This window comes from Actinoplanes aureus (assembly GCF_015704865.1).
In the GTDB taxonomy this organism is placed as follows: Bacteria; Actinomycetota; Actinomycetes; order Mycobacteriales; family Micromonosporaceae; genus Actinoplanes; species Actinoplanes aureus.
Map to the genome: position 1 here is coordinate 113,565 of NZ_JADQTO010000022.1, position 57,015 is coordinate 170,579.

At 71.1% G+C, this 57,015-nt stretch carries 50 protein-coding genes (2 of these 50 running past the window's edge); 24 read left to right on the forward strand and 26 right to left on the reverse strand.

Annotated features, from left to right (window positions below):
• The 3 genes from I4J89_RS35315 to I4J89_RS35325 all read left to right on the forward strand — a co-directional run.
• Window positions 1-33, forward strand: the 3' portion of a protein-coding gene (locus I4J89_RS35315; RefSeq protein ID WP_309238602.1) for a potassium channel family protein. The gene continues 1,764 nt to the left of window position 1, outside the view; only the last 33 of its 1,797 coding nucleotides appear in the window; its start codon lies off the left edge, out of view; the stop codon is at window positions 31-33.
• 142 nt (window positions 34-175) lie between these two features.
• A complete protein-coding gene (locus I4J89_RS35320) occupies window positions 176-535 on the forward strand; it encodes a response regulator (RefSeq protein WP_196418500.1) in 360 nt (119 codons plus the stop codon).
• Window positions 532-1,974 (forward strand): DUF7125 family protein, encoded by a 1,443-nt coding sequence (locus I4J89_RS35325; RefSeq protein ID WP_196418501.1) that lies wholly within the window; start codon window positions 532-534, stop codon window positions 1,972-1,974. The genes I4J89_RS35320 and I4J89_RS35325 overlap by 4 nt, the downstream gene beginning before the upstream one ends.
• On the opposite strand, the gene I4J89_RS35330 is transcribed toward I4J89_RS35325, so the two are convergent.
• From I4J89_RS35330 to I4J89_RS35340, 3 genes are all read right to left on the reverse strand, one after another.
• Window positions 1,975-6,408 carry a DUF4082 domain-containing protein gene (locus I4J89_RS35330; protein ID WP_309238603.1) on the reverse strand — a complete coding sequence of 1,478 codons (4,434 nt, stop codon included), beginning with the start codon at window positions 6,406-6,408 and terminating at the stop codon, window positions 1,975-1,977.
• A gap of 13 nt (window positions 6,409-6,421) precedes the next feature.
• A complete protein-coding gene (locus I4J89_RS51695; protein ID WP_309238604.1) occupies window positions 6,422-9,580 on the reverse strand; it encodes a N,N-dimethylformamidase beta subunit family domain-containing protein in 3,159 nt (1,052 codons plus the stop codon).
• 215 nt (window positions 9,581-9,795) lie between these two features.
• Window positions 9,796-10,896 carry a helix-turn-helix domain-containing protein gene (locus tag I4J89_RS35340; protein WP_196418504.1) on the reverse strand — a complete coding sequence of 367 codons (1,101 nt, stop codon included), beginning with the start codon at window positions 10,894-10,896 and terminating at the stop codon, window positions 9,796-9,798.
• 104 nt (window positions 10,897-11,000) lie between these two features.
• On the opposite strand from I4J89_RS35340, the gene I4J89_RS35345 reads away from it, so the two are divergent.
• Window positions 11,001-11,885, forward strand: a complete 885-nt coding sequence (locus I4J89_RS35345; protein WP_309238605.1) for a CE1 family esterase — start codon at window positions 11,001-11,003, stop codon at window positions 11,883-11,885.
• Here the strand turns inward: I4J89_RS35345 and I4J89_RS35350 are convergent.
• The 5 genes from I4J89_RS35350 to I4J89_RS35370 form a co-directional block, all read right to left on the reverse strand.
• Window positions 11,878-13,359, reverse strand: coding sequence for a mannitol dehydrogenase family protein (locus I4J89_RS35350; protein ID WP_196418505.1), 1,482 nt, complete (start codon window positions 13,357-13,359; stop codon window positions 11,878-11,880). The genes I4J89_RS35345 and I4J89_RS35350 overlap by 8 nt on opposite strands.
• Window positions 13,360-13,380: 21 nt before the next feature.
• Window positions 13,381-14,268: a carbohydrate ABC transporter permease gene (locus I4J89_RS35355; protein ID WP_196418506.1), complete on the reverse strand. Its 888-nt coding sequence runs from the start codon at window positions 14,266-14,268 to the stop codon at window positions 13,381-13,383.
• A complete protein-coding gene (locus I4J89_RS35360) occupies window positions 14,265-15,224 on the reverse strand; it encodes a carbohydrate ABC transporter permease (RefSeq protein WP_196418507.1) in 960 nt (319 codons plus the stop codon). Before I4J89_RS35360 ends, I4J89_RS35355 begins: the two co-directional genes overlap by 4 nt.
• Before the next feature lie 41 nt (window positions 15,225-15,265).
• Window positions 15,266-16,621, reverse strand: coding sequence for an ABC transporter substrate-binding protein (locus tag I4J89_RS35365; RefSeq protein WP_196418508.1), 1,356 nt, complete (start codon window positions 16,619-16,621; stop codon window positions 15,266-15,268).
• Window positions 16,622-16,749: 128 nt separating this feature from the next.
• Window positions 16,750-17,229: a methyltransferase family protein gene (locus tag I4J89_RS35370; RefSeq protein WP_196418509.1), complete on the reverse strand. Its 480-nt coding sequence runs from the start codon at window positions 17,227-17,229 to the stop codon at window positions 16,750-16,752.
• Between the two features lie 116 nt (window positions 17,230-17,345).
• Here I4J89_RS35370 and I4J89_RS35375 point away from each other — a divergent pair, with 116 nt between their 5' ends.
• From I4J89_RS35375 to I4J89_RS35390, 4 genes are read left to right on the forward strand one after another with little or no spacing between them, the layout of a single operon-like run.
• Window positions 17,346-17,735, forward strand: a complete 390-nt coding sequence (locus I4J89_RS35375; RefSeq protein WP_196418510.1) for a YbaB/EbfC family nucleoid-associated protein — start codon at window positions 17,346-17,348, stop codon at window positions 17,733-17,735.
• Between the two features lies 1 nt (window position 17,736).
• A complete protein-coding gene (locus tag I4J89_RS35380) occupies window positions 17,737-18,057 on the forward strand; it encodes a WXG100 family type VII secretion target (protein ID WP_196418511.1) in 321 nt (106 codons plus the stop codon).
• Window positions 18,054-19,103 (forward strand): HNH/ENDO VII family nuclease, encoded by a 1,050-nt coding sequence (locus I4J89_RS51700; protein WP_309238606.1) that lies wholly within the window; start codon window positions 18,054-18,056, stop codon window positions 19,101-19,103. Before I4J89_RS35380 ends, I4J89_RS51700 begins: the two co-directional genes overlap by 4 nt.
• 31 nt (window positions 19,104-19,134) lie before the next feature.
• The gene (locus tag I4J89_RS35390; RefSeq protein ID WP_196418512.1) at window positions 19,135-19,701 is read left to right on the forward strand and encodes a suppressor of fused domain protein; all 567 of its coding nucleotides are present in this window, start codon (window positions 19,135-19,137) and stop codon (window positions 19,699-19,701) included.
• A 15-nt stretch (window positions 19,702-19,716) separates the two neighbouring features.
• Here the strand turns inward: I4J89_RS35390 and eno are convergent, their stop codons facing one another.
• A complete protein-coding gene (gene eno / locus I4J89_RS35395) occupies window positions 19,717-20,991 on the reverse strand; it encodes a phosphopyruvate hydratase (RefSeq protein WP_196418513.1) in 1,275 nt (424 codons plus the stop codon).
• A 119-nt stretch (window positions 20,992-21,110) separates the two neighbouring features.
• Between eno and I4J89_RS35400 the strand changes: the two genes are divergently transcribed.
• Genes I4J89_RS35400 through I4J89_RS35430 form a run of 7 tightly spaced genes read left to right on the forward strand, consistent with a single transcriptional unit; the run spans window position 21,111 to window position 26,802 of the window.
• Complete coding sequence (locus tag I4J89_RS35400; protein ID WP_196418514.1) at window positions 21,111-21,995, forward strand: MerR family transcriptional regulator; 885 nt, start codon at window positions 21,111-21,113, stop codon at window positions 21,993-21,995.
• Between the two features lie 52 nt (window positions 21,996-22,047).
• Window positions 22,048-22,665 carry a hypothetical protein gene (locus tag I4J89_RS35405; protein WP_196418515.1) on the forward strand — a complete coding sequence of 206 codons (618 nt, stop codon included), beginning with the start codon at window positions 22,048-22,050 and terminating at the stop codon, window positions 22,663-22,665.
• Between the two features lie 55 nt (window positions 22,666-22,720).
• Window positions 22,721-23,272 (forward strand): RNA polymerase sigma factor, encoded by a 552-nt coding sequence (locus I4J89_RS35410; RefSeq protein ID WP_196418516.1) that lies wholly within the window; start codon window positions 22,721-22,723, stop codon window positions 23,270-23,272.
• Window positions 23,269-24,069 (forward strand): hypothetical protein, encoded by an 801-nt coding sequence (locus I4J89_RS35415; protein ID WP_196418517.1) that lies wholly within the window; start codon window positions 23,269-23,271, stop codon window positions 24,067-24,069. The genes I4J89_RS35410 and I4J89_RS35415 overlap by 4 nt, the downstream gene beginning before the upstream one ends.
• An 11-nt stretch (window positions 24,070-24,080) precedes the next feature.
• Window positions 24,081-24,881 (forward strand): ABC transporter ATP-binding protein, encoded by an 801-nt coding sequence (locus I4J89_RS35420; RefSeq protein ID WP_196418518.1) that lies wholly within the window; start codon window positions 24,081-24,083, stop codon window positions 24,879-24,881.
• Window positions 24,878-26,200 carry a hypothetical protein gene (locus I4J89_RS35425; RefSeq protein ID WP_196418519.1) on the forward strand — a complete coding sequence of 441 codons (1,323 nt, stop codon included), beginning with the start codon at window positions 24,878-24,880 and terminating at the stop codon, window positions 26,198-26,200. Before I4J89_RS35420 ends, I4J89_RS35425 begins: the two co-directional genes overlap by 4 nt.
• Window positions 26,197-26,802, forward strand: a complete 606-nt coding sequence (locus I4J89_RS35430; protein ID WP_196418520.1) for a hypothetical protein — start codon at window positions 26,197-26,199, stop codon at window positions 26,800-26,802. The genes I4J89_RS35425 and I4J89_RS35430 overlap by 4 nt, the downstream gene beginning before the upstream one ends.
• Before the next feature lie 204 nt (window positions 26,803-27,006).
• On the opposite strand, the gene I4J89_RS35435 is transcribed toward I4J89_RS35430, so the two are convergent.
• The 4 genes from I4J89_RS35435 to I4J89_RS35450 all read right to left on the reverse strand — a co-directional run bounded on the left by I4J89_RS35435 (window position 27,007) and on the right by I4J89_RS35450 (window position 30,358).
• On the reverse strand, window positions 27,007-27,789 hold the full coding sequence (locus tag I4J89_RS35435) for an ABC transporter permease (RefSeq protein ID WP_196418521.1): 783 nt from the start codon (window positions 27,787-27,789) through the stop codon (window positions 27,007-27,009).
• Entirely contained in the window at window positions 27,786-28,757 is a 972-nt protein-coding gene (locus I4J89_RS35440; RefSeq protein WP_196418522.1) for an ATP-binding cassette domain-containing protein, read from the reverse strand. Before I4J89_RS35440 ends, I4J89_RS35435 begins: the two co-directional genes overlap by 4 nt.
• 221 nt (window positions 28,758-28,978) lie before the next feature.
• Window positions 28,979-29,824: a DUF4097 family beta strand repeat-containing protein gene (locus I4J89_RS35445; protein WP_196418523.1), complete on the reverse strand. Its 846-nt coding sequence runs from the start codon at window positions 29,822-29,824 to the stop codon at window positions 28,979-28,981.
• A 24-nt stretch (window positions 29,825-29,848) separates the two neighbouring features.
• A complete protein-coding gene (locus I4J89_RS35450) occupies window positions 29,849-30,358 on the reverse strand; it encodes a hypothetical protein (RefSeq protein ID WP_196418524.1) in 510 nt (169 codons plus the stop codon).
• Window positions 30,359-30,459: 101 nt separating this feature from the next.
• On the opposite strand from I4J89_RS35450, the gene I4J89_RS35455 reads away from it, so the two are divergent.
• Together I4J89_RS35455 and I4J89_RS35460 are read left to right on the forward strand one after the other, a co-directional pair.
• Window positions 30,460-31,581 (forward strand): NAD(P)-binding domain-containing protein, encoded by a 1,122-nt coding sequence (locus I4J89_RS35455; protein WP_196418525.1) that lies wholly within the window; start codon window positions 30,460-30,462, stop codon window positions 31,579-31,581.
• 150 nt (window positions 31,582-31,731) lie between these two features.
• Window positions 31,732-33,447 carry a S41 family peptidase gene (locus I4J89_RS35460; RefSeq protein WP_196418526.1) on the forward strand — a complete coding sequence of 572 codons (1,716 nt, stop codon included), beginning with the start codon at window positions 31,732-31,734 and terminating at the stop codon, window positions 33,445-33,447.
• Between the two features lie 30 nt (window positions 33,448-33,477).
• Here the strand turns inward: I4J89_RS35460 and I4J89_RS35465 are convergent, their stop codons facing one another.
• The 5 genes from I4J89_RS35465 to I4J89_RS35485 form a co-directional block, all read right to left on the reverse strand.
• Window positions 33,478-35,328, reverse strand: coding sequence for a RiPP maturation radical SAM C-methyltransferase (locus tag I4J89_RS35465; RefSeq protein WP_196418527.1), 1,851 nt, complete (start codon window positions 35,326-35,328; stop codon window positions 33,478-33,480).
• Window positions 35,329-35,337: 9 nt separating this feature from the next.
• Window positions 35,338-35,721 (reverse strand): hypothetical protein, encoded by a 384-nt coding sequence (locus tag I4J89_RS35470; RefSeq protein WP_196418528.1) that lies wholly within the window; start codon window positions 35,719-35,721, stop codon window positions 35,338-35,340.
• A 56-nt stretch (window positions 35,722-35,777) separates the two neighbouring features.
• Complete coding sequence (locus I4J89_RS35475; RefSeq protein ID WP_196418529.1) at window positions 35,778-38,633, reverse strand: AfsR/SARP family transcriptional regulator; 2,856 nt, start codon at window positions 38,631-38,633, stop codon at window positions 35,778-35,780.
• Window positions 38,634-38,735: 102 nt separating this feature from the next.
• Complete coding sequence (locus I4J89_RS35480; RefSeq protein ID WP_230860110.1) at window positions 38,736-39,122, reverse strand: RNA polymerase sigma factor; 387 nt, start codon at window positions 39,120-39,122, stop codon at window positions 38,736-38,738.
• Window positions 39,123-39,555: 433 nt separating this feature from the next.
• Complete coding sequence (locus I4J89_RS35485) at window positions 39,556-39,840, reverse strand: hypothetical protein (RefSeq protein ID WP_230860111.1); 285 nt, start codon at window positions 39,838-39,840, stop codon at window positions 39,556-39,558.
• A 66-nt stretch (window positions 39,841-39,906) separates the two neighbouring features.
• Here I4J89_RS35485 and tsaA point away from each other — a divergent pair, with 66 nt between their 5' ends.
• Both tsaA and I4J89_RS35495 read left to right on the forward strand, forming a co-directional pair.
• On the forward strand, window positions 39,907-40,308 hold the full coding sequence (tsaA, locus tag I4J89_RS35490; protein ID WP_196418530.1) for a tRNA (N6-threonylcarbamoyladenosine(37)-N6)-methyltransferase TrmO: 402 nt from the start codon (window positions 39,907-39,909) through the stop codon (window positions 40,306-40,308).
• A gap of 77 nt (window positions 40,309-40,385) precedes the next feature.
• The gene (locus I4J89_RS35495; RefSeq protein ID WP_309238607.1) at window positions 40,386-42,413 is read left to right on the forward strand and encodes a cellulose binding domain-containing protein; all 2,028 of its coding nucleotides are present in this window, start codon (window positions 40,386-40,388) and stop codon (window positions 42,411-42,413) included.
• Between the two features lie 54 nt (window positions 42,414-42,467).
• On the opposite strand, the gene I4J89_RS35500 is transcribed toward I4J89_RS35495, so the two are convergent.
• Genes I4J89_RS35500 through I4J89_RS35520 form a run of 5 tightly spaced genes read right to left on the reverse strand, consistent with a single transcriptional unit; the run spans window position 42,468 to window position 49,083 of the window.
• Window positions 42,468-45,368, reverse strand: a complete 2,901-nt coding sequence (locus tag I4J89_RS35500) for a hypothetical protein (RefSeq protein ID WP_230860112.1) — start codon at window positions 45,366-45,368, stop codon at window positions 42,468-42,470.
• 7 nt (window positions 45,369-45,375) lie between these two features.
• Complete coding sequence (gene rraA / locus I4J89_RS35505; protein ID WP_196418532.1) at window positions 45,376-45,852, reverse strand: ribonuclease E activity regulator RraA; 477 nt, start codon at window positions 45,850-45,852, stop codon at window positions 45,376-45,378.
• 46 nt (window positions 45,853-45,898) lie between these two features.
• Window positions 45,899-47,638 carry a multicopper oxidase family protein gene (locus I4J89_RS35510; RefSeq protein WP_196418533.1) on the reverse strand — a complete coding sequence of 580 codons (1,740 nt, stop codon included), beginning with the start codon at window positions 47,636-47,638 and terminating at the stop codon, window positions 45,899-45,901.
• Complete coding sequence (locus tag I4J89_RS35515; RefSeq protein WP_196418534.1) at window positions 47,635-48,084, reverse strand: DUF6220 domain-containing protein; 450 nt, start codon at window positions 48,082-48,084, stop codon at window positions 47,635-47,637. Before I4J89_RS35515 ends, I4J89_RS35510 begins: the two co-directional genes overlap by 4 nt.
• Window positions 48,085-48,093: 9 nt before the next feature.
• Window positions 48,094-49,083, reverse strand: a complete 990-nt coding sequence (locus I4J89_RS35520; RefSeq protein WP_196418535.1) for a carboxymuconolactone decarboxylase family protein — start codon at window positions 49,081-49,083, stop codon at window positions 48,094-48,096.
• 144 nt (window positions 49,084-49,227) lie between these two features.
• On the opposite strand from I4J89_RS35520, the gene I4J89_RS35525 reads away from it, so the two are divergent.
• Window positions 49,228-50,358: a sensor histidine kinase gene (locus I4J89_RS35525; protein ID WP_230860113.1), complete on the forward strand. Its 1,131-nt coding sequence runs from the start codon at window positions 49,228-49,230 to the stop codon at window positions 50,356-50,358.
• Entirely contained in the window at window positions 50,355-51,017 is a 663-nt protein-coding gene (locus tag I4J89_RS35530; protein WP_196418537.1) for a response regulator, read from the forward strand. Before I4J89_RS35525 ends, I4J89_RS35530 begins: the two co-directional genes overlap by 4 nt.
• 9 nt (window positions 51,018-51,026) lie before the next feature.
• On the opposite strand, the gene I4J89_RS35535 is transcribed toward I4J89_RS35530, so the two are convergent.
• On the reverse strand, window positions 51,027-51,560 hold the full coding sequence (locus I4J89_RS35535; RefSeq protein ID WP_196418538.1) for a hypothetical protein: 534 nt from the start codon (window positions 51,558-51,560) through the stop codon (window positions 51,027-51,029).
• Window positions 51,561-51,649: 89 nt separating this feature from the next.
• Here I4J89_RS35535 and ileS point away from each other — a divergent pair, with 89 nt between their 5' ends.
• The 3 genes from ileS to I4J89_RS35550 all read left to right on the forward strand — a co-directional run bounded on the left by ileS (window position 51,650) and on the right by I4J89_RS35550 (window position 56,026).
• Window positions 51,650-54,769: an isoleucine--tRNA ligase gene (gene ileS / locus I4J89_RS35540; RefSeq protein ID WP_196418539.1), complete on the forward strand. Its 3,120-nt coding sequence runs from the start codon at window positions 51,650-51,652 to the stop codon at window positions 54,767-54,769.
• Window positions 54,770-54,844: 75 nt separating this feature from the next.
• The gene (locus I4J89_RS50185; RefSeq protein ID WP_230860114.1) at window positions 54,845-55,312 is read left to right on the forward strand and encodes a nuclear transport factor 2 family protein; all 468 of its coding nucleotides are present in this window, start codon (window positions 54,845-54,847) and stop codon (window positions 55,310-55,312) included.
• A 306-nt stretch (window positions 55,313-55,618) separates the two neighbouring features.
• Complete coding sequence (locus tag I4J89_RS35550; protein ID WP_196418540.1) at window positions 55,619-56,026, forward strand: SRPBCC family protein; 408 nt, start codon at window positions 55,619-55,621, stop codon at window positions 56,024-56,026.
• 6 nt (window positions 56,027-56,032) lie between these two features.
• Here I4J89_RS35550 and I4J89_RS35555 read toward each other — a convergent pair whose 3' ends face one another.
• The gene (locus I4J89_RS35555; protein ID WP_196418541.1) at window positions 56,033-56,467 is read right to left on the reverse strand and encodes an iron chaperone; all 435 of its coding nucleotides are present in this window, start codon (window positions 56,465-56,467) and stop codon (window positions 56,033-56,035) included.
• 122 nt (window positions 56,468-56,589) lie between these two features.
• Window positions 56,590-57,015, reverse strand: partial view of a chemotaxis protein CheB gene (locus I4J89_RS35560; protein WP_196418542.1) — the 3' portion only. 2,796 nt of this gene lie beyond the right edge of the window; 426 of the gene's 3,222 nt are visible here — the last part of the coding sequence; the start codon falls outside the window, past its right edge; it ends in the stop codon at window positions 56,590-56,592.

A 57,015-nucleotide genomic window follows, 5' to 3' on the forward strand; every position in this document is an offset into this window, starting at 1 on the left:
CAGCGCCTGACCCACTCGCCACGGTCGGGCTGAGATCACCACCGAAGCGGATTTCGGCGGCGTTTCCGCACGCCGCCACGGTTCAGCGGGTATGTCTGGGGGTGCGCTTTGTAGAGACGTGGCTTGCGAGGTTGGAGACGGGCTGCCGAGGCTGCCTTGGCGAACGGATGGTTCGGTGGGCAGGATTCTGGTGGTCGACGACGAGCCTGATCTGCGGTTCCTGTTACGGCGGATCTTCACGCGTGCCGGCCACGAGGTCACCGAGGCCGGTGATGGAGTCGCGGCGCTCGCCTCGATCGTTCAGGCCCCACCGGATCTGGTGGTGACCGACATCATGATGCCGGTGATGGACGGCGTCGAACTCATCCGAGAGCTGCGGGCCGACCCGGCGACCACCGCGATTCCGATCTTGGCGGTCAGCGGGGACTGGCAGCTGGCGGTGGACGCCGACGTCGCTCTGGCCAAGCCGTGCCAGCGCGACGAGTTGCTCGCGGCGGCCGAGAGGCTGTTGCGGGAAGGGCGTGGCACGCGATGAAGTGGCTGCCGACCGGTCTGACGGACCTGGACATGATCCTCGGGGGTGGCTTGCGACCGGGGTCGGTGGTGGTGCTGGCCGGGCCTCCGGGTGCGGGCAAGACGATCCTGGCGCAACAGATCTGTTTCGCCAACGCCACCGCGGAACACAAGGCCGTCTACTACACGACGCTGGCGGAGCCGCACTCCAAGCTGGTCGAGCACCTGCAAGGATTCGCGTTCTTCGACGCCGACGCGCTGGGGCCGAGGGTCGAGTACGTACACCTCGGTGACATGCTGCGGGACACCGGCGAGCACGACCTCGAACCGCTCATCGACGAAGTGGTCCGCAAAGCGCTCGATGACGAACCGGTACTGGTCGTGATCGACAGCACCAAGATGCTGCGGGACTTCGTCAGCGACCAGGCCCTGCGGATGGCTCTCTACGACCTGAGCAGCCGCGTCTCGCACAGCCGGGCGGTCTTGCTGCTGCTGGGTGAGTACACCCCCGAGGACATGCAGACCGGGGTGGAGTTCGCTCTGGCCGACGGCATCGTCCAGCTGACGTACCAGGCCCGCGAGCCGGTCGACCGGCGCGGCCTGCGGGTGGTCAAGATGAGGGCGGCCACCCACCTCGGCGGTACCCACACGGTGCACATCACTGCCGACGGTTTCGAGGTGCATCCCCGCGTCGAATCATTCCAGCCGGAGGAGAGGCCGTCGCAGAACAGGCGGGTTCCCTCGGGGATCGCCGGCCTGGACGCGGTGATGGGCGGTGGGATACCGCACGGTGACGCCACCCTGGTCCTCGGGCCCTCCGGCGCGGGCAAGACCATCGGCTGTCTGGGTTTCGTGGCCGAAGGCCTGGCCCGCGGTGAGCGTTGCCTCTGCATCACCTTTCAGGACACCGCGGATCAGCTGATCGGCATGGCGGCCCGGTTCGGGTGGGACTTCGAGACCGCCCGCGCCACCGACCGGCTGGTGCTCTCCCACATGCCGATCGGCAACCTCGACCTGGACGTCCTGGCGTCCGCGATACGCCATGGGCTCGACGACGGGACGACCACCCGGGTCGTGATCGACAGTCTGGCCGAGATGGCCCACGCCGCGCGTGAGGTCGATCGGTTCCCCGCCTACCTGCGCAGCCTCGTCAGCGTCGTCCGGGCCGCCGGCGCCTCCTTCTGGATCACCAGCGAGACGAGAACCTTCGGGCCCATGGAAGACCCGCTGATCGGGCTCATGTTCCTGTTCCACAACGTGATCCAGATCCGCTACATCGAACACCACTGCGCCGAGATCGGCCGGGCCATCAACGTCCTCAAGATGCGCAACAGCGACCACGACACCGGCATGTTCGCCTGCCACGTCACCGCCGAGGGCATCAGCGTCGGCGGCCGGATGGAAGGCATCACCGGAATACTGGGCTGGAGCGTCCTGCGCGACTGTCACATCCCGGAGTGATCACCGCCCCGTCTCGGTAGGCGTGTCCAGCGGCTTCGCGTCACTGGTGATGCCGACGCCGTGCAGGACCGGCGACGCGCTCCCGCTGCCGCGGGTCAGCTCCACCCGGTACTGCGCATAGCGGGAGGCGCCCACCACCCGGTCGCCCTGGCCCACCGGCTCCCAACCGGTCCAGCCCGCGCCAGGTGCCGAGGTGCTTCCGGTGCGCACGTACAGCCGCACCCCGGCCCCCGCGGGCACCGATGCCTGGTACGACAGCCGGTCCCAGGTGACCATCTGGCCGACGTCGAGCACACGGGACACCATGCCGCCGGTCCGGGCGCCGCCGGCCAGCCGTACCCCGTCGGCGGCGACGGTGGTGCCGCTCTCCTCGCCGGTGCGCAGGCCGGCGAGCGTGTGGTCGGCCACGCCGAGCGCCGACGAGACGAACGTCGCCGGCGGCCGGTTGAGCGCCGGCCACACGGTCACGTTGCCGGACCGGTCGACGCCGCGCACCCGGTAGTGGTACGTCGTCAGCGGTTTCAGCCCGGGCACCACCGCGCTGTGCTGCCGGCCCCGCAGGCCGCCCGGCCAGTCGGCGAGGGCATCCGACCGCTCACCCAGTTGCAGCGTCCCGGCAGCCGACTCGTCGGTGCGCCAGGACACCGTCACCGTCGCGTCCGGCCGGGGCACCACGGACACTCTCGAGACGGCCGGCGCCCGATTGTCCGCGGCGGCGGTCACCAGCCGCTGCACCGGCGAGACCGTGGTCTTGCCGTCCGGCGCGGTCACCCGCACCCGGTACCAGTAGGTGGTGCCGGGCTTGAGGCCGTCCAGCCGCATGGTGCGCTTCGCGGCCTGGTTGCCGTCCACCACCTTTTCGGAGAGCCGGGCCGCGTTCGTGCCGTACTCGATCGTGGTCTGGCGGGCGGTGGTTCCGGCCAGCGCGACCTCGGCGGTCGTGGTTTCGGCCGCCGGAACGGTCGCGGCCACCTCGGCGGCGGCCGGACCAGATCCGTACGCGGCCACGTACGCGCCCGCCGCGGCCGGGAACATCGCGTACTCGACGCCCTTGATCGTCGTCCTGGTGAATGCCACCGGCGTGCCCCCGCGGGTCAGCGTGGCCAGCGTTCGGCCGCCCGCTGCGACGGTGGGCACCATGCCGGTCAGCCCGCCTGCCCCCGAGCCCACGTTGACCGTGAACGCGAGGTTGTCGCCCGACCACGACAGGCCCGAATACGACGACGCGTTACGCCCGTCGAGCCAGGTGAGCAGCTGCCGGGCGGTGATCAGCGGCACGCCGCGCGCCTGCGCCGAGGCGAGAATCGCGTCGCTCTCAATCTCGGTGGGATCGTCGGTGTGCACGTTCGCGGTGAAGGCGCCGTAGTAGCCCTCGGGACCGAGCGCCCGGTCGAGCAGGGTGTCCACGGTGAACGGGTAGCTCTGGTGGGACTCGTCGGTCATCTGGGTGGTGGCCTGGTAGACGTCGATGAGCCCGCCGGTCTTGGTGCTGAAGCGCATCGGCATGCCGGAGCCGGTCATGAAGCCGGGCCGGTTGGTGATCCAGGAACCAGGCCAGTAGTAGTAGTTGGTGTCGAGCCGGATGCCGTTGGCCGCCTCGACGCTGGCCTGGGTGGACCAGTCCGACCAGATGAGGCAGTGCACGCGGTGGCTGACCGGCCCGTGTACGGCGTTGTACTTGGTGCGCCAGGTGGCGAGCTGGCTGGTGTAGTCCGCGCTCAGCGAGCTGGGCGTGAAGTTGGAGCAGCCGGTGTTGACGTGCAGGCCGACCTCGAAGCCGCGTGACTGGTAGGTGGACGCCTGGGCGTTGGTCAGCGGCGCGTTCGGGAAGAGGTACGACGAGTACCGGGCACACTGCCAGTCCTCGACCACACAGCCCGCCGGGCTGTTGGCCGTGAACTGGTCGAACCGGGCCGCCGTGCCGCCGCGGGCGTGGTCGTCACCGGTGGCGACGACGACCGCCTTGAGGCCGCGCGGGAAATACCAGAACCGGGGCAGCGGCTTGCGGTCGGAGTTCATCGCGCCGATCAGGTTGGCCAGCAGCCGCTGCTGCTCGTCGGCCTGCGGGATGGCGACCTTCGCCAGGTTGACCCAGTCGGGGGCACCGCCGCCGAAATACAGGTCGTCGGAGCGTATCTGCGGCGACTCGCCGTCGCGATCCTGCCCCTCCCAGGCGGGGTTGCCCTGCCGGGTGTAGACCAGCGACTGCGCCAGGTCGAAGCTGAACGCCGCGGCCTGACCGCCGTTGCCGCCGACACCGACCAGCGACACCGCCGGATTGGTGGTCGCCGTGGTCGCGTTCGAGTACAGCGTGGCGACCGCCCGGGCGCCGTTCAGCGTGTACCGGTCGGCGGTGCCGTGGTACTGGATCGTCTGGTCGGTGATCCCCGCTCCGGGCGGCGCGGACGTGTCCACCTTGAGGTATCCCTCGGCGAGTGTGCCGGTCGTCGAGGTGAGGCCGAGCAGACCGGCCAGCTGTTTGTCCGGGCGGAAGGCGATCAGATTGCCGCCGCCGGTGACCCAGGTCGTGAACATGCCGACCTGAGCCGCGGTGAGCGGGGCCGGCCCGAGCAGCACCACGTCGTACTGGCTCAGCGTGGACGCGGTGACCGTGGACAGGTCGGCGGTGGCGAACTCGTTGAGGCCTTCGGTGCGCAGCACCTCGGCGAGGAACGAGGTGAACCCCGATGACTTGATGACGAGCACCGGCCCGCCCGGGCCCTGGTCGGGTGGCGGCGGTGGCGCGGCCCCGGTGGTGAAGCTCCAGGTGACCGGTGTCATGACGTTACCGGCGGCATCGCGGGCGCCGCTCACCGATGCGGTGTAGGTGGTCGAATAGGCCAGCGCGGCGGCCGGGGTGAAGGTGGCCGTGGTGCTCGCCGCGTCGTAGGTGGTAGTGCCGGCGACGGCGCCGGACGGTCCGGTGACCCCCAGCACGACGCTGGACCCGATGACCGGCTCGCTGAAGGTCGCGGTGACGGCGGTGCCGGCCGGAACGCCGCCGGCACCGGGCGACGGGGCGCGCCCGGTCAGGGTCGGCGCCACGGTGTCGCTGGCCGTGGGGTTGAACACGACGTCGACCCAGTAGTTGGTCGACTGGAAGGTGCTGGTGGGGTACGCGCTCGCGCCGTACCGGTAGACGCCGTTGCCGCCGGAGGCGCCGCTGGCGAGCGCGGTCAGCGGGCCACGGGTCACCGCGGCGGACAAGCCACTGTTGGTGATCGAGTAGAAGCCCACATCGGTGTGGTACGACGCCACATACGTGGTGTTCGCCGTGATCGGGACCGGGTTCGGCAGGGTGGCGGTCTGCCAGCCGGTGGCGGTCTCGCCGGTGAAGGTGACCGTGGACAGGCGGGTCCCGCCGGTGTTCCAGAGCGAGCCGGTGTGCGTCCCGGTGTTTCCGGAACCCTTGTAGAACCTCAGGCCGGTGATGTAGCCGGCGGTGTTGGACCGGAACTTGACGCCGAGCTCGACCGCGCTGTTGTCGGCGACCGCGGCGGTGGCCGGGGTGGCGGTGGACGGCCAGATCGTGCACGGACAGGCCGAACCGGCGGTGTCCAGCGTCGTGAACGACCACGAGAACGCGGTCATCGTGTTGCCGGCGGTGTCTCTGGCCCCGCTGACGGTGGCGGTGTAGACCGTGGCGGTCGCGAGTACGGCCGACGGCGTGAACGTGACGGTTCGCGTGGCCGCGTCGTACGTGGTCGTGCCGGTCACGGCCGTACCGCCGGCCCGGAGGGCGAGGGCCGCCGTTCCGGTCTGCAGCGGCTCGTTCAGGGTGGCACTTACCGTCGTCGTGGTGGCCACGCCGGTGGCCCCCGCGGCCGGGGTGGTGCCGGTCACCGTGGGCGGTGCCGTGTCGGTGGCGTTGTTCTCGAACACGACGTCGACCCAGTAGTTCGCCGACTGCCACGTGTTGGTCGGGAAGCCGCCGCCGGTGCCGTACCGGTAGACGCCGTTGGCGCCGTCCACCCCGTCGCGCAGGGCGTGCAGCGGCGCGTTGTCGACGCCGGCCGAGGCGAAGGCCCCGTCGTCACTGGCGTACCGGCCGTTGGGTGCGTAGTACGAGGCGACGTACGTGGTGTTCGCGCTGATCGCGATCGGGGTGGCGAACGTGGCGGTCTGCCAGCCGGAGGCGGTCTCGCCGGTGAACGTGACGGTGCCCAGGTTCGTGCCGCTCGCGTTCCACAGGTGGCCGATGTGCGTACCGGTGTTGCCGCTGCCCTTGTAGAAGCGCACGCCGGTCACGAAACCGTCGGTGTCCGAACGGAACTTCACGCCGAGCTCCACCGCGGCGGTGTCCGAGTCGGACGGGTTGGCCGGCACCGCCGTGCTGGACCAGATCGAGCAGGGACAGGGCGCGGCGGCCGCCGCCTCCGGGACGCTGAGCAGCCCGGCCAGCAGGATCAGGCACGCCACCAGTGCTTTCTTCACGAGAGCACTCCTTTCAGGCACCTGGTGCGAAGACGACGTCGACCCAGTAGTTGCTCGACTGCCACGTACCGGTGGGGAAGCCCCCGCCGCTGCCGTACCGGTAGAGCCCGTTGGCGCCGTCGGCGCCGTCCCGCAACGCGTGCAACGGGCCGTTGTCGGCGCCGGAGCTCGCGAAGTAGCCGGTGTCCCCGGCGTAGCGCCCGACCGGCGCGTAGTAGGACACGATGTAGGTGGTGTTCGCGGTGATCGGCACCGGCGCCGCGAAGGTCGCGGTCTGCCAGCCGGTGGCCGACTCGCCGGTGAAGGTGACCGTGCCCAGTAGCGTGCCGGTCGAGGTCCACAGATGGCCGACATGGGTGCCGGTGTTGCCGCTGCCCTTGTAGAAGCGGACGCCGGTGACCCGCCCGGCGACGTCGGACCGGAACCGCATGCCGAGTTCGACCGCCGCGGTGTCCGAGTCGGCCGGCGTGCCCGGCGTCGCGGTGGCCGGCCACACCGAGAGGGTGGCGCCGGTCGCCGGCCCGGTGGTGAACGACCAGGACACCGCGGCCATCGTGTTGCCGGCGAGGTCCTTCGCGCCGCTGACCGTCGCGGTGTAGGTGGTGTTCGCGGCGAGCGCCGCGGCCGGGGTGAAGGTCGCCGTGCCGGTGCCCGGATCATAAGCCGTCGTGCCCGCCGTGTTGGACAGGCTCATGGTGACCGTGCCGCCCTGCACCGGCTCGCTGAAGGCGGCACTCACCTTGGTTCCGGTCGCCACGCCGGTCGCGCCGGGCGCGGGGGTACGCGTGGTGACGGTCGGCGCCGTGGTGTCGGGCGTGCCGTTGCCCGGGTTGAAGACCACGTCGACGTAGTAGTTGGCGCTCTCCCACGACTGGGTCGGGAAGCCCGAGCCGAAGCGGTAGACACCGTTGACGCCGTCCACGCCGTCCCTGAGCGCGTGCAGCGGGGCGTTGTCGACGCCCTGGGTGAGGAAGTAGTTCGGGTCGCCGGCGTAGTGGCCGTTCGGCGCGTAGTACGAGACGACATAGGTGGTGTTCGGGGTCAGCGTCACCGGCGTGGACAGGTTGGCCTGCTGCCAGCCGGACGCCGACTCGCCGGTGAAGGTGACCGTCGCCAGCTGGGTGCCGGTGTTCGACCACAGCCGCCCGACGTGTGTGCCGGTGTTGGTGCTGCTCTTGTAGAACCGGATCGCGGTGACCTGGCCCGCCACGTCCACCCGGAACCTCGTGCCGACCTCGGTGCCGGTGCCGTCCGGGTCGGCCGGGACGGCCGGGGTGATGCTCGAGCCCCAGATGGTGCACGGGCAGGTACGCGGGACGACGGTGACGGCCCGGGACGTGTCGGCGCCGACGTTGCCGCTGTCGTCGGTGGCCCGTACCCGGATCGTGGTCGCACCCGTGTTGCCGGGCCGCCAGGTGTAGGTCCAGGTGGCGCGGCCGCTGGCCGCGTGCCAGCTGGACCCGTTGTCGGTGGAGACCTCGACGCCGCCGACCACGCCGCCGCCGGTGTCGGTCGCGGTGCCGGAGATGACCGTCGTCGAGCCGGCCTGCACCGTCGTACCGGCGGCCGGCGCGGTGATGGCCGCGGACGGGGCGGCGGTGTCGGTGGAGGCGATGGCCGGGGTCAGGCCGGACTGCAGTGTGCCCGGCTGCACACCCATGTCCGCCAGCAGGTTGACGGTGGCCTGCCGCATCGGGGTGCTGGCCGCGCCGGACCCGCGGTCGTGGTTGCTGTCCAGACCCCAGGACCACTGCACGGTACCGGCGCCGAAGACCAGGGCGCCGCTCGGCGCGCGGTAGAGGGTCAGGTGGTGGGTGGCGCTGCCGGTGTCGTACGTCGAGCCGTAGTCCTGGAGCACCTGCACGCCGGAGTCGCTGGTCGTGGAGAGCCGGATCAGGCCGCGCGGACGGAAACCGTTGTCGGCGTCCTCGTCCCACTCGTAGCCGACGGTCCCGCTGCCCAGGGTGGCGGTGGCGCCGGCGGGCTGTGTGGCGACCGGGGTGTCGCGCCAGAACCGCATCTTGCCGTCCGCCGCCGGGACCTCCAGGCTGACCGTGCCGGCGTTGACCTTGAAGCTGGTGCCGGTCAGCGCGTTCTCCGGGCGGTTGCCGTCGGCCGGCGGGCTGAACCGCGGGTCGCGCCAGGTGCCGGTCCACGCCGCGGTCGGGTCGATCTTCCCGTTCGCGTGGGTCTCCTTGTAACAGACCATGGTCCGGTACGAATTCTCCCAGCGGGTCTTCCAGAACACCTCGTTGCCGCTGAAGAAGGCCAGGTTGACGCCGGCGTCCCGGGCCGCCTCCACGTTGGCCCGCTGCGGCCCCGACCAGTACTCGTCGTGACCGACCGACAGGAACGCCTTGTGGTTGCGCAGCCGCGCGCCGTCGCGGTCGGCGTCGACGCCGGCGATGTAGCTGACGTCGTAGCCGTTGGCCTCGAGCCACCGCACCATCGGGTACTCGGCGTTGAAGACGAAGTCCTCGGCGCCGGTCCCGCGGGTGGTGATCGGCCGGTTGTAGCTCACCTTGTAGGCACGCCCGGCCGGTGAACCGGCGTACAGGCTGTTGCCGCCGTACTTGTTGTAGGCCTGCCAGGTCGAATCGGACGTCTGGAAGACGACGTCCGAACGGCGGGCGTCGTCGCGCACCACGAACACGATGTGGCTGGCCCCGGCGGTGCCGTCGGTCCGGACGAGCCGGGCGAAGTAGATGCCGGATACCGCGGAGGACGGCACCGGCCACGACGCCGACACCGCCCAGTTGCCGCAGTCGACCAGACCGGTGCCGGGGTCGCTCAGGCAGTCCGGCTGGGTCTGCCGGCCGACCGGGTTGACCGACGTGATGAGCCGTGCGCCGCTGCCGCCGTAGTAGCCCATCCGGTAGATGTCGAGACGGTACGACGCGGCAGACGACTTGATCTTGAAGTTGACCGGCTCGCCGACGTTGACGCTGATCTGCGTACTGAAGCCCTGCAGCGCCTCGCTGCCGGCACCGGAGCCGGGAACGTCCCAGGTGGTCCTGGGCGTGCCGGGTTTGGTGTTCTCGCAAGCGATCGGATTGATCAGCGGCGCGCACGCGTCGGCGGCGGCCGGCCCGGCCCAGGGCACCGACAGACCGGCGACGGCGAGGGTCAGCACCAGCAGCGACCGCCACCGGTTGTTCCTACGAGTACGCACTGGTAATCGCCTCCCCCGTCGAGCACGCCGAAAGCACCTGCGTAGATCATGCAAATACATCGATGCGATATCTGTCGTTCGGACGACATGCTCGCCAGTCCTGGGCGAAGTGCGAAACTAATCAGCCCGATCGGCGCCATGATCGTGGCCCACACGGATCGGCGAACCCGCCGATCATGCGAGCACCCTGCCCCTTCGGGCAGCGTGCGGGGGTACTACCTGTTACCGGCGGTCGCGCTGGGGCGGCGCGCCGCTGCCCGATCGCGCGGGAGAGCGGGGACGGGCCGAATCGGCGGGACGGCGCGTGCGCGTACCGCTGAATCAGCGTGACCGGTGGACGAACCTTGACCACCGCAGTCGGCTGACACCAGGTCGCGGGAGAGGGCGGTGGCCTGATGTACCACCGCTCCGCCGTCGCGGCGGCTGGATACCAGGCCGGCGGCCCGGAGCGCGGCCAGGTGCTCGGACGACGACGACACGCTGATTCCTACCTGCCGGGCGATCGACGACGTGGTGTGCCGGCCGGGACCGGCGGCGTGGATCAGTACCGCGGTGCGGGTCCGGCCGAGCAGGCCGGCCAGGGGGTCCGGCGTGGTCCGGCGGCTGTCCGGCACCGTCGCCGGCTCGACCGGATAGACCACCAGGGCCGGCCGGTCCGGCGCGACAAGCACCCGGGGGCGGGGTCCGGCGAACGGTGACGGCACCAGGATCAGGCCGTGCCCGCCGAGTCGCACCTCGCCGGCCTGCCAGGCGTCGACCTCCAGCACCGGCGCCCGCCACCGGATCGCCTGATGCAGGCCGGTGAGGACGCCCTCGGCACCGGACAGCGCATAGCGGCTCGCGGCCTCGCTCACCACCTGGCGGTGCGTGCGGTTCAGCGCCGGCCAGTCCGGCGCCAGCACCCGGTGGAAGTACGACCGCATGGCGTCGACGAGCGCGCCCAGCACCAGCGGGTCGGCGGACGCGAACCGGCGGCGCGCGGCGCTGACCGGAGTGTGTGCGTACGCCGCGGACACCTCCGCCCGGATCCGTTTCGCCGGCGTCGAGCGGATCGCTTCCAGGCCGTCCTCGATGGACGTCAGACCCTCCAGGGGCGTCACGAAGTCCGGCACGAATCCCTGGGACGGCAACAGGTGGTGCAGCGGGCGCAACGCCGGCGCGGACTCGGCGACCCGGCGCGCCAGCGTCGGGAGGCAGGCGGCCACGAACGGTTGCCGCAGCGCCTGGCTGGCGAGCAGCACGGTGCCGGCCGGATGCAGCCGGTCGGCGAAGCGGATCCGCGTCAGGTCCGCCGGTTCCAGCCACAGGCGCAACATCCGGACAGCTTGCCAGCCTTTCGGCGAGCACCGAAACCGTTGACCGGCCAGGAGTCCTGGCCGAGCCTCCTGACGTGGCGGTCGACAGAGACGAGGGATGATAGGTGCGGCGTTCGATCTTGATCATGGGCGTGGTGTGCGCTCTGCTGCTCGCCGGATGCGGCGAGGAGACGCCGGCGGCGACACCTCCGGCGTCGGAGGCGCCGGCGCAGCGGCCCGCGGCCGGCGACCACAAGCTCACGCTCCAGGTCGCCGGCAAGGAACGCACCTTTCTGGTGCACGCTCCCCCGGGCTACACCGGCGACAAACCCGTGCCGCTGGTGGTCGGCCTGCACTTCTATCCGGGTTCCGGCGAGCGGCTACGGGACATGATCGAGATGGACGCCAAGGCCGACGAGCACGGGTTCCTGGTCGCCTACCCGGACGGGGTGGCCGGCGGCTTCAACGCGCTGATCTGCTGTGGCGCCGAGGATGACGTCGCGTTCCTCAAGGCGCTCACCGATCGGCTGATCGCCGACTGGGGTGTGGACGCCGACCGGGTGTACGCCACCGGCATCTCCAACGGCGCCGACATGAGCTTCCGGGCCGCGGTCGAGGCGACCGGCGTGTTCGCCGCGATCGGGGCGGTGAGCGGCGGACTCGGCGGTCCCCGCCTGGCGGACCCCGGCTTCATGCCGAAGAAACCGGTCTCGGTGGTGACCATCATCGGCGGCCTGGACCAGTACTACGAAGCGTTCCAGGCCGGCCTGAAGACGTGGCGGGAGCGGCTGAAGTGCGCACCCGTCAAGAACCCGGCGAGCGGCATGAAAGGCGTCGAGCGATCCAGCGCCCGGTGTGCCGACGGTTCGGACCTCGAGGTGTACGTCGTCGCCGACATGGGCCACTCCTGGCCGGGAGCGAAGAACGGGCAGATGGCCCTGCCGGACGCGCCGATCGTGGCGACGGACGTCCTGTGGGACTTCTTTGCCGCCCATCCCCGCATCAGCTGAGGCCGGCCCGCAGCCCTTCCAAGGTGGCCCGCGCGCCCTTGTGGTGCAGCGACGCGAGTGCCCGGCGGTAGGCCGACACGAACCGGTCGTCGTCGACCAGGTCGCCGAACACCTGCCGGTTCGCCACGAACGCGAGTGGGTCCTCGCGGTTGCGGCGGGCGTACGCCATGAGGACGTCCCGCAGCGGGTCCACGACGTCGATCGGTGCGCCCTGCTCGTCGACACCCTCGGCATAGCGGGCCCAGCTGGCGACGACGGCGGCGGAACGGTGGATCTCGCCACCGGACGCGAGGTTGTGCCGGATCACCGGCAGCAGCCATTTGGGGATGCGGTCGGAGCTCTCGGCGCACAGGCGGGCGACCGTGTCGCGCACGGCCGCGTTGGAGAACCGGGCGATCAGGTTGTGCTTGTACTCCGACAGATCGATCCCGGGCACCGGCTCCAGCGTCGGGGTGGCTTCCCGGTCCATGTAGTCGAGCAGGAACGTGGCGAACAGCTGGTCCTGGCACACCTCGTGCACCAGGCGGTAGCCGGCCAGGTAGCCGAAGTAGCACAGCGCCTGATGGCTGGCGTTGAGCAGGCGCAACTTCATCAGCTCGTACGGCTCGACGTCCTCGACCAGTTGCACACCGGCGTCCTCGAACGGCGGCCGTCCGAGGGTGAAGTCGTCCTCCAGGACCCACTGGGTGAACGGCTCGCACACCACCGGCCAGCGGTCGTCGATCCCGAACCGGTTGCGGACCTCGGCGATGTCCTCCTCGGTGGTGACCGGGGTGATCCGGTCCACCATGCAGTTGGGGAAGCGCACCTCCCGGGCAACCCAGTCGGCCAGCGCCGGGTCGCGGAGCCGCGCGAACGCGACGAAGCTGCGCCGGGCGGCGTCGCCGTTGCCCTGGATGTTGTCGCAGGACATGATCGTGAACGGCGGGGTGCCGCGATCCCGGCGCCGGGCCAGCGCCTCGGTGATGAACCCGAACGTGGTCGTGGGTGCCGCACCGGGCCGAAGGTCGTGCTGGACGGCGGGATCGGACTCGTCGAACTCGCCGGTGACCGCCGAGAAGTTGTAGCCGCCCTCGGTCACGGTCAGCGACACGATGCGGGTCGCCTCGTCGGTGAGCCGGCCGACGACCGCCTCCGGGTCGTCCGGGGCGAACAGATAGTCGTGGATGGCGCCGATCACGCGTGGCTCCATCGTGCCGTCCGGCGCCTTGACGACGAGCGTGTACAACCCGTCCTGGGCGTCGAGCACCTCCTTCATCCGGCGATCGGCGGGCATCACACCGACACCGCAGATCGCCCAGTCGAGGGCCTTACCGTCGTTCATCAGGCGATCCAGGTACATCGCCTGGTGGGCGCGGTGGAATCCGCCGACGCCGAAGTGCACGATGCCGGTACGCAACCGGCTCCGGTCGTAGGCCGGCCTGGGCACGCCGGCGGGCAGGTCCGGCAGGGTGGCTGCGGTCAAGGCGGTCATCGGCCCTCCTCGATTCTGCCGTCACTTGACGGAGCCCAGGGACAGTCCCTGAACGAGCTTGTCCTGGGCGGCGAAGCCGGCCACCAGCACCGGGAGCGAGACGACGAACGCCGCCGCGCAGAGCTGCGCCAGGAACAGACCCTGGCTGGTCACGAAGCTGGTCAGGAACACCGGCGCGGTCTCCGCCACGGTCGCGGTCAGCACCCGGGCGAACAGCAACTCGTTCCAGCTGAAGATGAAGCAGATCAGCGAGGTCGCGGCGATGCCCGGCATGACCACCGGGGCGACGACCGACCGCAGCGTACGGGCCAGGCCGGCGCCGTCCACGCTGGCGGCCTCCAGCATCTCCACCGGCACCTCGATCAGGAAGGACCGCATCATCCAGACGGCGATCGGCAGGTTCATCGAGGTGTAGAACAGAATCAGCAGCCAGATGTTGTCCAGCAGGCCGGTGCTCTGCGCGAACAGGTAGAGCGGCAGCAGGCCGGCGACGACCGGCAGCATCTTGGTGGACAGGAAGAAGAACAGGACGTCGGTCCACTTCTTCACCGGCTTGATGGACAGCGCGTACGCGGCGGGGATCGACAGCAGCAGCACGAGGATCGTGGACACGATGCTCGCGGTCAGCGAGTTCAGCAGGGGCGGCCACGGGCTGGCGCCGCCGGTGAAGAACTCGCGGTAACCCTCGATCGTCAGCGGGGCGAACACCGCCGGCGGGTTGGTCGCCGCGTCCGCCTCGCTGTGGAACGACGTCAGCACCATCCACACCACCGGCAGGAAGAAGAGCAGGCCGATCACCCAGGCGGCGAGCGACAGCAGCGGGCCGCTGCGCGGCTTGCGGGGGCGGCGGGGTTCGCCGGTCTCGGTACGGGTGGCGGGCACCGTGCCGGTCTCGGTGGTCGACGTCATCGGCCTGCCTCCTGCCGGAAGAGCGTGGACACGGTCCGCAGCGCGAACGTGGCGATGATGATCGTGGCGATCACGACGACGACTGCCGCCGCGGAGGCCCGGCCGTAGTCGTGGGCGTTGTAGAACGTCTGATAGATCGCGTACGGCAGGTTCGCCGTGCCCAGACCACCGGAGGTGATGGTGAAGACGGCGTCGAAGTTCTGCACCACGTAGATGGAGCCCAGCAGCCCGCCCAGCTCGAGGTACTGGCGCAGGTGCGGCAGCGTCATGTGCGTGAAGATCTGCCAGGTCGTCGCCCCGTCGATGCGGGCCGCCTCGATCACGTCGAGCGGCCGGCCCTGCAACCCGGCCAGCAGGATCAGCATCATGAACGGCGTCCACTGCCAGACCAGGGCGAAGATGATCGACCAGAGCGGCCCGTTGCTGATCCAGTCCGGCTGCGGCGGGTTGTTCGAGCCGAACAGACCCCAGAGCCAGGTGAGAGCGCCGTTGAACAGGCCGTATTCGGGGTTGTAGAGGGCGTGCTTCCAGAGCAGCGCGGCGGCGACCGGCACGACCAGGAACGGCGCGATCATCATGGTGCGGACCGCGCCACGGCCCAGGAACTTGCGGTCGAGCAGCAGGGCGATGCCGAGCCCCAGCAGCAGGCTGATGAGCACGACGGAGGCGGTGAGCAGGACGGTCGTCCACACCGCTTCACGCATGTTGACGTCGGTGAGGACGCGGGCGAAGTTGTCGAACCCGGCGAAGCCGATCTCGTCGGGGTAGTAGGCGTTCCAGTTCATGAACGAGATGACCAGGGTCACCACGAACGGCAACTGCGTCACCACGATCATGAAGATCAGCGCCGGCAGCAACGGTGCCCGGCGACCCCAATTGGCGGTACGCCTGGCGCCCGCCGAGGCTGATCTCGGTTCGGGCCGTTCCTGGTCGATCTTCTCCGCCGCGAGAGTCATGCCGCGGTCCCCTTCCGTGGAGCCTTCCGTGGAGCCGAAGGTCAGCCCTGCCGGGCGCGATAGCGTTCGGCGACGTCGTCCGCCAACTCCTGGCCGCGGTCCAGCGCCTCCTCGACGCTCATCCGGCCGGCGATCGCCGAGCTGACGTACTGGGAGACCTGGGTACCGAGGTCGGTGAACTCCGGGATGTCGATGAACTGGATGCCGATCGCCGGCCGCGGCTGCACCCCGGGATTACGCGGGTCGGCGCTGGCGATGGCCTCCAGCTGCGGCTTCGCGAACGCGCCCGCTTCCTGCAGGTACTGCGGGTTCTCGTACGTCGAGGCGCGTTTGCCGGCCGGGACCCGCGACCAGCCCAGCTCGCTGCCGACCAGCTCCTCGTACTGGCGGCTCGACGCCCAGGAGATGAACTTCCACGCGTTGTCCTTGCGCTCGCTGGCCTGCTGGATGCTCCAGGACCAGGCGTAGAGCCAGCCGGAACTCTTGGTCTTGACGACGGGCGCCGCGACGTAGCCCATCCTGCCCTTGACGGGTGAGTCGGCCGCCTCCAGCGATCCGGCGGCGCTGGTGGCGTCATACCACATCGCCGCGTTGCCCTGCACCATGTTGTTCAGGCACTCGGTGAAGCCGGCCTGCGGCGCACCGATCTCACCGTGGTTGCGGACCAGATCGACGTAGAACCGGGTGGCCTCGATGAACTCCGGTGCGTTCACCTGGGCCTGCCAGTCCGCGGTGAACCAGGTGCCGCCGAACGTGTTAACCACGGTGGTCAGCGGCGCGAAGACCTGGCCCCAGCCGGGCTGGCCGCGCAGGCAGATCCCCGCCATCCCGGGCACCTTCCCGTCGACCCGGGCGGCGATGTCGGCGACCTGCGGCCAGGTCGGGTTGGCCGGCATCGAGATGCCCTGCTGGTCCAGCACGTCCTTGCGGTACATCAGGAACGACGACTCGCCGTAGAACGGCTCGCCGTAGATCTTTCCGTCCTCCGCGGTCAGCGACTGCGTCATCGGCGTCAGGACGTCGTCCTGGTCGAATTCCGGATCGGCCGCGATGTACGCGTCGAGCGGGGCGATCCACTCGCTCTTGGCGTAGATCGGGATCTCGAAATTGCTCAGCGAGGCGACGTCGTACTGCCCGGCCTGGCTGGAGAACTCCTGGCTGATCTTGTCACGGACGTCGTTCTCCGGCAGGACCGTGAAGTTCACTCCGATGCCGGTCTCCGCCGTGAAGTGCTGCGCGGTGAGCCGCTGCAGGTCGACCATCTGGGGGTTGTTCACCATCAGCACGCTGATGCTGTTGGCGCCGGTGCCGGTGTTCGTGCCGCCCCACCCGGCGCATCCGGCGGCCACGATGGCCAGGGTCGCGGTTACCGCTGCTGAGAGGACCCGTACGCGCACTTGACGCCTCCACGGAGCAGTTCGGTCCTGTGACGTGGGTTACAGGACCAGCCCAGTAGATGCCTGCCATCGACGAGTGTCAACTTGGAGTAGCCGGGCGATAACGGTCAGTGCCAATCAGGTGACCGTCACCGGGCCGGCCGCGCGCCCGCGAGCTTCGGGACGAACCGTGGCGTGCGCCGGGCGTACTCCTGGTACTCCGGGAAGCGTGCCCGCATCTGCCGCTCCTCCCAGCCGGCCTTGACCACCAGCAGCGCGCACAGCGCGGCGCCGGCGGCCGGCCGGACCCGGCCGCCGGCGGTCAGGCCGCGTACGGCGGAGGCCGCCATCACGCCGGTGTAGATCGGGTGCCGCACCACCGCGTACGCCCCGCCGGTGCGCAACCGGCTGCCCTCGCGCGGCAGCGGCATCGGGGTGAGGTCCGGACCGAGCTCGCGGCCACCGGCGACGGCCACCAGGGCACCCGTGCCGATGGCCAGGCCGGCAGCCGCCCGGACGGCCACGGATCGGCGAGCGCCGGCCCGCCGCGGCGCGAAGAGCAGGACGAACAACGCCGACTGGGCGACCACGAAGCCGTACCCGAGCATTCGTTCGGCCCTGTCCCGCATGGCTGCCTCGCTCTCCCTCGGAGGCTTCCGATCGTATCGAGCACGTCGGTCTGAACCGGATGGACCGAACAGGTGTAGCCCAGAAAGAGCACCGCCGATCGGTCAAGGAGGACGACGTGACATCCGAGTTCTCGCTCAACGGTTTGCCGGCACACGTCGACGAGACGCTCACCCGCATGCGCTCGGTCATGGGCGCGGATCCCGGCGCGCAACCGGTGCACGGCCGCGGACAGGATCCAGCCGGACACGTACGGGTCACGGTCGCCCCCGGCGGCTACCTCGACCTGCTGGACCTCGATCCGCGGTGGCTCTGCCAGAGCGACGCGGAGCAGGTGTCGGCCGCGATCAGGGAGGCCGTACGCGACGCCGTCGACGACGCCCGCCGGCAGCTCAGCCGGCAGAACCCGGCCGAGGAGATCGAGGCGATCGTCCGGGTCCTGGACGAGACCCTGGACGGGATCGCCAACGACGTCGCCCGTGCCCAGAGCCGGATCTCCGGGCGCTGAGATGCCGAACCTGGATTTCGACCCGGCCCATGTACGGCAGTGCGGCACCGAGGTCGGCCGGCGCGGCGACGACCTGACCGAGGCCGTCGGGCGGCTGCGGGCCGAGGTGACCGGTGCCGGGTCGCCGTGGGGTGGTGACGAGTTCGGCACCCTGTTCGCGGCCGCGTACACCAGCATCACCGACCTGGCCCTGAACAAGTACGGCGAGCTGGCCACCCGGCTCACCGGGGTGGGTGACGACCTGCGGGTCGTGGCCGACGAGGTGGAAGCCACCGACCAGGGCAACGCCGCCGGCGTCACCGGGGCGGGAGGTGTGCCGTGAGCATCGAACTGCCCGGCCCGATGGTGTGGGTCATCAACCTGCTCGGCTACAGCTGGCCGGAGGCCGACGAGGACGCGATGGCGGCGGCGGGCCAGGCCTGGCATGCCTTCGCCGCCACCCTGCGCGAGACCGACGGCGCCGCTTCCGGCGTCGTCCGGGAGATGACGCACTTCAACACGGCCGCCAGCCTGGAGGCGTTCGCCCAGTCCTGGCCGACCGACCAGCATCACCACGAACTGGGCGTCGACGCCGCGGACCTCACCGGAACCATGCTCGAGGGCGGCAGCACGGCGGTGCAGGCCACCAAGATCGCCATCCTGGGCATCCTCGCGGTGACCGCGGCGTCGATCGCCGCGGCGGCGGCCGCGACCCCCTTCACGCTCGGCGCCTCCCAGGCCGCGTCGCTGGCCGCGCAGCAGGCGGGCCGGATCGGCGTCCGCAAGGTTCTCGACGCGCTGCGCGACCGGGCCGAGCGCGAACTCACCACCGGCATGCGCAACGCCATCGAGGACCGGCTCAAGCGGATCAACCCGATGCAGAGCTCGGCCACCGGCGGTGCGCCCAAGATGGCCGACGCCGGGAAGCTCCGCAAGCAGCGCCCCAAGCTGCGCAAATCCACCCAGCTTCAGGTCTTCAAGGACGCCAGGCGCGCGCCCAACGGCGAGGACTTCGTGTGTCCCGAGACCGGGAAGATCATCCCGGCCGCACGCGACGCCAACGGCGCCCCGCTCCGGTTCGACGAGAACGGGCGGCCCGACCCCGACGGCTTCACCGTTCCCGCGCCCAACCCGCGCAGCGGCGCCGGCGATCCGATCTTCCACTTCGGGCACGTGTCCGACAGCGAGTACCGCCGCCTGGTCCAGATGGTCGAGGACCACCCCGGCCGGTTCACCCAGAAGGAGGTGCTCGACGAGTTCAACGATCCTCGCCACTACCGGGTGGAAGAGCCGGGAAACAACGTCGGCCACGGATCCGAGTCCCAGGCACCGGGCTACGGTCACTATGGTTCGATGCTGAACAACGGACCGCAGCCGCCGCCGCAGTGAACCAACCGAGACCACGGAAGGGCCGACCGGCGTGAGCGCAACCGAGAAGTACTCCGGCTTCCTCGACCACATCCAGTCCTACCTGGGACCGGTACGAGAGACCGAGCCACCCACCGTGACCGGCGGCAACCGCGGCTACGCGCTGTTCTTCTGCCGGACACCGGACGACGACCTGCTCTCCGTCGTCACCAACGGCCTGCGCTTCCAGCCGATCACCGCGGTCCTGCCGCAGGAGCTCGTCTGCACCGTGCACTCGGTGCAGCGCAAGGCGGCCCACCTGATCACCGCCCTCACCGCCGAGGTGGTGATGAAGGGCCGCCGGGGCCTCGCCCTGGAGCAGGTGATCCCGTCCCCGGGCCCGCTCGTCCCGGACAGCGACATCGGCGGGGTGATCGCCGCCGCACACCCCTACGCCGACGACGAGTTCGACATGTTGCGGTCCGCCGAGGGCGCGGTCGAACTCCAGCTGATCACGCTGATCCCGGCCACCACCGGGGAACTGCTCTACGCCGAGCGGCACGGCACCGGCGCGCTGTTCGAGCAGTGGGAGACCCGGGAGACCGACCTGCTGGACGCCTTCCGCCGATCCGCCGTGTGACGCCGACGCTGCCGATCACCGCGGTCCGGCGGCACCGGCATAGTGCGCCGCCCGGCCGAGTTCCTCCTCGATGCGGATGAGCTGGTTGTACTTGGCGGTCCGGTCGCTGCGTGACAGCGAGCCGGTCTTGATCTGCCCGCAGCCGGTGGCGACGGCCAGGTCGGCGATGGTCGTGTCCTCGGTCTCGCCGGAGCGGTGCGACATGACCACCCGGTAGCCCGCCCGGTGCGCGGTGTCGACCGTACGCAGTGTCTCGGTGAGCGTACCGATCTGGTTGACCTTGACCAGGATCGCATTGGCGTAGCCGTCGCGGATGCCGCTGAGCAGCCGGTCCGCGTCGGTGCAGAACACGTCGTCGCCGACCAGTTGGAGCCGCTCGCCCGCCCGTTGCGTGAGCCGCTTCCAGCCGTCGAAGTCGTCCTCGGCCATCGGGTCCTCGATCGAGGTGATCGGATACCGGCCGGCCAGCTCCAGCAGGTACGTGATGTGCTCGTCCACCGAACGTTTGCGGCCCTCTCCGGCGTACGCGTAGGCGCCGTCGCGAAAGAACTCGGAGCTGGCCGGATCGAGGCAGACGGTGATGTCCGTACCGGGCCGGTATCCGGAGTCCTCGATCGCTCGCACGACGAAGGTCAGGGCCTCGTCGGCGTCGGCGAAGTCCGGCGCGAACCCGCCCTCGTCGCCGACGTTGGTGCTGTGCCCGGCCGCGGCGAGCTGCCCGCGCAGCGTGTGGAACACCTCGGAGCCCATCCGTACGGCCTCGAAGAAGGTGGTCGCGCCGACCGGGGCGATCATGAACTCCTGGAAGTCGAGCGGGTTGTCGGCGTGCGCACCGCCGTTGATGATGTTCATCATCGGCACCGGCAGCAGGGTGGCCCCGACACCGCCGACGTAGCGGTAGAGCGGCAGCCGGTGAGCCTGCGCGGCGGCCTTCACGGTCGCGAGCGACACCCCGAGGATCGCGTTGGCGCCGAGGCGGCCCTTGTCCTTCGTCCCGTCCAGCTCGATCATCGCCGCGTCGACGAGCGCCTGGTCCTCGGCGTCCAGACCGGTCACGGCGTCGGCGATCGCACCGTTGACCGCGGCAACGGCCTTGCTCACGCCCTTGCCGTGGAAGCGGCGCGGGTCACCGTCGCGCAGCTCGACCGCCTCGTTCGCGCCGGTCGACGCACCGGACGGCACAGCGGCCCGCCCCGTCGAACCGTCCACCAGCACCACATCCACCTCGACGCTCGGATTGCCCCGGCTGTCGAGGATCTGCCGTCCGAAAACCCGGCTGATGGCCGTCATCGCACACTCCCTGGTCCTGTCGTTGATGCGGGACCAGACTGGCCGTCCGGCCGGCCGGCTGTCATCGCGAGAAGGAGCACGTTGACCCGTACCCCGGGGTACGGGTTTAAGGTCGCGGCATGCGCGTGGGGGAACTGGCTCGGCGGACCGGCACGACCATCCGGGCGTTGCGCTACTACGAGGAAGCCGGGCTGGTCATGCCGCGCCGGCTGGGCAACGGCTACCGCGACTACGACCCGATCGCGGAACGCCAGGTGACCCAGATCCGCGAACTCATGGCCCTCGGCCTCACCGTGGAGGAGACCCGGCCGTTCGTCGAGTCCATCGCCAACGACGAGGACGTGTGCGCGGCCGCCGTGGCCACGTTCCGCAGCACCGTCACGAGCCTGCAGACCCGCATCGGCGAACTGACCGCCCAGCGCGAGGCGCTCGACGCCCGCATCGACGACGCCGCCCGCCAGGTCGTGACCAGCGCGCCCACCGCCGGTGCCGAGCCCGTCGACCTGATCGGCAGGCCGCTGCCGCCGCTGCACTTCTACGCCACCGACGGCCGGCCGATCGACCTGCACGACCTCGGTCCCGGCCGCAGCGTCCTGTTCGTCTATCCGCTCACCGGCCGGCCCGGTGTCGACCTGCCCCGCGGCCTGCTCGAGGTCCATGGCGCCCGCAGCCGGGACAACTGGATGCGCGACCACCACGCCGAGATCCGCACGGCCGGAGCCGCACGCGTGTACGGCCTGTCCGCCCAGTCCACCGGGTATCAGCGCGAACTGGCACACCGGCTCCGGTTGCCGTACCCGCTGATTCCCGACCCGCGGCTGACCCTGGCCACCGCCGCCCGCCTGCCGGCCCGCACGGTCGGCGACCTGATCGTCTACGAGCGGCTGACCCTGATCGTCGCCGACGATCTGGTGGAGCACGTCTTCCACCCGATCCCCGACCCGGTGTCACACGCGCTGGACGTCATCCGCTGGCTCAACCGGCGGCGGCGCACCGGCGGATAGCAGCTCACCCACCTCGCGCTCGCGCCCGCCGCCGGGACCATACCCTGGCCGGGTGACAAACCTCGACATCCTCGGCTGGGCCGGATCCGCCCTGCTCATCTGGTCTCTGCTGCAGAGCCGTCTGCTGCGCCTGCGGGCCTTGAACCTGGCCGGCTGCATCGTGCTGATCGGCTTCAACGCGGCGATCGGCGTGTGGCCCATGGTGGGCCTCAACGTCGTGCTCGCCGTGATCAACATCTGGTATCTGTGGCGGATGCTGGCCACCCGCCACGACGACAAGACGTACCAGGTGGTCGAGGTGGGTACCGGCGACGAGTTCCTGGCGCACACGCTGCGGCTGCATCACGACGACATCGTCCGGTTCAACCCGGGCTTCGCCTGGGACGAGGACGCGCGCCGCGATGCCGCCGCGTTCCTGGTGGTCAGCGGGGACGAACTGGTCGGCGTGGTGCTTTTCCGTACGGCCGGGGACGGGGTGGCGCAGGTGATCCTCGACTACGTCACCCAGCGCTACCGGGACTTCACCCCGGGCGAGTTCGTCTTCCGGCAGAGTCGCTACTTCGCCGACCGTGGCTGCCACACCGTGATCACGCCGCCGGGGATGCAGGCGCCCTACTACGCCCGGCTGGGGTTCGAGCGCCAGGGCGACTCGTACGTGCTTGTTCTGTGACCCAGGTCACAGGCGATCCGGGACCCTGCATGATCCGGCCGTCGTCTTGCTGGGTGTGAAACGAAGCCTGAGAGCGGCCGACGAGGAGGAACTCGTCCGCCGCACCGCCGCCGGCGACCGGCGCGCGTTCGACGAGCTGTACCGGCGTACGTCGCCGTGGCTGCTCACCCGGCTGCGTCGCCGGTGCACCGACGACGACGTGGTCGCCGACGTGATGCAGGAGACCTACCTGGCGGTCTGGCGGGCGGCGGGCAGCTTCGCCGGTGCGGCCACGTCGGGCAGCGCCGCCGGCTGGCTGTGGACCATCGCGGCACACCGGCTCGTCGACGCGTTCCGCCGGCGGGCCCGGCAGAACCAGCTTCCGGCGGTGCCGCTCGTCGAGTCGGTCGCCCCGGCCGCGGAGGACGAGGTCATGGCCGGGCGGGTCGGCCAGGAGCTGGAACAGGCCCTGCTCGTGCTGCCGGCCGAGGCCCGCCAGGTGCTGCGGGCGATGGTTCTCGACGGATTGTCGGTCCGCGAGACGTCCCTGCTGCTGGGCGTGCCGGAGAACACGGTGAAGTCCCGGGCCCGGCGGGCCCGGATCGCTCTTCGGGAGGCGCTGTCATGACCACGCATCCGAGCCCCGCGGTAATCGCCCGCTACGCCGACCGGGAGGCGGACCTCGACGAGGTCATGGTGTGGTCGGTCGAGGTGCACCTGGAGGACTGCGCGGACTGCCGTGCCCTGGTCGCCGCCGGCACGGCCGACGACACTCAGGCGCTGCTCGCCCGGGTCGCCGCCGCCGTGGACCGCGGCATTGCCGCCGGACCGGCTCCCGCCCCGCGCCGGCGCTGGTCGGCGGCACGCAACCGCTGGCTGGTCTGGCGTCTGATGCCGTGGCTGACCATGACGGTGGCGGTCCTGGGCTGCGCGGTCCTGCTCCAGGCGGTGCGGCCGAGCCTGCCGTCGCTGGTGGCGATGCTGGCACCGGTGGCACCACTGCCCGGGGTGGCGATCGCCTGGAGCCGGCGCCACGACCCGGCCTGGGAGCTGATCGCCGGGACACCGGCGGCCGGGCTGACGATGCTGTTACGGCGTACCGCCGGGGTGCTGGCCGTGGTCGTGCCGGCGCTCGCCCTGGCGAGTACGCGTACCGGGGTGTCGTTGGCCTTGACGCTCCTGCCGTGCCTGGCCTTCACCGCCGCGACCATCGCCCTGGGCGCCTTCATCGGGGTCCGGCTGGCCGCGCTCGCGCTCGGCTCCGTCTGGACGCTGGCCGTGGTGCTGCCCGCCATGGACACCGCTGAGCTGCCGCTGGTGCTGCAACCGGGCAGCACGCTCGTGTGGGCGCTGCTCACCCTGGTCCTGGCCGGCCTCGCCGCGACCCGGGCCGACAACTTCCGCAGGCTCGCCAGCCACAACTGAAGGGATTCACGATGCGTACGGTGAGCGCGGCCGAGACGGCCCCCACCACCTATCCGTGGGCGGTACACGCCGAAGGGCTGCGGGTGCGCGCCGGCCGGCACCTGGCCGTCGACGGGCTCGACCTCGCCCTCGGCACCGGTGTCCACGGCCTGCTCGGGCCGAACGGCGCCGGCAAGACCACCCTGATGCGTGCCCTGGCCACGGTGCTGAAACCGGCCGGCGGCCGGCTGACCCTGCTCGGCGAGGCGGTCGACGGCCGAGCCGACCTGCGGCGGGTGCGCCGCGGGCTGGGCTACCTGCCGCAGCAGTTCGGGTTCTACCCACGCTTCACGGTGCGGGAGTTCGTCGAGTACATGGCATGGCTCAAGGAGATGCCGAAGACCGCCGTCCCCGGTGCGGCGCAGCGGGCGATCGAGCGCGTCGGTCTCGCGGCCAAGGCCGGTGCACGGATGAAGACGCTGTCCGGCGGCATGCTGCGCCGGGCCGGCATCGCTCAGGCGATCGTCAACGACCCGGCGGTGCTGCTGCTCGACGAGCCGACCGTCGGCCTCGACCCGGAGCAGCGCCTGGACTTCCGCGAGCTGCTGCGCGACCTGGGCGTCGACAGCTGCCTGCTGGTCTCCACCCATCTCGTCGAGGACGTGGTGGCCGCCTGCACCGACGTGGTGCTGGTCAACGAGGGCCGGCTGGTCTATCAGGGCACTCCGGACGACCTGATCGCGCGGGGTGGCGCGGGCGACCCCGGCGACAGCCCGGCCGAGCGGGGCTACTCCGCACTGCTGCGCCGCCACCGGGCGGAGACCGACCGATGAGCCGTGTCCTGGGTATCGAGCTGCGCCGTTCCGCGGCGCTCGGATCCGCGCTGATCCTGCTGGTGCTCGGCGTGGTGTCGCTGTTCTTCGCCGAGGGGATCGGCTTCGCGGCCGGATGGATGCAGCTGGCCATGACGCAGCGGCTCTACCTGGCCCTGCTGTGGCCACTGGCGCTGGCGGCCGGCGCCTGGCAGGGCTGCCGCGAGCACCGGTCGAAGGTGACCGAACTGTTCGCGAGCACTCCCCGTCCCCGCACGCAGCGGACCCTGCCGACGCTCGGTGCGATGGCAATCGCGGTGGTGTGCGGCTACCTGGCGACGAGCCTCGCCGGCGGCCTGTGGATCGTCAGGACCGCCGAGTACCTGCCGGTACAGGTCTTCGTCGTCACCGCCGTGGGCATCCTGGCGCTCGTCGCGGCGGTCTGGCTCGGCCTGGCGATCGGCCGCCTGCTGCCGTGGCTGGCGATCGCGCCGGCGCTGGGCATCGCGGGCCTCGGCCTGCTGCTGCTCATCCCCGGTGCCACGCGACCGCGCGGCTGGCTGGCCCTGGTGTTCTCGCCGATCTACGAGATGAACATGCCGGGTGACTACGCGACCGTGCCGGGGCGAGTCAGCGCCGCTCAGGCCGTCTGGCTGGCCGTCCTGGCGCTCGCCGCCGTGCTGCTCTTCGTGTCCAGCGGCTGGCGGGTCCGGGTGGCGGCACTGGTGCCGGTGGTGGTGGGTGCCGCTCTGGCGATCACCGTCATGCCCCACCAGAACAGGGTCGTCACTGATGCGATCGACCCGGTGGCCAAAGAACTGGTGTGCGCCGACAACGGGCCGCGCGTGTGCGTCAGCCGGGTCCACGCCGGCCGGCTGCCCGAGGTCGTCCCACCGGCGCGGGAGGCTCTCGCGGTCCTGGCCAAGCTGCCGGACCCGCCCACCGAAGTGCACGAGGACACCACCACATACGTCCCCACGATCTACCCACCGTGGCACCCCGACGTCGTGCTGCTGCGGATCGAGGTCGGATCGGACGGTCACCTCCCGGACAAGGACGGCGTGCTGGCCGAAGCGGTGTCCGGGGCGTTCGCCAGCCCACCCCGGTGCGAGGAACCCACCGACCCGGCGGCCCGGCTGGCCGCCACCTACTGGCTGATCGGACGTGAACCGGTGGCCCGGGACACGTACGACCCGTCCACCATCGACGAGGCCACGCAGCTCTGGAACGACCTGCGGCAACTGCCCGGCGGTGAGGCGGAGGCCCGGGTGGTGGCCCTTCGTCAGGCCGCTGCGAACTGTGCGGCCACCGACGGACTGTTCGGCCAGGGCACGTCATGAGGTGGCTGACGCTGTACCTGCGCTCCCGGCGTGCCCCGATGGCGCTGATCGCGGCCGGCGGCTGCGTGGCGCTGATGTGGTCGCTGTGGTCGATCTTCTCCGACAGCCGGACCGTCGGGGTGGAGCTGGTCGTCCTGACGGTCCTGTTGCTGGTCGCGGCGCTGACCGCGACGCTTGGCGGCCCCGACGACGCGTTGGAGGGGACCGCTGCGTTCTCCTGGTGGCCGCGCCGGATCGCTCACGTGCTGGCGGCCTTCCTTGTGGTGGCGCTGTTGCTGCTGATCACGTCGGTCACCGGAGCCCGTTTCGGACCCGCCTGGCTGGTGGTACGCGACGCGGCCGGGCTGATCGGCCTGACCGCGCTGGGCGCCGCGACGATCGGCACGGCCCGGGCGTGGTTCCTGCCGCTGGGCTGGACCCTGGCCGCGGTGCTGTTCCCCCAGTCCGGACCGGCCGTGGCCCGGATCCTGACCTGGCAGGCGCAGCCCCCGGCCAGCACCGCCGCGGCCGCGACGGCCGGCCTGCTCGCGCTCGCCGGGCTGGTCGTTTACGCGCTGGCCGGCCCGCTCCGGAGCGCCCCAGCCGAGGCCGCCCAGCAGTAACGGGCCCCGCCCGCAGCACCCCCGCCGAGGCCGCCCAGCAGTAACGGCCCCGCCCTCGACGAGGCCGCGCGACCACCTGGCTGGGCCCGGCGGTCGCGCTGGGGCCGGGACCAGGCAGTCGGTCGCGCGGGAGAGCGGGGACGGTCTCGAAATGGTGGGAACTGCCGGAACGCGTACCGAAAAGAAAGCGGAAGCGAAACGGCGCTATCGGGTCGTGCGTGCGTTGTACTTGCGCTTGGCCCACAGGTAGGAGGCCAGGGAGATGCCCGCACACCAGGCCAGGGCGACGATTCCGCTGGAGCCGATTCCGGTGCCGAGCAGCAGTCCGCGCAGGGTTTCGATGATCGGGGTGAACGGCTGGTGCTCGGCGAAGGCGCGCAGCCCGGCCGGCATCGTCTCGGTGGGCACGAATCCGCTGCCCAGGAACGGCAGCAGGCTCAGGAACATGGGCGTGTTGCTGGCCGTCTCGACGCTGTCGGCGACGATTCCGAGCGCTACGGCGAACCAGGTCAGCGCGAAGGCGGTGGCGAGCAGCACGCCGAACACGGCGAGCCACTCGATCGGGGTGGCGTTGGGGCGGAAGCCGATGAGCAGGGCGACGCCGAGTACGGCGAGCACGGCCAGGAAGTTCTGCACCAGGCTGCCGAGAACGTGCCCGGTCAGCAGCGAACCGCGGGCGATGGCCATGCTGCGGAACCGGTCGACGATGCCTTCGGTCATGTCCGTCGCCACCGAGATGGCGGGGCCGGCGGCGGCCCCGGCCACGGTGAACAGCAGGATGCCCGGGGTCAGATAGTTCACGTACTCGGCGCGGCCGCCGCCGATCGCGGTGCCGACCGCTCCGCCGAAGACGTACACGAACAGCAGCAGGAAGATCACGGGCATGCCGATGAGCATCCCGGTCAGCGACGGGTACCGGCGCAGGTGCAGCAACTGCCGGCGCAGCATGGTCCGGGAGTCGGTGAGTGCGTGGGCCATGGTGGTCATCGGGTCTCCTCGGATGCCGGATTCGTGGTGGCGGGCGCGCCGGTGAAGGCGAAGAACACGTCGTCCAGGTCGGGGGTGTGGATGGCCAGGTGATCGGGCTTGGCGCCGACCAGCTCGAGAGTGCCGAGCACGGCCTGCAACGAGGCGACGTCGCCGTCGCTGGGCACCTGGAGGGTCAGCGCGTCGTCGTCGCGGTGCGTCGTGTTCAACGCGTCGGCCGCCGCCCGCAACGCGGCCGGGTCGGTGAAGCGCAACAGCAGGTGGCCGCCGGGGATCCGGCGTTTGAGCTCGTCGGCGGTGCCTTCGACGACGATGCGGCCGTGGTCGAGCACGGCGATCCGGTCGGCGAGCTGGTCCGCCTCGTCGAGGTACTGAGTGGTGAGGAAGACCGTGACGCCCTCGGCGACGAGTTCCCGGACGATCTGCCACATCGCGTGCCGGCTGCGCGGGTCGAGGCCGGTGGTGGGCTCGTCCAGGAAGATCAGCCGGGGGTCGCCGACCAGGGTCATCGCCAGGTCCAGGCGGCGCTGCTGGCCGCCGGAGAGCAGCGACACCGGCTTTCCGGCGGACTCGCCGAGGTCGAACCGCTCGATCAGCCGGGCCACCCGCCGGCCGCCCTCGGTACGGCCGAGCCGGTGCAGGTCGGCCATCAGCCGCAGGTTCTCCCGGACCGTCAGCAGGCGGTCGACGGCCGCGAACTGGCCGGTCAGGCCGATCGCCGCGCGCACCCCGTCGGGATCGGAGTGCAGATCGTGCCCGGCCACGCGGATCGAGCCGCCGTCCGCCGGCAGCAGGGTGGCGAGGATCCGCACCATGGTCGTCTTGCCGGCGCCGTTCGGGCCGAGCAGCGCGAAGACGGTGCCCTCGGTGACGGTCAGGTCGATGCCGTCGAGGACCACCTTCTCGCCGAAGGTCTTGCGCAGGCCGGCCACCGATACGGCGGGCCGGGTGTGGACTGTCGTTGTCATCTACGCCTCCTGGGCGGTTTCCGGGCAGATTCCATCGCCGGCCGGGACACGAAAGCCTCAGCCGGTTTCGGGCAGGTTCCATCGCCGACCGGGGCACGAAAGCCTCGGCCGGTTTCCTCAGGGGGCCCGTCGCCGGCCGGGCACGAGCGCCTCAGCCGGCTTCCGGGCAGGAGCCATCGCCGGCCGGGGCACGAAAGCCTCGGCCGGGACAGCGGGGTGGGTCAGGAGCGGCGGATCAGGATGTCGCCGAACCCGGTACGCGCGCGCACCTCGGCCTGCTCGTCGGTCTCGACGGGACCGTCGGTGGCCGTCATCTCGTTGCGGATCCTGCCGTAGTGGGTGTGCACGTCGAGCCGGGCCGCGGTGCCCTGCCGGATGCCGATCTCGATGCGACCGGCGCCGCTGCGCAGCGTCGCGGAACCACGGACCAGCTCGCTCATCCGGATGTCACCGTTCGCGGTGCTCGCGGTGACCGAGCCCCCGGCATGGTCGGCCGCGATGTCGCCGTTGGCGGAATTGATCCGCAGCTCGCTGCCGGCGTGACCGACCCACACCTCGCCGTTGCCGTTCTTGAGCACGGCCGGCCCGCTGACCGAACGCACCCGCAGCTTGCCCGAGCCGGTGGTGACTCTGGCATCGCCGGTGACGGTCTCGGCGACGACGATTCCCATCCCGGTCGACACGGACAGGGTCTCGGACTGCTCCACCTGGAGATCGCCGGCGCCGCTACGCAGCCGGCAGGCGCCGAGCGCCCCGGTACAGCGGACTCCGCCGGCGCCCAGCTTGGCCTCGAGGTCGGAGCCGATCGGCAGTTCGACGAGCACGTCGACGACGCCGACCTTGCCGAACATCCCGAGGCCGGGCTGGCGGGGGCCACGCACGGTCAGGGTGCCGAGGGAGAACTCCACGTGGGTCTGCTCGGCAGCTCGCACGTCCCGGTCCATGGTCTCCTCCGCCGGGCGCACGTGCACGACGGTGTCCGGTCGCTCGCTCGCGACCACCCGCAGCTCACCGGCGGTGAGGTCGACTGAGGCGGTGATGGGTCCGGGGGTGTCGAAGGTGGGCATGAGGGGTCTCCGTTCGGTTCGAGGTCAGCGGACCCAGCCGCTGTAACGCTGGCTGCCGCTGGTCGCGGTCACGCTCGCCGGGCGCGCGGTGCCGCTGTCGGTTGCGGCGGCCGCGGCCCGGATGAGCCAGGTGTTGATCGAGACACCGGCGCCGGCGGCGGCCTGCTCGACGCGGTTCTTCAGGTTCTCCGGCAGGCGCAGGCTGATCCGTACGGTCGCCTCGTCCTCACCCGGCGCCGGTGCCGGTGCGGGCGGCGGCGCTGCGGTCGCCGGCTCGGTCCACGGGTCCGCGGGCGGCTGCGTCACGACGAAGCTGGGCTCGCGGTCGCGGAGCCGCACGTCCACCGAGCCGGGCGCGAGATCACGGGTGATCTCGGCAGCCGCCTGGGAGAGCGCGTCGAGCAGGGCGAGCCGGATCGCGGACTCGAGCGGCGCGGTGAGCCGCTCGGCCAGCTCGCGGGCGTCCTCTCCGCCGGCTGCGGCAGCGAGCGCGAGCTCGTGACGCACGGCGTCGATGTAGGGTCGCAATTCCATGACGCCACTATGACACCACGGTGATGCCATACGCAACCCAGTTGGCATCACGATGACACCGCACGTGGAATACCGGCGCGGTCTCGGAGGTTGCGTAGCCCGTGAATGTGGCGACGGTGCTGGTCGTGGGCGGCGGTCAATCCGGGCTCTCCGCCGGATATCACCTCAAGCGGCGAGGCTTCGCCAGCGCACTCACCGACCCCTCCGGCGACCGTACGTTCGTGATCCTCGACGCCGCGCCGGCACCGGGCGGCGCCTGGCGCGAGCGCTGGGAGTCGCTACGGATGGCGACCGTGAACGGCATCTTCGACCTGCCCGGCTTCCCCAAACCGCCGCTCGATCCCGGCGAGCCCAGCCGCACGGCCGTGCCGCGCTACTTCGCGTCCTTCGAGCACACGGCGGCGTTGCCGATCCTGCGCCCGGTCCAGGTCACCACGGTGCGGCCGGGTCCCGGCGGCGGCCTGATCGTCGAATCGGATCAAGGCCGGTGGGCCACCGAGGCGATCATCAACGCCACCGGCACGTGGACCAATCCGGTACGCCCGCGCTACCCCGGACAGGAGACGTTCACCGGCCTCCAGCTGCACACCCGCGACTACGTGTCGGCGCGGCAACTGGCCGGCCTGCGGGTCGCCGTCGTCGGTGGCGGGATCTCCGCCGTCCAACTGCTCGAAGAGATCTCCCAGGTGGCGACGACCTTCTGGTACACCCGCCGCGAACCCGTCTTCCGCGACGACGCCTTCGAACCGGAGACCGCCGGCCGCGAGATCATCGCGAAGGTGACCGCGGACGTCGAAGCGGGCCGGCCCACCGGCAGCGTCGTCTCGTACACCGATCTCATCTGGACGCCGTACGCTCTCGCCGCCAAGGCGCGCGGCGCCCTGGAACGGCGGCCGATGTTCGCCGCGATCGAGCCGCACGGCGTACGCGAAGCGGACGGCTCGTTCACGTCCGTGGACGCCATCGTCTGGGCCACCGGCTTCCGGGCCGCCCTCGCCCACCTCGACCCGCTGGGCCTGCGCAACGAGGACGGTGGCATCCGGATGGACGGCACCCAGGTGACCGCCGATCCGCGGGTGCACCTGGTCGGCTTCGGCCCGTCGCAGTCCACCGTCGGCGCCAACCGCGCGGGCCGGGACGCGGTGAGCGCCCTCGTCCGATACCTCGATCGGCCGAAACCGGCCGAAACGTCGAATACCTTCCTTTCCTCCCGCATACGTTGAGTTCCGGTAAGGGCCCACGCGTCCGGAGGCGGGCGGGCGACGGTGGATACCCCCCGCGTCTGCCAGATGCGCGGCAGCACGTATCACCGGGTTCCACGCGCCCCTCTGTCCCGTCGGACGGCGAAAACTCAACGGCCGACGGAGGAATCGATGTTCGACAGATCTGGATCTGACCCCAACGAATTCGCCGCGTTCGGCGAGGCCACGAACGAGATCGCGGCATTCCGCGCGCTCACCGAGGGAAACAACTTCCCGCTGGAGGACCGGACAGCGCTCGTGGACCAAGCCCTGCTCCTCATCGATCGCATCTTTGTGCATCTCATGCACAAGCGGGCGATGTACGCGATCGATCCACGGCAACGGCTGCGCCTGCTGCGGTTCCGCGCGTCCCGGATGAGCGACGCCGAATTCCACGCCGAACTGCTGCGGATCTTCGTCGAGCTGCGCGATCTGCACACCAACTACATCCTGCCGAGGCCCTACCGGGGGCCGGTGGCCTTCCTCGGCGTCCTGCTGGAGCAGTACTGGGAGGACGACGAACCGCACTGGATGGTGTCGAAGGTCTACGACCAGATCACCGGCGTGACCGACCTGAGGCCGGGCTGCGAGGTCGTCTACTGGAACGGTGCGCCTGTCGAGCTGGCCGTGGCCCGCAACGCCGATCGGGAACCGGGCAGCAACCCCGCCGCCCGGACCGCTCGCGGCCTGGAACGGATGACCCTGCGCAAGCTCGCGCTGTCCCCGGTGCCCGATGAGGACTGGGTGGACCTGGTCTACCGCGCCGGCGACGGCGCCCTCCGCCAGACCCGGCTCCCGTGGCGCATCCTCGGACCGGCCGACCTGGAAGCCCGGGCGCCGGGCATCGACACCGCCGACGATGCCGCTCTGGACGGCGAGTTCGAAGGTCTCCCGGTGGCTCAGACGCTCGCCGTCGACCTTCGCACCGAAGCGGTACGGCTGTTGAAGAAGCAGCTGTTCGTCCCCTCGGCGAAGAAGGCGGAGGAACAGCGCGCCGCGGGTAGCGACACGGCCCCGGAGCCAACACAGTCACAGATCGCCGCCGGCGAACTGCCCACCACCCGGCCCGACGAACTGCGGGCCCGCCGCGTGCCCACGCCCGACGGCGACTACGGCCACCTGCGGATCTACACCTTCTTCATCGAGGACGGCAACGTACGCGCCTTCGTCGACGAGGTCCGGCGGCTGGTCCAGCTGCTGCCGCAGCACGGGCTGATCATCGACGTCCGCGGCAACGGCGGTGGACACATCGTCGCCGCCGAATACCTGCTCCAGTACTTCTCCCGCAAGCGGGTCCAGCCGGAACGCCTGCAACTCATCAACTCCGACGGCACGCTGGCTCTCTGCCGGGCCGTCGAGCAGCTCAATCCGTGGGCGCAGTCGATCGCGGATTCCGTCGAGACCGGCGCCCAGTACTCCGACGCCATCCCCCTGTGGTCGGAGGACGCGATAAACGAGGTGGGCCGGATCTACGACGGTCCGGTAATCCTGATCACGGACGCGCTGTGCTACAGCGCGACGGACATGTTCGCGGCCGGCTTCCAGGATCACGAGATCGGCACCGTGCTGGGAACCGACGAGACCACCGGCGCCGGCGGAGCCAACGTCTGGCCCCACGGGCTCCTGATGTCGCAGTGGCCCGACGGGCCGTTCACCGCGTTGCCTGGCGGCGCGGAGTTCCGGGTGGCGCTGCGACGCACCTTGCGGGTGGGCAAACTCGCCGGGCAACCGCTGGAGGACTTCGGTGTCCGGGCCGAGGCGACGCACCGGCTCACCCGCCGGGACCTGCTGGACAACAACGCCGACCTGATGGATCACGCCATCGGGCTGCTGAAGGGCCAAGCCTGAGCGAGTCCCGCCACGAGAGGCCGGCGCTGCTCACCGGCCCCTCGTGGCGGGAACGGCGAGTGCCAGCGCGTACCCGTCGTCCAGCAACATCAGCCCCCGCCCGGCGAAGGCGCGCAGCAGATCCTCGACCACGGCGACCGGCTCGGCCAGCCCGAGCCGGCGCCGCACCGCGGACGCCGTCGTCGGGCGGTCGGTGGTGGCCAGGTAGACCTCGGCAGTCGTACCGGACAGCGTGTAGGTGCCTTCACTGCCGGCTTGCCGGCCGTCGTAGATCTGCAGGAAGCCCGGCGCCGACCAGTACTTCAGCACGGGCAGGTCCGGCTCGGCCCAGGCTGCGCGCCACTCGCCGACCGCCTTGTCCAGAGCGTCGTAGCTGGTGGCCGGCAGGGCGTCACGCGTCTCGTAGTCGAAGAAGTACGCGATCCGGTCCAGGTCGGCGAAGCCGGGATAGACGTAGCGATAGCTGGCCTCGGGTCTTTTGAATCGCACGTCCGCCTGGTTGAACAGTGGGCTGAAGCGCTCCATCCAGATGCGCCCGGCGTCGTCCGGGGGCGGAAGGTGGACGAGGTGCGCCACGGTGGCGGCCTGCTCGGCGTACTGCGCGGCGGTCTCGCCCGGGAATCCCCAGAGGATGTTCCAGGAGACCTGGATGCCGTAGTAGTGAGCCCAGCGCAGCAGGTTGACGTTCTGCAGGGCGCGTACGCCCTTGTTCATCAGGGCAAGCACGCCGGAGTCCAGCGACTCGATCCCGGGCTGGATGTGTGTCACCCCGGCCTGGGCGAGAAGCCGGAGCTGCTCGCGGCCGAGATTGGCCTTCACCTCGTAGAACAGGTCGTAGTCGGCACGGCTGGCCACGATGGCGGGAAAGAGCGTCCGCAGGTAGTGCGAGTCGACGATGTTGTCGACGGCCTCGAAGCGGAAGGTGCGATACCGCCGCGCGAGCTCCGCCAGTTCGTCGAGCACCCGCTCCGGCGACTTGCTGCGGAACGCCATGGTCGTACCGTTCAAGCCGCAGAACGTGCAGTGGTGCCGGGCACCCCACCAGCATCCCCGCGCAGACTCGAACGGCAGCGAGACCGTGCGATGGCTCTTGGGTTCGAGCAGCCCCAGCGCCTCGGCCCGGTCGAAGTACTCGGCGTAGTCCGGTGTCGGCAGTTCGTCGAGTGCTTGCGTGGGCGGCGCGGGCTCGGTCCTGCGCACCTCTCCCTCTCGACGGGACGCGACACCGGGAACCGCGGCCGCGTCGCCGCCGGAGGCGAGCGCGTCCAGCAGGGCGGGGAAGGCGTGGTCGCCCTCCCCCACCACGGCGAAGTCGATGTCGGGGAAGGCGCGGACCAGTTCGGGGCCCATCTCCCCCTCGAAGTTGGCGCCGCCGAAGACCGTGACGATTCCCGGGTAGCGCAGCTTCAGCCGGCGCGCCAGCGCGAGTGAGGCCACCGTCTGCTGGAACGTCGAGGTGAACCCGACGACCCGGGTATCGGCCCAGAACGCGTGATCGGCGAGCTCGTCCAGGTAGGCCGGGATCTCCGCCTCCCGTACCCGCAGCAGCCGGTCTTCGACGTCGCCGGTCACGCTGCGGAGGTAGTCGAGGTCGCTGGCGAAGTCCTCGATCAGGCGTCCGCCGGGATCCGGTGCCGCGTCGCCGAAGGCTTCCACGGAGAACAGCCAGTCACCCACCATCCGCCCGCGCATCTGCGCGAGCGCCTCGTAGAGGCTTTCGCCGAGGCGCGCGGCGAGGTCCAGGCCGGCGTGCAGGGTACGAACCGGGAAGCCGTGCGCCGAGCCGATCGCCTTGAGCAACCCGAGCTGCATGGACGGACCCCGGACACTGACGAACGGCATGGAGACGAGAGTTACGGCGAGGTCCGCACGCGGCACCATGGGGCTGGCTCAACCGCCACGCTGTGCCGAGCGGATCTTCACGTCGCCGCCGATCTTCCCGGCCATGTCCTCCCCCTTGAGCGGGTCCCGAGCGTCCTTCTTCTGCCGCTCCGGATAGAACGCACGAGCCAGCATGTCGGGGAAGTCCGGATTCAGGTCGGGGTCGTCGCGCCAGGGCGGGTCGACCTTGGCACGCAACGCGCCGTCGATTCCCTTCTGGTCCACCAGGTTCGTCTGCCCGGGTTCGGTGTCGCTCTTGTTGAGCACGTCGGCGGCCACGGCCAGCGCGCCCCAGAGGATCGTGCGCTCCTCGGCGGTGAGCTTGTGCTGAAGGCCCATGAGCTTGATGCCGAGACGCCTGATGTGATCGGGGGTGATCGATATCTCTGCCATGATCCCTCCATCGATGCGGGGCCTCACAGCAACGTGCAGCGCCGGGCCACGCGTCGTCAAGGGCTGTGCTGAACGCCGACAACCAGCTTGCGCTCGAGGTTGCCGCGGAGGCGGTCGGCGTACGGCTGACCGAGCTGGTCGAGGATGGACAGTGCCTTCCGCCACGCCACGTACGCCTCATCGGTGGATCCCGCGGCATGGTAGGTGTCACCCAGAGCGACAAGCGTGTCCGCCTCGTCGTACCGGTCGTCGAATTCGTGGTAGAGCTCCAGCGCCCGCTGGTAGCTGACCTTCGCCTGCGTCCAGTCGCCCAGTTGCAGATAGATGTGCCCGAGGCTGTCGTAGGTCTCCGCCTGCCCGAACCGATCGCCGATCTCGGATTGGAGCGCGAGCGCCTCCCGGCAGTGGACGAGCGCGGTGTCATGGTCGCCGAGCATGGTGCTGAACCAGCCGACCGCGTTCTCCGCCCGGGCCTGGCCGGTCTCATGGCCGGCCGCCCGGAACAGCAGCAGCGACTGCTCCGCCTCGGCCAGCGCCTCCCGGTGCTCCTCCTGGCGATCCAGTTTCAGCGCGAGGTCACGGTGCGCCTCGGCCTGACCGGCGAGGTCACCGAGCGTCCGGTAGAGCTCGAGCGCCCGGTGGAGGTGCCCGTCGGCCTCGTCGTAGCGGCCGGTCTTGATGTACGCCCGGCCGCGCAGCCGGTGCGCGAGGGCCGATCGCTGTGGATCGTCCGAGAGCTGGGCGGTCTCGAGCGCGCCCTGCCACTCCAGCCACAGCCCGTGGTACTCCAGGAAGGGCGACAGGACGCAGGTGAGGTACCACGCCTCGTCCGTGAAGCCGCCCTCGAAGCCTTGGCGCAGGGCGGCGAGCAGCACGGGGCGATGGTTGGCGAACCAGGACCGGGCATGACTGTTGCTGGCGATGCGTTCCGGCGCCACCCCCGGTTGCATCCGCGGCACCGTGATCGCGTCGTAGTGGTGCGGGTTGAGCAGCTGATGCGCCTGGTACCCGGTCTGGATGTAGTGGTCCAGCATGCGCCGCAGCGCCGCCTCACGCTCGCTCGGCTGGTCGTGGACGCGGGCCAGCTCGGTCGCGTACGCGCGCAGCAGGTCGTGCATCCCGAAGCAGCCCGGCGCGCGCTCGGTGACCAGGTGGGCACGGGCCAGCTCGGCGAGTGCCGGCCGTGCTTCGTCGAGCGGGATGCCGGCCAGGCTGGCCGTGGCCGGAGTGGTGATCTCCGGCCCGGCCTGCAGGCCGATGTACCGGAAGATGCGTGCCGCCCGGGCGTCGAGCTTGCGGTAGGACCAGGAGAAGACGCCGCGGACGTCGGTGGCCCGGTCGCCGTCCTCGAAGACATCCAGCCGGCTGGCCGATTCACGCAGCTCCACGGCGAGATCGCTGAGCGAGAACTGGGGATGCGAGGCGGCGCGCGCGGCGACCACCGTGAGGGCCAGCGGCAACCGGGCGCAGAGTGTGATGATCTCGTCCAGCTCGCGCGGTTCCGACCAGATCCGGTCGGCACCGAGCCGCCGGCCCAGCAATGCCCGCGCCTCGGCGACCGAGAGCAGGTCGATCGTGACCGGGCGGGCCCCCTCGGCAGCCACCAGCCCGGGCAGGTCGCTCCGGCTGGTGATCACCACGAGGCAGCCCGGCGCGCCGGGAAGAAGCGGCCGGACCTGCTCGGCGTCGTGGGCGTTGTCGAGCACGACGAGCATCCGGCGCTCGGCGAGCAGGCTCCGGTACAGACCGGCCTGGCTCTCCAGGCCGGTGGGGATCTTCTGCTCGGGTACGCCGAGCGCGTCGAGGAAGCCGCGGACCGCCTCGCCGGGGCTCATCGGCGGACCGCTGGGGTCGTAGCCGCGCAGGTTCACGTACAGCTGGCCGTCGGGGAAGCGGCCGCGAATCTGGTGCGACCAGTGAACGGCCAGGGCGGTCTTCCCGACACCGGCGGTACCGGAGATCGACGTGATCACCAGCGCCCGGCCGTCCGCCGGCTCGTCGCCGAGCAGCAGGTTCAGCTGGTTGAGCGCCTTGGTACGCCCGACAAAGTCGGTGGTGTCGTGCGGAAGCTGGGCGGGCCTCGGCCGCGGCGGGGACCGGTCGTCGGCAGCCTGCCGCTTGGCCGGACGATCCAGCGCCGGGTCCGCCCGGAGGATCCGTTGGTGCAGTTGGACCAGCTCCGGGCCGGGCTCGACACCGAGCTGCTCGCGCAGGTGGCCGCGCGCGGTGTGGAAGGCGTTCAGCGCGTCGGCCTGCCGCCCGGCGCGGTACAGCGCCAGCATGAGAAGCCGGTGCAGGCGTTCCCGCAGCGGGTGATCGGCGACCAGTTGCCGCAGCTCGGGCACGAGGTCGGCGTCCCGGCCCAGGTCGAGATCGGCGTGGATCCGGTCCTCCTGCACGTCGGCCCGCCGTTCCAGCAGCCGGTCGCGTTCGGCGTCCAGCAGCGGGCTGCACAGGCCCGCGAACGGCGGACCGCGCCACAGCGAGAGAGCCGTGCGCAGCGCCTCGGCGGCGGCCGGCAGGTCACGTTCGGCCCGTGCCTGGTGCGCCTGCCGCAGAGCCGCCTCGAAGGTGTGCAGGTCGAGAGTGCCCGGCCCGATCTTCAACTGGTAGCCGACGTCGGTCCAGGTGATCAGGCCGGTCCGGGAGCGGGGATCACGGCCGGGTTCGAGGATCCGGCGCAGGGCGGAGATGTGCTTCTGGAGCAGATTCACCGCGTACGCCGGTGCCGCCTCGCCCCACACCGCCGTGAGGAGACTGTCGCGGTCGACCGGCCGGTCGGCGTGGAGCAGGAGAACCGCGAGGATCACGCGCTGCTGGGCCGGCCCGAGACTCAGGTCGGCATCCGCGCGCCGGGCGACGAGCGGCCCCAGCACCTGGAAGTGAACGGCCGGCTCCTGCGCACCGCCCATCAGCGCCCCCTCCAATGGAGAACGCGCCAAATCTAACCGAGCGTAGGAGGTCAGCGACAGCATGCGAACGGACACCACCGTTCGGCGGTATCTATCGATACATCAGGCCATCGGGTCAAGAGTGTCGGCGCTGACGCCGCGCTCGGTGAGCAGGTCCCGCAGGCGCTGGAGCGCCCGCGCGCGCGTCGGCCCGATGCTGCCGACCGGCATCGCCATCACCTGCGCGACCTGCTGGTAGGAGGGTTTCGGGCCACGCGACAGCAGGAGCATCAGCTTGCGCTGATGTGCCGGCAGATCGTCGACCGCCTGCCACAGGAGCCGGTCGCGTTCGCTGCGGACGATCTCCGCGTCGAGGCCGCCCTCCTCCGCGGTGAGGCGCAGGCTCCGCGCGATCGAGCGGAGCATGGGGTTGTACCGCCGGACCAGTTCCGTCCAGGCGTCCTCGTCTCCCTGGCCGGCCCGCTGGACCAGGATCGGCAACATGTTCATGGGCTCACCCGCCGTCGTGTCGGAATGACGACGTCAGCATCGCGAGCGGGACTGGACCGGTCCCTGGACCGCGCACTGGACTTAGCCGATCGGACTCCCCCGCCAAGTGCGGAGTATGAGTCGTGGAAGGACCCCGGCTCATCCTCCGTGCAGACGGCAGCGCCGTGCTGTCGCGGAAAGGAAGAGATGGTTGACGGTGCCACTCAACGGCGACCGCGGCTACAGCGCCGCATCGGCTAACCCCCTTTTCTGGGTCAAGGTCTGCCTGCCGGTCCCGCTCCTTCGGGGTACGCGTAACCGGCCGTCCCGCCGACGCCGACGCCGTCCCCGCTCTCCCGGCGCGGGCCAGGCTTCCCGTCCCGGCCCCAGCGCGACCGTCGGGAAACAGCAGCACCTGACGGTCACGGCCCGCCGCCTGGGGCCAGCAGCGGTCTCACGAGGAATCCCGGGCCGGGTACAGATTTCCGACAACGCGCCGGGCCCACCGCATGCGCCCGGCCGCGGTCTCCGGGTGGTCTCCATAGGCGGCCGCCATCTCAGCGGCGCAGGCGTGGAATCCGCCGTACGCCAGCAGTGCCTCACGGATGGCGGCCTCGACATCCGCCTCGGTCGGATCCGCCCACGCGGACAGGCTGCTCACGAACAACGCCTCAGCGCGTGCGGCGTTGAGCCGGTCGGTCTGCGGGCTGGTCTTCGCCGGGTGCACGGTCATCATCATCTGGCTCTCCTCTCGACTCCGGGCCTGTCGCTACAGATGCCGGCCACCTCCCGGTGATACTTGGTCATGACGTACGAAATTCGTCCCATCGGAGTCGTCGAGTCGTCGCTGGTGGATCCCGCGAGTGCTCCGAAGCAGGGGGTGGAGGGCGCCCCCGACGCCTGGCTGGCGTTCGACCCCGCGGTGGCCGCGGGCATCGGTGATCTCACGATCGGCGACGACGTCTTCGTCCTCACCTGGCTGCATCTCGCCGATCGGTCCACCATGGCCGTGCATCCGCGCGACGACCCGCGCACTCCGCTGACCGGCGTGTTCAGCACCCGCTCGTCGGACCGGCCCAATCCGATCGGCCTGCACCGGGTCCGGGTGCTCGCGGTGGACGGGCTCCGGGTGCGGGTCTCCGATCTGGAGGCCGTCGACGGCACCCCGGTCATCGACCTGAAACCGGTTCTGGACGCGACACGATAGAAACACTTATTGACAGCCTTCTTTTCGTTGACCAACTATGGGAGCGCTCCCACTAACCTCTCCCCCGGAGGGCTCCCGTGCACACCTCATTCCTGCGGCGCACGCTCGCGAGCACTGTGCTGCTCGCCGCCGTCGCCCTGGCGCCACCCGGCGCCCAAGCCGCCGCCCCGGCCGCCGACACCCGCGTCGACGTCGACGTCCGGGCCGGCCTCGCCACCGTGGACAGCGCCGCCCTCGGCGTCAACCACGCCATCTGGGACGCCCAGCTGGGCACCCCGGCCGTAGCCGACCTGCTCAAGGACGCCGGCGTACGGATGTTGCGCTACCCCGGCGGCTCGTACGCCGACATCTACCACTGGCGGGACCACACCGCGCCCGGCGGCTACGTCGCACCGAACACCGACTTCGACACGTTCATGGCCGGCGCGCAGCGCACCGGCGCCGAGCCGATGATCATCGCGAACTACGGCACCGGCACCGCGCAGGAGGCCGCGGACTGGGTCCGGTACGCCAACATCACCAAGGGCTACGACGCCACCTACTGGACGATCGGCAACGAGAACTACGGCAACGGCCACTACGGCTCCGCCTGGGAGGCCGACGAGCACGCCGACAAGAGCCCCAAGGAGTACGCGGCCACCGTGCTCGCGTACGCGCAGGCGATGAAGGCCGTCGACCCCACCATCAAGATCGGCGCCGTGCTGACCATGCCGGGCAACTGGCCGGACGCCATCGTCGGCGCGGGCGACGAGGGCAGCTGGAACCAGGAGGTCCTCACTCGCGCCGGCGCGGTCATCGACTTCGTCGACGTGCACTGGTACCCCGGCGGCAGCACACCCGCCGAGACCCTGACCAAGCCCGCCCAGATCCAGGACGCCATGCACCTGCTGCGCCAGCAGATCAGCCGGTACGCGGGCCGGGACATCGCCATCAGCATGACCGAGACGAACGTCGACATCGGCCGCAACACCCAGCCCGGCGCGCTGTTCCTGGCCGACGTCTACAGCGGCCTGCTCGCCCAAGGCGTCTTCACCGTGCACTGGTGGAACGTCCACAACGGCATGGGCGACGTCACCACGGTGGCCGGCCACACCGACTACGACGACTTCGGGCTGCTGTCCAGCGGCAACTGCAACGCCGACAACTCGGTCTGCCAGCCACCGCTGAACACGCCGTTCGCGCCCTACCACGCGCTGTCGCTGATGGGCGACTTCGCCCGCACCGGCGACCGGTTCATCGGCGCCGGCACCGACAACGACCTGGTCAGCGCCCACGCCGTGCGCCGGGCCAACGGCGATGTCGCGGTGCTGCTGATCAACAAGGACCCGGACGCGGAGCACACCGTCGCGCTGAACTACCACGGCTTCACCCCGGCCACCGGCACGCCATCGGTCGCCACCTTCACCAACGGCGCCGACGCGGTGACCACCGCCCCGGGTGGCACGGCCGGGGCGCAGACGCTGGCCCCGTACTCGATCACGCTGGTGACCTTGAAGCCGAACGCCGCCGGCACCGCCGCGCCGAAGGCGCCGGCCCGGCCCACCGCGACCGTGACCGACCGCACCGCGACGATCTCCTGGCCGTCCGCCGGCAGCGGGCTCAAGTACGAGGTGTACCGGCAGAACGGTGGCGCCGCCGAACTGCTCGGCGAGACCACCGGCACCTCGCTGACCGCGCGCAACCTGGAGCCGGGCCGCCGGTACACGGTCAACGTGCTGGCCCGGGACGGCGCCGGACGCCTGTCGCCCGCCTCGCCGCCGCTGACGTTCACCACCGGCACCCCGGCCGGCGCGGCGTGCACGGTGAAGTTCCGCAACACCAACGACTGGGGCAACGGGTTCATCGGCTCGATCGACATCACGAACAACGCGGCGAGCGCGCTGAACGGCTGGACTCTCGGGTTCACCTGGCCGACCACGTGGCAGAGCGTGAGCAATGGGTGGAACGCCACCTGGAACTCCAGCGGCCGCACGGTCCGGGTGACCAGCGACAGCGCCCTGGCCGCCGGGGCGTCCACGTCCGTCGGGTTCGTCGGGTCGTACAGCGGGCCGAACGTGCTCCCGGGCGTGTTCACGCTCAACGGCACCGTCTGCACCAGCGCGTGAGAGAACTCCTGGTCCGGACACGGACGTGTCCGGACCAGGAGTGGCGTGACGTCGTCAGCGCTGGACTGTGCCACCGGACGGCACGGCCCGGATCCCGATCACCCCAAGGATGGTCAACACGACACCGGTCCCGGTGATCCAGACGGGCAGCGCGGGCGGGATGCCGAGGAAGGTGACGATGCCCAGGATGCGGTGCAGACCCCAGGGCAGCAGCGCCATCTGGTCGTTCCAGGCGCTGAGCGCGCTCTCCAGCCCCACCGCCCAGATCAGCGCGCCGACGGCCAGCACGGTCGCGCCGGCCGCGAGCAGGACAGCGCCGCTCGCGCGGCGGCGTGACCAGGCATATCGCGCGCGCAGCACGGACGCGGTCGCCACGAAGAGCCAGGCAAAAGATGCAAAAGACACGATGACGTACGCCGTACGCGCGCCGGGATTGGTCCAGAACTGGAACCAGTAGTAGCCGGGGCCACGGATCGCCAGCACGGCGAGCAGCAGAACCGTCCGGAGCAGGGCGACCCCGCCGATCACCGTGCACAGGGCGTACGGATCACGGCGACCCACGAGCAGCCGCGCCACCAGCGCGAAGACGGCCCAGGAGCCGAGCGTCACGAGCAGGTGCGCCGGAGCGGCGAACCAGGTGTGGATCTCACGGCTGAGCACCAGAACGGCGGCGGGCAGCAGGATCGCCACCCATCTCGCCGTCCGGGTCGGGTTCTCCGATGCCCGCCACGGCATGATCGCCGCGCGCCACAGGGCCCGGACCGGCCGCCACGGCACGACGATCGAGACGAGAAGCAGTCCGAGCAGGACACGCGCCAGGATGGCCATCGCCGGGTCCCGGTCGAACCGCTCCGACCCGAGATCCGCCGCCGTGAAGTTGTAGGCGGGCAGGTCCAGGTCACCGCCCCACTTGCGCACATAGGTGTCGCGGGCCGTCCGGTACCCGGCCTCCGCGGCCGCCCACTGCTCGCGCGCCACGGCCGAACCGGTGTCGAGCCACTGCGCCCGCCGCAGGAACATCGTGCGGTAGGCGCCGAGCGTGCCGTACAGGTCGCTCTGGTAGTCGAGGGTGTTGAGCAGCCGCGTCCGCAGCGCGGCATCGTGCCAGGTCGCGGGGTCGGTCGCGGCCACCGCCGCGCGCTGCTCGGCGGCGATGGCGGTGGCCTGCTCCCCCTCGGCGATCGTCTCGTCCAGGTGACCGCGGCTGATCGCGTAGATGCTGCTCAGCACCGCGGAGTCACCCGTGACGATGTCCCACTCGAAGATCCACATCATCGGCGGCGGCTCGAGGCCGAGCGCCTTCACCGAGTAGTCCGCGTACGGCGCGAGGTAGAGCCCCTTGGTGATCGCCTCGCGTGACGAGGCGAACATCCGGCAGATCGCGGCCACCGTCGCCGGGTCGGACGAGAACGTCCGGCGTACCCAACCGGCGGTGATCTCGCCCGGATCGGCGTCCGGATCGCGGGCCAGCCGTCCCATCGCGTACGCGTTCAGGTCGTAGAGCTGCCAGAACCCGGTCCGCAGATACAACGTCCTCGGCCCGGCGCGCAGCGGGCCGCCGTCCTGCGTCCACAGCCAGACGCCCTCGATGCGCGGGTTCCGGGCAAGCAGTTGCCGGAGGGCGGACGCGTGCAGAGCCGTCAGGTCGTTGGGCAGCGAGCCGAAACCCTCGAACTCCCGCCGGCCCTGGAACTCGACGATCCGCCGCTGCCCGCCCACCGTCAGGGTGGTGTTGAGCGGCAGGTGACTGTAGAAGTCGCCGAGCGTGAACTTGGTCGAGACGATCAGACGCGGGTCGGTGAGATCGCCCAGCACCTCCTCGTACGATTCCGGGTTGGTGTGCAGGTCACCGACCGCCCCGACGCCGACCGTCCAGGTGCGGAAGATGATGTCCCGGTCGCTCTCCCCGGCCACCTCGAGAAATGCCCGCAGCATCGCCCGGACCTGGTCCGGCGTGGTCACCGCGATGCGGGAGAAGTAGTCCCAGCCCGGCGCCTGGTAGGCCGAGCCACCCTCGCCGATGCGGACCATCAGGCCGGAGGCGAACGGCATGCTCGCGAACAACTCGCGCAGCCCCGCCTGGTAGACCGCCCACTGATCGTCCTGCTTCTCCAGGTACGCCTCGAGCGGGCCGGACAGCGCCAGCATGTCGGTCATGAAATAGACGCGCATGCCCATGTCCGCCGCGTACCGGAAGACCGGTGCGAACGCCTGGACCATCGCCCGCGCGCGAGCGATGTGCGGATCGCCGGGACGGTAGACGGCGTGACCGTCACCCACCTGCGCGAACGTGACGTACTCCAGGAAGCCCGGCACGACCACACCGTTGTAGCCCTGCGCCACCGAGTGATCGATGAACTGCCGGAACTCGGCGGCCACCCGTTCCACCGCGGCCTGGTCGACCCACGGCGCCCGCGGCAGCAGCGTGCCGGTGACGATGTCCGAGTTGAGCGAGTAGTCAGTGCCGGTACGCCAGCCGGCCGCGTCGGCGTCGCGGCCGACCGAGCCCGCGTCGGTAAGCCGCAGGCCCAGTCTCGGTGTCACCGTGCCGGTGGTGACCGGCCGGCCCGACCGGATCTCGTCGGCCACCGCGTAGAGACCCGCGGCGGCGCCCGCCTCACCCGCCGCGGTCAGCGTGAGGCCGGTGGCGGTGCGGTCCAGCCGGTAGCCCTCGTCCCCGGTGTTCCCGTCCACGATCACCTTGAGGACACCTCGGGCGCTCCGCCCTGCGACCGCATCGGTGACCGCCCGCGCCGCGACGTCCAGCCGGTGCGTGTGGCGGTTCATCTCGACCGCGCCGACCGGGGCCGGGACCGCGGCCGGCTGCGGCGCCCGGCTGGACGGCTCGGCCATCACGCTCGCCGGCTGCCAGGACAGCCGCAGGGCGCTGCTCAGCCCGAACGCCACTCCGGCGCCCAGGGCCAGCAGCACCACCACGACCACGAAACGACGCATGGCTCTTCTAGCCCGTGGTGAGCGGGAGCACGACGACACCGTCATCGTCGCTGACGATGTGGGCGCCGGGAGTGAAGCGGCAACTGCCGAATTCCAGGACGACGTCGCGTTCGCCGGCGCCGGTCTTGGCGCTCTTGCGGGGGTTGGAGCCGAGGGCCTTGATGCCGATCGGCAGCTCGCGCAACGCGGCCACGTCGCGCACCGCGCCGTTGATGATCACGCCGGCCCAGCCGTTGGTGACGGCGAGCCCGGCGATGATGTCGCCCATCAGGGCGCGATGCACCGACTCGCCGCCGTCGACCACCAGGACCCGGCCCTCGCCGGGCTCGCTCAGCACCGACTTGAGCAGGGCGTTGTCCTCGAAGCAGGAGACCGTGACGGCCGGGCCGTCGAACACGGCGACCCCGCCGTACTGGCGCAGCTGGGTGTCGCACGAGCCGAGGTTCTCGCCGTGCTCGTCGTACAGATCTGCGGTGCTGTTCATTGTCTTCCTCCCGGCGCCGGCGATCTTGAGGCCGAACGCTACCGGTTCAGGCGTACATGAGGTGCAGGGTCATGCCGGCGTCGGCGTGCGGGAGGTTGTGGCAGTGGTTGGCCCACACCCCCGGATTGTCGGCGCGGAACGCCACCTCCCAGACCTCACCGGGCCGTACGTCGAAGGAGTCCATCCACAACGGGCTCCCGGTGGCCGGCCGCCCGTCACGGGACAGCACCAGCACATGGTGTCCGTGCAGGTGCCAGGGATGCACCACCAGCGACCGGTTGACGATGGTGAACTTGATGATCTCGCCACGGCGGACCACCTGCGGTGCGATGTCCGGGTCGGCGGCGCCGTTGACCGTGTGTGCGTAGCGCGGGAGCAGTCCGCGCAGGTCGAGGCCGCGATCGAGGACGAGGGCGAACTCCTGGTCGTGCCGGGACCACGGCATCGGCGCCGGGGTGCCGTAGCTGAGCGGGTCCAGGACCGGCCAACCGCTGGTCGGCGTGGACACCGGGCCGGTCGACCAGACCGCTCGGCCGTCGACGAACAGCGCCACCGGTGCGGCCGGGGCGGTGAACGCCAGGTCGTAGCGCCCGCCGGCCGGGATCAGCACGGCGGTGTCCGTCAGCGGCGCCGGGCCGCGCAGGTCCGCCCCGTCGATCGCGACCACCTGGAACGGGGTGCCGGCGAGGGCGTACCGGTGGGTGGTGCTGTCGGTGTTGATCAGCCGCAGGCGTACCGGCGTGCCGGCGCCGGCCGCTTGCTGCGCGGGCGCCGGTAGCGAATGGCCGGCCAGGGTGTGGACCGGCACGGTGACGTCGAGACCGGCCGCCGGCGACGGGTGCACCACGAGGACGCCGTAGAGCCCCATCCGGACTCCCAGGTCAGAAGCCGAATGCGTGTGATACCAGTAGGTCCCGGCCTGATCGGCGCGGAAGCGGTAGACGAACTCCTGCCCGGGCGCCACCGCCGCCTGGGTCACGCCGGGCACGCCGTCCTGGCTGTTCGGGACGTCGTACCCGTGCCAGTGCAGCGTCACGCCACGCCCGATGTCGCGGTTGCGCAGCGTCACCTCCAGGATGTCGCCGACGGTCGCCGTGAGCTGCGGGCCGGGGACCTGCCCGTTGAAGGTCCACGCCGCGACGTCACGGCCGCCGGCCCGCACGACGGCCGTTCCGGCCGTCAGGGTGAAACGCTTGGTCGGCTCGCCCACGGTGGGCACGTCGGGATGTTGATGAGTGTGGGGTACGCCCGGAGCGTCCCCCGGTGCGGCGGCCAGCCCGGTGCCCGCCACCAGGGCGGCGAGAGTCACCACGGCGGCCACCCGGGACACCCCGCGGGACGGCCGCGAACCGAGGAACCGCCACGTGACCGTGGTCGCCGCGGCCACCCCGGCGACCGCGAGCAGCGCGGCGCCCGCCGACACCGGATAGCCATGGAGGACCGTCACGAGCAGGGCGCTCGTCTGGGCGTACCCGGCGAAGAGCAGCCCGGCCGCGGCTTTGCGGATGTCGACCGGCCGCCGCAACAGCCACGGCGCCGCGACGAGCACCGCGGCGAGCGACAGCGGCGCCGCGATGACCACCTTCTCCGCCGCGAACCACCAGCCGGCGCGGGCCAGCGCGATCGTGGTGATCACGCGGGCGAGGGTGGCCGCCAGCGCGGCGGCACCCACGGCCAGGGCAACCCTGCGGCGGCCGACAGCCGCCGCCGCGCCTCCGCCCAGCCATCCGGCAGCGGCGAGGACCGCGATGACGAGATCGACGGCGAGTAGCGATCCGGTGGTCATGCCGCGCTCTCGCCCACCCGAGCGTCGTCCGGTACGGCCCCGGTCGCGTCGGCGAGCTCATGAGCCGCCCGCTGGACGCTGACCACGACGTGCACCGCGATGATCCCGTTGACCGCGTGCAGTCCGCCGACGATCAGGCCGAGCGGGGTGCTGGCGCCCGAGGCGTCGGTGAAGGCGTTCGCCAGCACCGCGATGAGCACCTGGAGAAGGACCAGGCCGAGCGGCAGGACCGTCAGGGCGACGACCCGGCCCGGCGCCCGCGCCAGCACCGCGCAGAGGATGGTGAGCAGGCTGAGCGCGGGGATCACCGCCATCCCGGTGATGCTGTGCAGCGTGTAGGAGCCGTCGCCGGCGGGTTTGGTGAACGCGCCCACGGCGGCGAACACGAATTGCAGTGCGAACGCGGCCAGCAGCACCCCGTTGACGATCACGAAGGCCTTGCGCATGTCGGTCTCCTATCGGTGAGCCGGGTCGAGTGCCCGGGCTACGTGGCCGGTGGCCGTGATCGCGCCGTACGCGACCAGCCGGACGAGGTCCGCGTCCGCCGGATGCGACAGCCGCCAGAGGCCGACGTCACCCGGGCTGATCGCACCGGGCGCGAACGCCGCCAGCAGCGCGATCCGGGCGCCGACCCGGTCGCTGCCGGGCAGGTCGCGGACCAGATCGGTGGCCCAGCCGGCCGGCTGGTCCGGGTGCCGCCCGTCCTCCCAGCGCACGGTCGCCATGACGGTCTGGCGGGCCGTCTCGCTGAGCAGGTCACCGCCGTGCGCGGCGACCTCCGTCAGGGCCGAGTACGCCACCCCGACCGGGCTGTCCCCGGCCCACCCGGGCGGCGGTGTGCTGCCGGCACCGAGGAGCCGGAGGCCGTGGCCCGGTTCCTTCGGCTCGCCGGCGACCCGGGCGTAGAACCGGCCGCCGACCGAGCGCACGGCGGGCAGGCGTTGCAGGCCGCCGGGCAGCAGGTCCGGGGCGAGCAGCGCCGACACCACCCGGTTGATGAAGTGGAAGGCCAGCAGGGTGCCGGTGAGCTGTGGGCCGTACCGGCTGGTCCACCCGGTGGCGCGCGGGTTGCGGCTGGCCGCGGCCCAGCGGGTGAGCTCGGCGTGACCGGGCCGCACCGGGGTGCCGCCACGGGCGACGCTCTCGGCCAGCTCGTGCTCGCCGAGAGCGTGCAGCAGCGTCGCGTGGGCGTCGACGCAGAACCGGCAGTGGTTGGCCCGGGACACCGCGGCCGCCACGACCTCGCGGTCCACCCGGCTGGTGTCGCCGGCGAGCAGGGCCTCCCGCATCAGCACCCAGGTCGCGGCCATCAGTTCCGGCACCACGGACAGCGCCTGAAAGGTGGGCGCCGGCCCGAGGAAGTCGTCCCGCAGCTGCCGGTAGACGTCGGCGGTGCGACCGGTCGCCGTCTTCACCGGAGCGGGATTGAAGAAGCGGTATGTCATGCGGTCGATGCTTGTCCCGGTGCGCCGGGGAAACGTCGTGCCGCCGCAGGCACTTCGGCGGGTGCTCATACCGCGTCCGCAGTACGCCGCGCCTACCGCGGGCGCGGGATGCCCCACGATCGGCCGCCGTCCTACAGTTCGCTCATGCGTCCGGACCTGCCCTACGCCCTCGGCGGCTTCGCCCTCGGCGCCCTCCTGCTCGGCAACACGGCTCTGGCGCCGGACGCCGATCCGGTGGGTGCGCTCGACGTGGCCCTGATCCTGGTCATGGCGGTGGCCCTGGCGGTGTGCCGGCGCTACCCGGTGCCGGCCCTGCTCGCGGTGACCGTGGCCATGCTGGCCCTGCACGTCCGGGTGCACGCCGGGGTGTCGGCCGCGTTCCCGGTGCTCGGCGCGGTCTACGTCGCCGCCTGGCGGGGGCACCGGCTCACCGCCGCGCTGGCCAGTGTGGTCTTCCTCGGCGGCTTCCTCGCCCGGGACGTCTCGGTCGCGCCGGCCGGCGAGCCCGGTCAGCAGATCCTGGAGCGCACCAGCCTGCTGCTGGGCTGGTTCGTGGCGGCCAACGTGGCCGGGCTGGTCGCACGGCAGCACCGGGCGTATCTGGCGCAGGTCGAACAACGGGCGGCCGACGCGGAACGCACCCGCGAGGAGATGGCGTTGCGCCGCGCCGGGGAGGAACGCCTGCGCATCGCCCGGGACCTGCACGACTCGCTGACCCACAGCATCTCGGTGATCAAGGTGCAGGCCGGGATCGCCGTGCACCTGGGCCGCAAGCAGGGCCGGGAGCCGTCCGCCGCGCTGCTGGCGATCCAGGAGGCCAGCAGCGCGGCCATGCGCGAGCTACGGGCGACGCTGGCGGTCCTGCGCTCACCCGTCGACGAGGACCGGGTCGGGCTGGCCCGGGTGGACGAACTCGTGGAGCGGACCCGGGCGGCCGGGGTGCCGGTGGACGTCACCGTCACCGGTCAGCCCCCGGCCCTGCCCGTCGAGGTGGACCAGGCCGGGTACCGGGTGGTCCAGGAGGCACTGACAAACGTCACCCGCCACGCCGGCCCGGCCAGCGCCCAGGTCCACGTCGAGTACGCACCCTCCTCGCTGACCGTCGCGGTGACCGACGACGGCCGGGCCCCGGCGGCCGGGCCGGTGACACCGGGGGTGGGTCTGAGCGGTATGCGGGAACGGGTCACCGGGCTGGGCGGCACGCTGCACGCGGACCGTGCCGACGGCGGTGGATTCACCGTACGGGCCACCTTCCCACTGGACGGCCCGGCATGATCCGGGTGCTGCTCGCCGACGACCAGGCCCTGATGCGCGCCGGGTTCCGGGCGCTGCTCGACGCCGAGGACAACCTGGACGTGGTCGGTGAGGCCGCCGACGGTGCGGCCGCCGTACGACTGGCGCGGCAACTGCGCCCGGACGTCGTGCTGATGGACGTGCAGATGCCGGGACTCGACGGCATCGAAGCCACCCGGCGGATCAGCGCCGATCCCGGCCTCACCGATGTCCGCGTCCTGATCCTCACCAACTACGAGCTCGACGCGTACGTCTTCGCCGCCCTGCACGCGGGCGCCAGCGGTTTCCTGCTCAAGGACGCCGACCCGGCCGACCTGCTGCAGGCCGTCGCCGTCGTGGCCCGCGGCGACGCGCTGCTCGCCCCGACCGTCACGCGGACGCTGATCAGCGAGTTCGTGACCGCCGCGCCGCCGGGCGACCCGGTGGCCGGGCGTGAGGTGCTGACCGCCCGGGAACAGGAGATCGTCGAGCTGGTGGCCCGCGGGCTCAGCAACGACGAGATCGCCGGGCGCATGGTGATCAGCCCGCTGACCGCCAAGACGCACGTCAACCGGGCGATGATGAAGCTGCACTGCCGGGATCGGGCACAACTGGTGGTGTGGGCGTACGAGTCGGGTCTGATCGCACCGCGCCGCCGCTGACCCGCGCCGCTACGACCGGCGCCCGCGCCGCCACACCGCCACGGCGACCGCCGCGGCGGCCAGGACGGTCAGGCCCGCGCCGGCGGCGATCCACGACGAGCTCCCGGAGGACTCCGCGGCCGGTCGCATGGCGACCGGCTCGGCCGGCACGGCAGACGCGGCCGGGGATGCCGGGGACGTCGTGGGCGGCATGAACGCCAGCTCGGCGACCCCGGTGCAGAGGCCGGTGGCGCCGTCGCGGGCGTTGACCCGGTAGCGCAGCCCGGTCCGGAACTCGTAACCGCAACTCGCCTCGCTGCGCCCCACCCGCAGCTTCAGCGGTGCCGTGCGGTCGGCGTCGCCCTTCTCCACCGACTCGATCGCGAGCCGCACCGACGTGTCCGTCACCTCGGTGACCCGGCCGACGACGATCAGCTCGGCGTGCTCGTCCTGCTCGGCGGGGCTCCAGGCGCAGCTACAGGCCCAGGCCGGATCGGCGGGTGAGGTGATCACGGCAAGGCCGACCACGGTGAAGACGAACAGCAGCGCGGCGCGAAGTCTCATACCACTACTGACGCGTGTCCGGCACCGGCGGTTCCCACCCGGAACCGGCGCCCGGGCGGCGGGCCGGAGCCGCGCAGTACGATCTGCCGATGTACCGGCCCGTGCCCGCGCAGGTCGACCTGCCCGCACTCGACCACGAGGTGCTGCGCTTCTGGCAGTCCGGCGACGTCTTCGCACGCAGCCTGGAGCAGAGCCGGGGACGCCCCGACTGGATCTTCTACGAGGGACCGCCGACGGCGAACGGCATGCCCGGCACCCATCACATCGAGGCCCGGGTCTTCAAGGACGTCTTTCCGCGCTACCGGACGATGAAGGGCTTCCACGTACCGCGCAAGGCCGGCTGGGACTGCCACGGCCTGCCGGTCGAGCTGGCCGTGGAGAAGGAGCTGGGCTTCGCCGGCAAGCAGGACATCGAGGCGTACGGGATCGCCGCGTTCAACGCCCGCTGCCGCGAGTCGGTGACCCGGCACACCGACGCGTTCGCGCAGCTGACCGAGCGGATGGGTTACTGGGTCGACCTGGAGGACGCCTACCGGACCATGGATCCGGCCTACGTGGAATCGGTGTGGTGGTCACTCCAGCAGATCTTCGACAAGGGCCTGCTCGTCGAGGACTTCCGGGTGGCGCCGTGGTGCCCGCGTGACCAGACCGCACTGTCCGACCACGAACTGGCCCAGGGCTACGAGGACGACACCGAACCGTCGGTGTACGTCCGGCTTCCGCTCGTCTCCGGCCCGCTGGCCGGGGAGGCGTCGCTGCTGGTGTGGACGACCACCCCGTGGACGCTGGTCTCCAACACCGCGGTCGCCGTGCACCCGGACGTCACGTACGCCGTCGCCACCGACGGCACCGAGCAGCTCGTGGTCGCCGAGCCCCTGCTGCGAGCGGCCCTCGGTGACGACTGGGAGCCCACCGGGCGTACCTTCGCCGGCAAGGAGCTGGAGCGCTGGGCGTACCGGCCGCCGTTCGACCTGGTCGAGATCCCGGACGCGCACATCGTCATCCTGGCCGGCTACGTCACCACCGACAGCGGCACCGGCCTGGTGCACCAGGCGCCCGCGTTCGGCGCCGACGACCTGGCGAGCTGCCGCGCCTACCGGCTGCCGATGGTCAATCCGGTACGCCCGGACGGCACCTTCTCCCCCGAGATCGCCCTGGTCGGCGGCCGGTTCTTCAAGGACGCCGACCAGGCGCTCGTCACCGACCTGCGCGAACGCGGCCGGCTCTTCCGCTCCGAGCCGTACCGGCACAGCTACCCGCACTGCTGGCGCTGCCACACCCCGCTGATCTACTACGCGCAGCCCTCCTGGTACGTACGCACCACCGCGATCCGCGACGACCTGCTCCGCGAGAACGAGCGCACCAACTGGCAGCCGGAGACCATCAAGCACGGCCGGTACGGCGACTGGCTGGTGAACAACGTCGACTGGGCGCTGTCCCGGTCCCGCTACTGGGGCACTCCCCTGCCCATCTGGCGCTGCCCGGACGGGCACCTCACCTGCGTCGGCTCCCTCGCCGAACTCGGCCGGCTCGCCGGCCGGGACCTGTCCGCCCTCGACCCGCACCGCCCGTTCGTCGACGAGATCACCATCGCCTGCCGCTGCGGTGCGACCGCCACCCGCGTCCCGGAGGTCATCGACGCCTGGTACGACTCCGGCGCCATGCCGTTCGCCCAGTTCGGCTATCCGCACCGCGACCGGGAACTGTTCGAGCGCAGCTACCCGGCGCAGTTCATCTGCGAGGCGATCGACCAGACCCGCGGCTGGTTCTACACGCTGATGGCGGTCGGCACGCTTGTCTTCGGCCGCTCGGCGTACCAGAACGTGGTCTGCCTCGGGCACATCCTCGCCGAGGACGGCCGCAAGATGTCCAAGCACCTGGGCAACATCATCGAGCCGATCCCGCTGCTGGAGGAGCACGGCGCCGATGCGGTGCGCTGGTACATGGCCGCCGCCGGCTCGCCCTGGTCGGCCCGCCGCGTCGGACACGCCACCCTGCGGGAGGTGGTCCGCAAGACCCTGCTCACCTACTGGAACACCGTCGCCTTCCAGGCGCTCTACGGGCGGACGGCCGGATGGTCTCCGTCGGCGGCGGATCCCGCGCCCGCCGGCCGCCCCGCGCTGGACCGCTGGCTCCTCTCCGAGCTCAACCTGCTGGTCCGCCGGGTCGACGCGGCGATGGCCGGGTTCGACACCCAGGAGGCCGGCCGGCTGCTCGCCGGGTTCGTCGACGACCTGTCCAACTGGTACGTCCGGCGCAGCCGCCGCCGGTTCTGGCGCGGTGACCCGGCCGCGCTGGCCACCCTGCACGACGCGTTGCGCACGGTGACGCTGCTGCTCGCGCCGATCGTCCCGTTCATCACCGAGCGGGTCTGGCAGGACCTGGTCGTCGCCGTCGATCCGGCCGCCGCGTCATCGGTGCACCTGGCCGCCTACCCCGGCGCCGACGACACCCTGATCGACCCGGGCCTCGGCGAGCAGATGGACCTGACCCGGCGCCTGGTCGAGCTGGGCCGCACCGCCCGTGCCGAGTCCGGCGTCAAGATCCGTCAGCCGCTGTCGCGGTCCCTCGCCTCGGGACCCGGCTTCGCCGCCCTGGACCCGGAGCTGGTCGCCGAGATCGCGGCCGAGCTCAACGTCGCCGCCGTGCTGCCGGTCACCGAGTCCGAGGAGTCGCTGGTGGACACCACCGCCAAGGCGAACTTCCGGACCCTCGGCAAACGCTTCGGCAAGCGGGTCCAGGCCGTGGCAGCGGCGATCGCCGCCGCGGACGCCGCCGCCCTCAAGCGCGACCTGGCCGCCGGCACCGCCACCGTGACCGCCGGCGGCGAGCCGATCACCCTCGGCGCCGACGAGGTGATCATCACCGAGACCCCTCGGGAAGGCTGGGCGGTCGCCTCCGACGCCGGCGCCAGCCTCGCCCTCGATCTGCGTCTCACACCGGAGCTGCGCCGGGCCGGCCTGGCCCGGGAAGCGGTCCGGCTGATCCAAGAGGCCCGCAAGGCCGGCGGTCTCGACGTCGCCGACCGGATCGACCTGCGCTACCGCTCCGCCGACGATCAGGTCACGGCCGCCCTCGCCGAGCACGGTGACTTCGTGGCCGACGAGGTGCTCGCCGCCAGCTTCACCACCGGCGAGCCGGAATGGGCCGCGCGGGAACACGCCGACACCGGCCTGAACCTCACCTTCTGGCTGCGTAAGGCGCAATAAGCAGATACCAGATTGAATGGGTTCGGCCGGCGACCTGAGCAACATGGGCGCCGCTCGATGTCGCAGGATGTCCCGATGCGTTACAAGATCATTACTGCGATCGTGCTGGCCGGAGCGTTGCTGACCGGATGCGGTTCCAGCTCGGACTCCCGGTCCTCCAGCAAGTCCAAGAGCTCCACCAAGAACGGCACCTCGACCAAGAAGGCGACGACCAAGCCGAAGGCTAAGCCGAAGAACGACGCGTACGAGGAGTTGCGGGCCGCCGTGCAGGCCTACAGCGACGCGTTCCTGTCCGGCGACGCGACGACGGCGTACGGGCTGCTGTCCGACCGGTGCCGCAAGCGGACGTCGCAGGAGGAATTCACCGGAATCGTCGACGCGGCGAAGGAGTTGTACGGCAGCCCACTGCCCTTCAAGTCCTACTCGGCGACGATCTCCGGTGACCTCGGCCGGGTCACCTACACCTACTCGATCAAGGCGATCAACCAGGAGAAGGAGCCGTGGGCGCGGGAGGCCGGCAACTGGCATCAGGACGACTGCTAGAGAGCCTCCGCGGTTCAGGGTCCTGTCCGGCCCAACGTGGGTGCTGTCTGGCGGCCGTTGAGACAGCATCGAGCGTGGGCCAAGCAAGATCACCCTGACTACGGAAGCGGCCTTACCCCCCGCGCCGTTTCCCGGCGGTCGCGCTGGGGCCGCGACCAGGTGGCGCGCTCGCGTGGGGAGAGCGGGGACGGTCCGTATTCCGGCGGGACGGGCGGTCACGCGTACCTCAAAGGCAGCGTGACCGGCGAACGGACCTGGACCGATTTGTTCAAGACGGCTCCGGCCGGGATCACCTACCGTCGGGCCATGGACACTGAGATCCCGCACTCGCGGCACATCAGCACACACATCGCACGGCCCGCGCAGGTGGTCTACGACTTCGCGGCGGAACCCACCAACCTGCCGCGGTGGGCTCCCGGCCTGTGCGACTCGATCGCGCAGCGTGACGGGCGATGGGTCGCGGAGTCGCCGATGGGCCGGATCGAGCTGACCTTCGCGGAGCGGAACGCGTTCGGCGTGCTCGACCATGACGTCACGCTGCCGACCGGCGAGACCTTCCACAACCCGATGCGGGTGACGCCCGACGGCGACGGAAGCGAGCTCGTGTTCAGCCTGCGCCGGCGGCCCGGGGTGAGCGACGAGGACTTCGAACGCGACGCCGCCGCCGTGCTGGCCGACCTGCTCGCCCTCAAGCGGATCGTCGAGTCGGCGTAGGCCTGCTCAGCTCACGGCCCGCCGCACCAGGTCGCCGATCCGCTGCTCGTCGGCGGCGGTCAGCGCGGTCAGGGCGAACGAGGTCGGCCACATCGTGCCGTCGTCGAGGGCCGCCTCGTCGTTGAAGCCGAGCGTGGCGTACCGCGACTTGAACTTCGCCGCCGGCTGGAAGAAGCAGATGATCTTTCCGTTGCGGGCGTACGACGGCATGCCGTACCAGAGCTTCGGCGTGAGTTCCGGGGCGCCTGCCCGGACGATGGCGTGCACCCGTTCGGCCATCGCCCGGTCCGCCGGCTCCATTTCGGCGATCTTCGCGAGCACCTCCGCCTCGACGTCCGCCTTGCCGCGCGACCCGCGCCGCGCCGCCTTCGCCTCGTTCGCCCGCTCCTTCATCGCGGCGCGCTCTTCGTCGGTGAACCGCTGCTCGGTCGTCTCGCTCATGGTGGGTCTCCTTCGCCTTCGCCGGAAGCCGTAGCTCGTTGTCGTGCTCACAGCTTCGCCGCCACACCGGTACGGGCACATCCGTGGCGACCACGGACCCGACCACGGAACGCGGGCACGGATCAGGACGGCGGCGGGGCCTCGGTGGCGGTACCCACCCATTCGATGATCTCGCCGGAGTCGTCGAGCAGCGGTACGGCCTGCGACACCGTCCAGCCCAGCGAGCCGTTCGGACGACGTACCCGATGGTGCAGTCGGAACGGGGTCCGGTCCCGCACCGCGGTGGCGATCGCCTCCGTGACCCGCGGCTGGTCGTCGGGGTGGATGTAGGTGTCCAGCCAGTCGGCCGACGGTTCGCTGGTGTCGGCGATGAAGCCCCGGCCGTCGAGGGCGCGCATCTCGCTCCAGTCCGGGTTCATCCGGTACACGACGCCGAAGCTGGCGTTGACCAGGGCCCGGTACCGCCGATCGGCCTCGTCGCGGACCCGGGCGAGCTCCAGCTGGGCACCGACCCGGGCGATGAGCTCCCGGGCGGCGAACGGTTTGAC

Excerpts from the sequence above, each read along its gene's own strand:
- I4J89_RS35325 (WP_196418501.1), top strand. The coding sequence starts at position 532 with ATGAAGTGGCTGCCGACCGGTCTGACGGACCTGGACATGATCCTCGGG.
- I4J89_RS35340 (WP_196418504.1), bottom strand. The coding sequence starts at position 10,896 with ATGTTGCGCCTGTGGCTGGAACCGGCGGACCTGACGCGGATCCGCTTC.
- I4J89_RS35350 (WP_196418505.1), bottom strand. The coding sequence starts at position 13,359 with ATGACCGCCTTGACCGCAGCCACCCTGCCGGACCTGCCCGCCGGCGTG.
- I4J89_RS35355 (WP_196418506.1), bottom strand. The coding sequence starts at position 14,268 with ATGACGTCGACCACCGAGACCGGCACGGTGCCCGCCACCCGTACCGAG.
- I4J89_RS35360 (WP_196418507.1), bottom strand. The coding sequence starts at position 15,224 with ATGACTCTCGCGGCGGAGAAGATCGACCAGGAACGGCCCGAACCGAGA.
- I4J89_RS35370 (WP_196418509.1), bottom strand. The coding sequence starts at position 17,229 with ATGCGGGACAGGGCCGAACGAATGCTCGGGTACGGCTTCGTGGTCGCC.
- I4J89_RS35380 (WP_196418511.1), top strand. The coding sequence starts at position 17,737 with ATGCCGAACCTGGATTTCGACCCGGCCCATGTACGGCAGTGCGGCACC.
- eno (WP_196418513.1), bottom strand. The coding sequence starts at position 20,991 with ATGACGGCCATCAGCCGGGTTTTCGGACGGCAGATCCTCGACAGCCGG.
- I4J89_RS35400 (WP_196418514.1), top strand. The coding sequence starts at position 21,111 with ATGCGCGTGGGGGAACTGGCTCGGCGGACCGGCACGACCATCCGGGCG.
- I4J89_RS35415 (WP_196418517.1), top strand. The coding sequence starts at position 23,269 with ATGACCACGCATCCGAGCCCCGCGGTAATCGCCCGCTACGCCGACCGG.
- I4J89_RS35420 (WP_196418518.1), top strand. The coding sequence starts at position 24,081 with ATGCGTACGGTGAGCGCGGCCGAGACGGCCCCCACCACCTATCCGTGG.
- I4J89_RS35425 (WP_196418519.1), top strand. The coding sequence starts at position 24,878 with ATGAGCCGTGTCCTGGGTATCGAGCTGCGCCGTTCCGCGGCGCTCGGA.
- I4J89_RS35430 (WP_196418520.1), top strand. The coding sequence starts at position 26,197 with ATGAGGTGGCTGACGCTGTACCTGCGCTCCCGGCGTGCCCCGATGGCG.
- I4J89_RS35435 (WP_196418521.1), bottom strand. The coding sequence starts at position 27,789 with ATGACCACCATGGCCCACGCACTCACCGACTCCCGGACCATGCTGCGC.
- I4J89_RS35440 (WP_196418522.1), bottom strand. The coding sequence starts at position 28,757 with ATGACAACGACAGTCCACACCCGGCCCGCCGTATCGGTGGCCGGCCTG.
- I4J89_RS35445 (WP_196418523.1), bottom strand. The coding sequence starts at position 29,824 with ATGCCCACCTTCGACACCCCCGGACCCATCACCGCCTCAGTCGACCTC.
- I4J89_RS35450 (WP_196418524.1), bottom strand. The coding sequence starts at position 30,358 with ATGGAATTGCGACCCTACATCGACGCCGTGCGTCACGAGCTCGCGCTC.
- I4J89_RS35460 (WP_196418526.1), top strand. The coding sequence starts at position 31,732 with ATGTTCGACAGATCTGGATCTGACCCCAACGAATTCGCCGCGTTCGGC.
- I4J89_RS35465 (WP_196418527.1), bottom strand. The coding sequence starts at position 35,328 with ATGGTGCCGCGTGCGGACCTCGCCGTAACTCTCGTCTCCATGCCGTTC.
- I4J89_RS35470 (WP_196418528.1), bottom strand. The coding sequence starts at position 35,721 with ATGGCAGAGATATCGATCACCCCCGATCACATCAGGCGTCTCGGCATC.
- I4J89_RS35475 (WP_196418529.1), bottom strand. The coding sequence starts at position 38,633 with ATGGGCGGTGCGCAGGAGCCGGCCGTTCACTTCCAGGTGCTGGGGCCG.
- I4J89_RS35480 (WP_230860110.1), bottom strand. The coding sequence starts at position 39,122 with ATGAACATGTTGCCGATCCTGGTCCAGCGGGCCGGCCAGGGAGACGAG.
- I4J89_RS35485 (WP_230860111.1), bottom strand. The coding sequence starts at position 39,840 with ATGATGATGACCGTGCACCCGGCGAAGACCAGCCCGCAGACCGACCGG.
- tsaA (WP_196418530.1), top strand. The coding sequence starts at position 39,907 with ATGACGTACGAAATTCGTCCCATCGGAGTCGTCGAGTCGTCGCTGGTG.
- I4J89_RS35500 (WP_230860112.1), bottom strand. The coding sequence starts at position 45,368 with ATGCGTCGTTTCGTGGTCGTGGTGGTGCTGCTGGCCCTGGGCGCCGGA.
- rraA (WP_196418532.1), bottom strand. The coding sequence starts at position 45,852 with ATGAACAGCACCGCAGATCTGTACGACGAGCACGGCGAGAACCTCGGC.
- I4J89_RS35510 (WP_196418533.1), bottom strand. The coding sequence starts at position 47,638 with ATGACCACCGGATCGCTACTCGCCGTCGATCTCGTCATCGCGGTCCTC.
- I4J89_RS35515 (WP_196418534.1), bottom strand. The coding sequence starts at position 48,084 with ATGCGCAAGGCCTTCGTGATCGTCAACGGGGTGCTGCTGGCCGCGTTC.
- I4J89_RS35520 (WP_196418535.1), bottom strand. The coding sequence starts at position 49,083 with ATGACATACCGCTTCTTCAATCCCGCTCCGGTGAAGACGGCGACCGGT.
- I4J89_RS35525 (WP_230860113.1), top strand. The coding sequence starts at position 49,228 with ATGCGTCCGGACCTGCCCTACGCCCTCGGCGGCTTCGCCCTCGGCGCC.
- I4J89_RS35530 (WP_196418537.1), top strand. The coding sequence starts at position 50,355 with ATGATCCGGGTGCTGCTCGCCGACGACCAGGCCCTGATGCGCGCCGGG.
- I4J89_RS35535 (WP_196418538.1), bottom strand. The coding sequence starts at position 51,560 with ATGAGACTTCGCGCCGCGCTGCTGTTCGTCTTCACCGTGGTCGGCCTT.
- ileS (WP_196418539.1), top strand. The coding sequence starts at position 51,650 with ATGTACCGGCCCGTGCCCGCGCAGGTCGACCTGCCCGCACTCGACCAC.
- I4J89_RS50185 (WP_230860114.1), top strand. The coding sequence starts at position 54,845 with ATGCGTTACAAGATCATTACTGCGATCGTGCTGGCCGGAGCGTTGCTG.
- I4J89_RS35550 (WP_196418540.1), top strand. The coding sequence starts at position 55,619 with ATGGACACTGAGATCCCGCACTCGCGGCACATCAGCACACACATCGCA.
- I4J89_RS35555 (WP_196418541.1), bottom strand. The coding sequence starts at position 56,467 with ATGAGCGAGACGACCGAGCAGCGGTTCACCGACGAAGAGCGCGCCGCG.